Source organism: Variovorax sp. P4_B11 (genome assembly GCF_056402355.1).
In genome coordinates, this window is the sequence record NZ_JBFUHO010000042.1 from 1 (window position 1) to 53,176 (window position 53,176).

Consider the following 53,176-nt stretch of genomic DNA (forward strand, 5'->3'; position numbering starts at 1 on the left):
TGCGCGGCCCGCGCGGGCCGGAGGCGCCGGGGCGCGGCGCCGTCGCCGGGTTGTCGCCCTGCAGGACCACCCGGGCGCCGTCCTTCAGGCGGTCGCCGCCTTCGGTGACCACGTCCTCGCCGGCTTTCAGGCCTTCGGTGATCGCCACCACGTCGACCGTGGCCTCGCCGCGCTTCACCGGGCGCACCGACACCGTCCGGTCTTCATTCACCACGTAGACGAAATTGCCGTTGGGCCCGATGCGCACCGCGGTCACCGGCACCACGATCGCATCGACCGTGCGCAGCACCATCTGAACGTTGACGAACTGGTTCGGGAACAGCGGCGTGCCGGTGTTGGCGAAGCGCGCCTTGGCCCGCACCGTGCCCGTGCTGGTGTCGACCACGTTGTCGAGGGTCGAAAAAGTACCGGTGTCGAGCACCGCACTGCGCACCCGGTCGAGCGCCTTGACCGGCAGCGCCTCGCCCTTCGCGAGCTGGGCCTGGATGTCGGGCACCCGATCCTGCGGCACCGCGAACTGGACGTCGATCGGGTTCATTTGCGTGATGACCGCGATGCCGGTGGTCGCGTTGGCCGTCACCGTGTTGCCCGGATCGACGGTGCGCAGCCCGATGCGCCCGGCCACCGGCGCCGTGACGCGGGTGTAGTCCAGGTTGAGCTTGGCGGCGGCCTCGGCCGCGCGGTCGGTGGTCACGGTGCCTTCGAGCTGCTTGACCAGCGCGGCCTGGGTGTCGACGTCCTGGCGCGCGATCGAGTCCTGGCCCAGCAGCGTGCGGTAGCGCGACAAGGTGACGCGGGCGGCCTCGAGCTGCGCCTCGTCGCGCACCCGGTTGCCCTGGGCCTGCATCAGCGCCTGCTCGTAGGGGCGCGGGTCGATGCGGGCCAGCAGCTGGCCCTTGCCGACGGTCTGGCCCTCGGTATAGAGCACCTCGGTCAGCACGCCGCCGACCTGTGGCCTCAGCGTGATGGTCGCCAGCGGCGTCACCGTGCCGAGCGCGTCGATCATGATCGGCATGTCCGTGCGCCTGGCGGCCGCATGGCCGACCGTGGAGCTGGCGCCACCGAAGTTCGGCCGGCCGCCGGCCGGCTCGCCCGAGCGCTTGATCAGGTACCAGGCCCCGCCGCCCAGCGCCAGCACCAGCGCGAGCGCCACCCCGCTGCCGACCCAGCGCCGCCGCCGGGAGGGTTCGGGACGGGTCGCGGGAAGGTGTTCGGGGGCGGACTCGGGAAGGGGGGACGACATCGGTGAAAGGGCGTGAATACGGCAGCCCGTAGTGGAGCGCCGAATCGTAGCGCCCAGCCCCCACGAACCGTAAAGCCTCGGTAAAGCCGGTGTTGACGCCCGCGTCTGGCGATCACCGAATGCAACTCGCGCCGCCCAGGCGCAGTTCGTCGCATGGCCGTGGCGGACGCCGCGGACGCTCGGCACAGTCCGCCCATCCCCTTCAGGAGCCCACCATGCAGATGTCCCCGGTCATCGCCATCCACCTCGCCGCCGCCGCTTCCGCCCTGGTCCTCGGGCCGGTGGTGCTCTGGGCCCGCCAGAGCCGGACCCAGCGGCCGCGCCTGCACCGCGCGCTGGGCTACGCCTGGGTCACGCTGATCGTGATGGCGGCGCTGTCGGCGCTGTTCATCCGGGACTTCAAGCTGCCCAACATCGGCGGCTACACGCTGGTGCACCTGCTGGTGCCGGCCACCTTCCTCGGTCTCTCGCGCGCCTTCTGGAAGCTCGCCCAGGGCGACATCCGCGGCCACCGGATCGCGATGCAAGCGACCTACATCAGCGCCTGCATCGTGGCCGGCGCCTTCACGCTGCTGCCCCATCGCTATCTCGGCCAGCTGGTCTGGAGCCAGTGGCTGGGCCTTGCCTGACCCCTTCCGCACACCCGTTCTTCCAACCTTCAAGGAGCCTTCCATGCTGACCCAGATCTTCCTGCACACCCCGAAGTGGGTTTACATCCTGTTTGCCACCTTGCTGTGGCTCGGCGCCAGGCAGTTGCTGGCCCACAGCATGAGCCTGGGCCGGGCAACGGTGATGCCGGTCGTGATGACCGGCCTGTCGATCTATGGCGTGGCCTCGGCCTTCGGCGCTTCGAGCTCGAGCCTGCTGGCCTGGGCCGCGGCGGCCGGGGTGGCGCTGACCCTGGTGCTGCGGCGCGGATTGCCGGCCGGCACGCGCTACGACGAGGCGACACGGCGCTTCCACGTCGCGGGCAGCGCCGTGCCGCTGCTGCTCATGATGGGCATCTTCTTCACCAAATACGGGGTCGGCGCCACCCTGGCGATGCATCCGGAGGTCCGCCACGACGCCGCCTTCGCGCTGGCCATCGCGCTGCTGTACGGCGTCTTCAGCGGCGTCTTCGCCGGCCGCGCGCTGCGGCTCTGGAAGCTGGCGATCCGCGAGGATCGCCTGGCGGCCGGCACCACCGGTGCCTGAATCCGGCCCCTTTCTGCACAATCCACGAGACCTCCATGTCCACCACCGAATCATCACGCATCGAAGCGCTCGCCCGGCGACGCGCCAAGGCCAAGCTGGGCTGGTTCACCCATGCGGCCATCTATGCCATCGTCAACCTCGGCCTGATCGGCCTGTCGGCGGCGAACGGACGCGCCTGGGCCATCTACCCGCTGCTGGGCTGGGGCGTCGGCCTGCTGGCCCATGGGGCCGCGGTCTGGCTGCTGCCACCAGGCGGCGCACTGCTGGAGCGCATGACGGAACGCGAACGCGCCCGGCTGGCCGGCGGCGCCAAGGGAGACCCGTGGTGAAGGCCGGCATGCGACAGCTGCTGGCGCTGGCCCTGTTCGGCCTGCTGGGCCACGCCGCATCGGCCGCCACCGGCGTCGCGCTGCTGCCGGCGCCGTCGGACACCGGCCCGGTCACGGTGTTCTACCCGACCGCCGCCACGCCCGCCCGCTTCAGCCGCGGCCCCTTCTCCTTCGAGCTGGCCGCCGACGCCGCCCCACTGCGCGGCAACGGCCGCCTCGTGGTCATGTCGCACGGCTCCGGCGGCTCGCCCTGGCCGCAGGCCGACCTGGCGATCGCGCTGGTGGACGCCGGTTTCACCGTCGCCATGCCGGAACACGCCGGCGACAACTTCCGCGACATGCGCGATGTCGGCCCGGCGACATGGCGCCACCGGCCGAAAGAGGTGTCGCAAGCAATCGACGCGATGGCCGCCGACGCGCGCTTCGCGCCTTTGCTCGACTTCAAGCATGTCGGCGTCTACGGGATGTCTGCCGGCGGCCTCACGGCGCTGACCCTGGCCGGCGCGCGCTGGTCGCCGGCCTTGCTGGACGCCCATTGCCAGGTGCACCTGGCCCAGGATTTCCCGGCCTGCGTGGGACTGGCGAGCGCGCTCACGGGCAGCCTGTTCGACGGCTTGCGCCTGGCGGTCGCTCGCCGCGCAATCCATTGGAAACTGGGCAGCCAGACCACGCTCGAAACCTGGACCGATCCGAGGATCACGGCCGCGGTGGCGGCCGTGCCCATGGCCGCGCCCGTCGACATGGCCTCGCTCGCGACACCGCGGATTCCGCTCGGACTGGTGCGCGCGGGCCGGGACGACTGGCTCGCTCCGCAATGGCACATCGACGCGGTGCGCGCCGCCTGCGGCGCCGGCTGCGTGCTGGTCGCCGACATGCCGGCCGCGGGCCACGGCTCGATCCTGTCGCCCCAGCCGCCCGAGCTGCCGCCCCGCGCGGCCCGGCTCTTGAACGACCCGCCGGGCTTCGACCGGGCCAGCCTGCCTGCCGTCTACGGCGCCATCGCCCGCTTCTTCGTCCAGAATCTGGCGCCATGAAGATCCATTGGTCCAGCGCGGGCCGGCATTACCTGCAAGTCATCGCCTTCTGCTGCGTGGTGGCGGTGCTGACCACGGCGATCTGGCCAAACAAGACCTACCTGATGCAGGTCGGCTATGCCTTGTCCGTGGGCACCATCACCTGGGCCGTCATCGAGTTCGGGCGCTACCTCGTCGACCCGCGCCACTGTCACGGCGACGGCAGCGGCGGCCATGGCTGGCCGAAGGGCTGGCGTGGCCTGCTGCTGACCGCCGTCGGCATCGGCTGCGGCTTCCTGGTCGGCGACCGCGTGGGCGATTTCCTGTTCAATTACCGCAATGTCTCGACGCCGCGCGACAACACCATCAGCCTGGTCATCACCGTCGTCGCCGGCGCCGCCGCCAGCTTCTACTTCCACGCCCGCGGCAAGGCTGCCGCACTCACGGCCAAGATCGTCACCGCCGAACGCGACGCCGGCGAAGCCAGGCTCAAGCTGCTCGAGACCCAGCTCGAGCCGCACATGCTGTTCAACACGCTGGCCAACCTGCGCGCCTTGATCACGCTCGACCCGCCGCGCGCGGTCGAGATGCTCGACCATCTCAACAACTACTTGCGCGTCACCCTTGCCGGCTCGCGCGCCACCTCGCATCCGCTGGCCTCCGAATTCGATCGGCTGGGCGACTACCTCGAGCTCATGTCGGTGCGCATGGGGCCGCGCCTGCGCTACACGCTCGACCTGCCCGAGGCCTTGCGCGACCTGCCTGTCCCGCCGCTGCTGCTGCAGCCCCTGGTGGAGAACAGCATTCGGCACGGCCTCGAATCGAAAGTCGAGGGCGGCGAGATCAGCGTCCGTGCGCGGCGCGAGAACCGCCCCGAAGACGGCCAGCCGCAGATCCGCATCGAAGTCTGCGACACCGGCGTCGGTCTGAGGGCCACGCCTGCAAACGATGGCGGCGGCTTCGGCGTGACCCAGGTGCGCGAACGCCTGATCGCGGTCTATGGCGCGCACGGCAGCTTGACGCTGAAAACCACGGCCACCGGCGGGACCCTCGCGACGGTCGTATTCCCCACCTGAACACATGAAAGCCACCGCACTCATCGCCGAAGACGAACCCCTGCTGGCCCGGGCGCTGCAGGCCGAACTGGCCGCCGCGTGGCCGGAGCTCGATGTCGTCGCCACGGTCGGCGACGGCGCCAGCGCCGTGCAGGAGGCATTGCGGCTGCTGCCGCAGGTGCTGTTCCTCGACATCCGGATGCCGGGCCTCGACGGGCTGGGCGCCGCGGCCGAACTGGCCGACAGCTGGCCGGCCGACGAGGCGCCGATGCCGCAGCTGGTCTTCGTCACCGCCTACGACGAATACGCGGCACGCGCCTTCGAGGCGCAGGCGATCGACTACGTGCTGAAGCCGGTCCAGCCCGAACGGCTGCGCCGGACCGCCGCGCGGCTCAGGCAGGCGCTGGCTGCCCAGGCGCCCGCCGAAGCGATCGCGCCCGCCGCGCTGGAGCAGACGCTGGCGCAATGGCGCCGGCTGCTGGCCAGCGCCGGATCATCGGGCCCGGGTGCCGCCGGCGCGCCGCTCAGGTTCATCAACGCCAGCGAGGCTGGCGGATCCACGGTGCGCATGGTGCCGATCGACGAAGTGCTTTACTTCGAAGCCGCCGACAAATACGTCCGCGTGCTGACTGCCACGCACGAGTACCTGATCCGCACGCCCCTCAAGCAATTGCTGCCGCAGCTCGACGCCGAGGTGTTCTGGCAGGTGCATCGCGCGGTGGTCGTGCGCAGCAGCGCGATCGAGGCGGTGCACCGCGACGAAACCGGCCGGCAGCAGCTGAGCCTGCGCGGGCGCGGCGACAGGATTCCGGTCAGCCGGCTCTATGCCCACCTGTTCCGGGCCATGTGAAAGTAGAGCCCCCACGCTCCCCCACTGCGTGTGGGTCGCTGCCCCCCAGGGGGGCCGCAGGCCGCCTTGGGGCGGCCCGGCGCCGGCCTGGATCGCCCCCACGCTCCCCCACTGCGTGTGGGTCGCTGCCCCCCAGGGGGCCGCAGGCCGCCTTGGGGCGGCCCGGCGCCGGCCTGGATCGCCCCCACGCTCCCCCACTGCGTGTGGGTCGCTGCCCCCCAGGGGGGCCGCAGGCCGCCTGGGGGCGGCCCGGCGCCGGCCTGGGCCGGCACCAAAAAAAACCGGCCCGTTCGACGGGGCCGGTTTTTCGATGTGACAGCAGGCAAACGGAGTGTCTGCCGCTCAGCGGTAGTAGCGGTCGTGGCCGTGACCGTGGTGGCGGTAGTAGCCCGGGGCCGGACGGTAGTAGACCGGCGGCGGCGCGTAGTACACGGAAGCCGGACGGTAGTAGACCGGGGGCGCCGGGCGGTAGTAGACGGCCGGCGGCGGATAGTAGGCCGGCGCGGGCGCCACGTACACCGGGGCGGGTGCGTAGTAAGGCTGCGGAGTGGCGACCCCGATCGCCACGCCCGGAACGTTGACACCGACCGACCAGCCGACGGTCGCACTGGCCGAGGCGGCGGCGAACAGCGCGCCCGCGGCGACGACGCCGGCAGCGGCCCATTTGAAGAACTTGGTACGGTTGACGTTCATCGTGAAACTCCTTTGAAGCGGGTATTGGCCGCCCATGTAATGTATTGAACGCGTGAGATGTGAACCTGGTGCACGCGGCTCTGTGAAGAAGGTTGCCAAAGGTAACACCCCCGGAGGCCCACCTAGAATGAGCGGATATGACTTCCCCTGCAGACATCGACAGCACCAAGCCGAGCAATTTCCTGCGCCACGTGATCGAAAGCGACCTCGAACAGGGCCATTATTCCACCCGCAAATGGGGCGGCTCCCCGGGGGATGCCATCCATCACGCCCAAGGCATGCAGGATCCGGCCAAGGTCCGCATGCGCTTCCCGCCCGAGCCCAACGGCTACCTGCACATCGGGCACGCCAAGAGCATCTGGCTCAATTTCGAGCTGGCGAAGGAATATGGCGGCGTCTGCCACCTGCGCTTCGACGACACCAACCCCGAAAAAGAGGAGCAGGAGTACGTCGATGCCATTCGCGATGCCGTGAAATGGCTGGGTTACGACACCCGACTGGCCGACAACCCCGCCAAACCGGGCGAAGTCGACGAGCACGTGTACTTCGCGAGTAACTACTTCGACTTCATGTACCGGGCGGCGGAGTATCTGATCGGTGCCGGCCTGGCCTACGTCGACGAACAGAGCGCCGAGCGGATCCGGGCCACCCGTGGCGACTTCAACACGCCCGGCACCGACAGCCCGTTCCGCAATCGCACGCCCGAGGACAACCTGGCGCGCTTCCGCGCCATGCGCGACGGCCAGCTCGAGGACGGCGCCGCCGTGCTGCGGGCCCGGATCGACATGGCGAGCCCCAACATCAACATGCGCGATCCGGCGCTCTACCGCATCCGCCGCGCGACCCACCACAACACCGGCGACACCTGGTGCATCTATCCGATGTACACCTTCGCGCATCCGATCGAGGACGCGCTGGAACAGATCACGCACAGCTTCTGCACGCTCGAGTTCGAGGACCAGCGGCCCTTCTACGACTGGCTGCTCGATCGCCTGGCCGAAGGCGGCCTGATCGCCTCGCCGCATCCGCGCCAGTACGAGTTCGCGCGGCTCAACGTCACCCACGTGATCACCAGCAAGCGCAAGCTGCGCCAGCTGGTCGAAGAGAATCATGTCGACGGCTGGGACGACCCGCGCATGCCGACCCTGGCCGGTCTGCGCCGCCGCGGCTACACGCCCGAGGCGCTGAAGCTGTTCTGCGAGCGATCGGGCGTCACCAAGTCCGGCGGCTGGATCGACTACGCCAGCCTCGAGGCCGCGCTGCGCGACACGCTCGACCCGATCGCGCCGCGCGCGATGGCGGTGCTCGACCCGGTCAGGCTGGTCATCACCAACTGGGACGCGTTGATGGGCGCCGGCTTCATCGACGAGTGCACGGCACCGGTGCACCCGCACCACCCGGAGCACGGCCAGCGCCGCTTCAAGATCGGCCGCGAGGTCTGGATCGAGCGCACCGACTACGAGGACGTCCAGCCCAAGGGCTTCTTCCGCCTGTTCCCGGGCAACAAGGTGCGCCTGAAGTACGGCCACACGATCGTCTGCACCGGGGCCACCCGCGACGCCGACGGCAGGTTGCAGGAAGTGCAGGCCACGCTGGTGCCCGACACCAAGAGCGGCACGCCGGGCGCGGACGCGATCAAGGTCAAGGGCAACATCACCTGGGTCGCGGCGGCCGATGCGCTGCCGGCCGAGATCCGCCTGTACGAGCGCTTGTTCGCGGCCGCGCAGCCCGGCAGCGGCGAGTTGCTCGAGGAACTGAACCGCGACAGCCTCGTGACCTGCCAGGCCTTCGTCGAGCCCTCGTTGGCCAACGCGGCTGAGGGCGGCGCCGGCTTCCAGTTCGAGCGCCATGGCTACTTCGTGGTCGATGCCAAGGCGGCTGCCGCGGGCCAGCGCGTATTCAATCGCGCCGCCGGGATGCGCGACAGCTGGGGCAAGTGACGCGCGCCATGCATCGCCGATTCCTGCTGCTCGGCACGATGGGCCTGCTGGCACTGCCGGCGACCCAGGCCATGGCTGCACCTTCTTCCGTCGCCAAGCCGGTCGACGCCTGGCCGCATGGCGCCCAGGTGCCGGGCGGCGTGGCGCGGCTGTCGCTCGGCCCCTCCCCGACGCGGCCGGAGGCCCGCACCGAAGCCGGCATCCCGGTCCTGGTGCTGGGTGACCCGATCGAGTGGACCGCGCTGGTCGGCATTCCGCTCGCGGCGGCGCCGGGCAGGGCCCGCATCACGGTGCGCGCCGGAGACGGCGCCGAGCGGCCGATCGACTATGCGATCGCCCCCAAGAAATACAGCGAGCAGCGCCTCAAGGTGGCGCCGGGCACGGTCGACCTCTCGCCTGCGGACCAGGCCCGCTACGAGCGCGAACGCGCCCACCTCGCGACGGTGATGGCCACCCTCACGGAAGCCCGCCTGCAGGACCTGCAGATGGCGGTGCCGGTACCGGGCCGGCGCTCCAGCTCCTTCGGCCTGCGCCGGGTCTTCAACGGCCAGTCGCGCAATCCGCACAGCGGCATGGACATCGCGGCCGCCACCGGCACACCGGTGCTGGCGCCGCTGCCGGGCCGGGTCATCGATACCGGCGACTACTTCTTCAGCGGCGGCACCGTCTGGCTCGACCATGGCGGCGGCCTGCTCACGATGTACGGCCACCTGAGTCGCATCGATGCCAAGGTCGGCGATGGGCTCGAGACCGGCGAGCGCCTGGCCGCCGTGGGCGCCACCGGCCGCGTGACCGGGCCGCACCTGCACTGGTCGGTGATGCTGAACCGCGCGATGGTGGACCCGGCGCTGTTCCTCGCGGCTTGAGGCTCACAGGGGCCGCGTCAGGTAGACCGCCTCGCGCCCGACGATCACCCGCTGCGCCGGCATGAAGACGGTGCAGTCGTCGCAGGGTGCGCGGATCTCGTCCGGCCCCTGGGTGGCGATCAGCTCGCCCTTGGCGAAAGTCTCGAAGCCGATCAACGGCCGCACGAAGCGGAAGTCCTCGAACTGGATCATGTGCGTCTGCAGCAGCTCGAAGCGGCGCTGCGGCTCGGCGTCGGGCGTGGCCCCTGCCCTGTCGATCAAGCCGAAGTGGGCCAGGAAGCGCAGCGCCACCTCGGTCGCGAGATCGGCCGCGCTCTGCCTGAAGTGCTGGCCGCACTCGACCACCATCGCGGCGCCCGGCGCATCGGCGCCGGCGTGCAGACCGTGCTGGATCAGCGGCGTGCCCGAGCCGAGGCCGCTCGGCATCAGCAGGTGCACCGGCGGCAGGCCGATCGCCATCGCTACCCGGGCATTGCGTTCGAAGTCGGGGTAGACCCAGAACGGCACCACGTCCTGGCTGGTCGAATGGATGTCGAGGATGTGGTCGGCGGCGCCGACCACCGGCCGCAGCGCCCGCGCGCGGCGCAGCTCGGGGCTGTCCTCGGGGCCGTCCAGCCACTCGTCGGACCAGACCCGGTTGAGGTTGTGCACGATCTGCCGGTTGTCGAAGGGCTTCTCGGGATCGAAGGCGTTGTAGGCCTCGACGTGGGCGAAGCTCACGGTCAGCGTGCCGATCTTGGGCCGCACGCCGCTGTCCAGCAGATGCGTGGCCGCCACCATGCCGCAGATCTCGTTGCCATGGGTCAGCGCATTGATCAGCACGTGCGGGCCCGGCTTGCCGGATTCGAAGCGATGTACGTAGTCGATGCCGGTGTTGCCCTCGCGGTAGGCGGAGATGTCGCGCGGGAGGACTTCGAGGGCGGCTGGGGGAACGGTCATGGGGGCTTTTCTGTCGGAAGGAATGGGGGTGGTCGCAGTGTGCGCCAGCGGGATCGGCTGCGCGGTGCGCCGCAAATCGTAGGATACGGCGCACGGGGAAATGCGGCACGGCCGCGGCGCTGCAGCCCGACCTTCAATCCGGCTTCTTCGCCGCCTCTCCGCGCGGTGGCCTGCAGCAGATCCTTGCGGGTGCGCCTGCGAAATCAATGGCCACCAGCGTCAATGACCGCTCCCCAGATACGCCGCCTTCACCCCCGGATCGTTGCGCAGCTTCTCCGCCGGCCCGTGCAGCGAGATGCGGCCGTTCTCGAGCACGTAGCCGTAGTCGGCCACGCCCAGCGCGGCGGCGGCGAACTGCTCGACCAGCAGCATGGTCACCCCCTCGCGCTTGAGCCGCTCGATGATGCGGAACACCTCGGCGACCAGGATCGGCGCCAGGCCCATCGACGGCTCGTCGAGCAGCACCACCTCGGGGTTCAGCATGACGGCGCGGGCCATCGCGAGCATCTGCTGCTCGCCCCCGGACAGCGTGCCGGCCAACTGCATGCGCCGTTCCTTCAGGCGCGGAAACAGGTCGAGCGCGCGTTCGAGATCGCCTGCGACATCGCCGCGCGGCCGGCTCCCCGTGAGGCGCGGGAAAGCGCCCAGCGTCAGGTTGTCGGTCACGGTCATGGTCGCGAACACGCGCCGGCCCTCGGGCGAATGCGCCAGCCCGAGCTTGGCGATGTGATAGGACTCGAGCCCGTCGATGCGCTTGCCGTTGAGCGTGATCTCGCCGGCCGTCGGCTGGATCATTCCCGACACCGCGCGCATCGTCGTGGTCTTGCCGGCGCCGTTGGAGCCGATCAGGGTCACGACCTTGCCCTTGGGCACCTCGATCGAGACGCCGTGCAGCACCTGCACCTTGCCGTAGCCGGCGGAGAGATTGTGGATGGTCAGCATGATCAGGCCTCCCGCCGGGCCGCCCCAAGGGAGGCCTGCGCCCCCTCGGGGGGCAGCGAATACACGAAGTGATGAGCGTGGGGGTTCATGGTCTTCCTCAGGCAGGCTGCGGCTCGGCTTCCTGGCCGCCGAGATAGGCTTCGATCACCTTGGCGTCGGCCTGCACCGCGGCCGGCTCGCCTTCGGCGATCTTCTGGCCGAAGTCGAGCACCGAGACCGTGTCGCACATGCTCATCACGACGTCCATGTGGTGCTCGATCAGGATCACGGTCACGCCGTGCTCGCGGATCTTGCGGATGATGGCGATCAGCTCCTTGATGTCCGGCGCCGTCAGGCCGGCGGCCGGTTCGTCGAGCAGCAGCAGTTGCGGGTCGAGCGCCAGGGCGCGGGCGATCTCGAGCAGCCGCTGCTTGCCGTATGGCAGGTTGCGCGCCTCCTCGGCCGCCAGGGCCTCGAGGCCGACGAACTTCAGCAGGCCCAGCGCCCGGTTGGCCGCCGCCGCGCTCTCGCGCTGGTAGCGCGGCGTGTGGACCGCGACGTCGAACAGGTTGCTGCGGAAAGTGTGGTGCAGCCCGACCTGCACATTCTGCTGCGCCGTCATCTCGCCGAACAGCTGCACGTTCTGGAAGGTGCGCGCAATGCCCGACAGCGCGATGTCCGCCGAGGTCCGCCCGACCAGCGAACGGCCGCCGAAGCTGATGGCGCCGGCGGTCGGCACGTAGATGCCGGTCAGCACGTTCATCATGGTGCTCTTGCCGGAGCCGTTGGGTCCGATCAGGCCATGGATGGTGCCGCGCTTGACCGTGAGATCGACGTTGTTGAGCGCCTTCAGGCCGCCGAACTGCATCAGCACGCCCGCGGCCTGCAGCAGCTCGGGCTGCCCGCCGGCCATCGCCGCGACCGACACCGCGTCGGCCGGCGCCACGCCCGCCCCGACCGCCTCCTGCAGCGCCTTCGGCCGCCGCAGGTTCAGCGCATTGCGCACGAAGCCGACGATGCCGTCCTGCAGGTAGTAGACGACGAACAGCATGATCACGCCGAAGATCGAGAGCCGCCAGTCGGTCATGGTCTGGAGCCAGAACGACAGGGCCGCGAGCGCGATGCTGCCGACCACGGGAATAGCCATCTGCTTGGGCGTCACGCGCTTTTTCTGTACGCCGACCACGGCCACGATCATCACCAGCACCGCCAGGGCCACCGACACGTAGCGGAACAGCTCGACGTCGTCGAGCAGCTTGGGCAGCAGCACGATGATGGTGGCGCCCAGCATCGCGCCGATGCGGCTCTTGCGCCCGCCCATGATCACCGCCAGCAGGAACAGCACGGTGAGCTCGAAGTTGTAAGTGTTGGGCGAGATGTACTGCTCGGAGTACGCATACAGGCTGCCCGCCAGCCCGGCGAAGCCGGCGCTGATCACGAAGGCGTAGACCTTGTAGCGGTACACCGACACGCCCATGCAGTCCGACGCCACCGGGCTGCCGCGCAGCGCCTCGAAGGCGCGCCCCAGGTGCGAGCGCAGGATGCGGTGCACCACGATCAGCGACAGCACCAGCATCACCACCACCAGCCAGTAGAACTCGCGCTCGTCGAGCTTGTGGCCGAACAGCGGCGGCTTCGTGAGCTTGATGCCCATCGGCCCTTCGGTCAGGAAGCCCATCTCGTTGATGAGGATCTGGATGATGGTGCCGAAGGCCAACGTGACCATGGCGAGGTAAGGCCCGGTCACGCGCAGCGCCGGCAGCGCCAGCAGCGCGCCGAACAGCGCCGTGACGCCGATCGAGGCGATCAACGCCACCATCAGCGGCGCGCCGAGCTTGTAGACCAGTACGCCCGCGGTGTAGGCGCCGACGCCGAACAGACCCGCATGGCCGAGCGAGACCTGGCCGGTGTAGCCGACCACGATGTCCAGCCCGAACAGCAGGATCGCGTAGATCATGATGGTCTCGAGCAGGTGGATGTAGTACGGGTTGTCGATGCCGATCGGGAACAGCAGGAGCGCTGCAAGACCGACGATGGCGAGAAGGAAGCGTCCGATTCTTGTATTCATTTGCGCGTCAAACTTTCTTGATCGCGGTCTTGCCGAACAGGCCCGCCGGGCGCACCGCCAGCACGATCAGCAGCAGCACCAGGCCGGGCACGTCCTTGTAGCCGGTGCTCAGGTAGAAGCCGGTGGTGGTCTCGGCGATGCCGAGGATGATGCCGCCGAGGATGATCCCCATGCCGCTGGTCAGCCCGCCGATGATCGCCACCGCGAAGGCCTTGAGGCCCAGCACCGCGCCCATCGTGGCGCCGGTCAGCGTCAGCGGCGCGATCAGCACGCCCGCAAAGGCCGCGGTCAGCGAGGACAGCGCATACGAGAAGGTGATCACCAGCCCGGTGTTGATGCCCATCAGCTTGGCGGCGTCGCGGTCGTTGAAGGTCGCGACCACGGCCTTGCCATAGATCGAGCGGCGGTTGAACAGCTCGACCGCCAGCATCATCAGGATGGCGCCGACCACCACCAGGATTTCCATCGGCAGCACGTTGGCATTGAGGAACTTGATCGGCGCTTCGGGCAGCGGCGACGGGAACTTGAGGTCGTCGCGGCCCCAGACGTTCTCGGCCACGTTCTTGAAGATGATGCCGAGCGCGATGGTCGACATGATCCAGCCGAATTCCGACTTGATCTTGATGGCCGGACGGACGCCGATGCGCTCGACCACGGCGCCCTGCACGGCGCCGAACAGGCACACCAGCGGAATCATGAGCCAGTAGTTGACGCCCAGCGTGACCAGTGTCAGGCCGACCAGCGCGCCGAGCATCAGCGCATCCCCCTGGCCGAAGTTGAGGGTGTCGGAGGTGGCGAAGGTGAGCTGATAGCCGAAGGCGATGACGGCGTAGATCATGCCCAGCGCGATGCCGCTGAAGATGAGTTGGGTCAGAATTTGCATGACGGCTTTCGCAAGGCGTTGGGCACGAAAAGGCGCCGCCACGGGCCTGACCCGAGGCGGCGCCGGTACGCGGGCTTTCTACTGCTTCAGCAGCGCGTCGTTGGCGGCCTGGTCCTTGATGCGAACCTGCGATGCCGTCTTCACGTCGTCGGCGTTGGCGTAGACCACCCGGCCGCCCTTGACCTCGCCGAACACCGGGATGTTGGCGGTGATGGCGTCGTGGTCGCCCTTGGAGAAGGGCTTGGTGTAGGTCGTGACCACGCCCGGGACCGGGGTCTGGAGATCTTCCAGCGCGGCCTTGAGCTTCGGCCCCTCGGTGCTGTTCGCCTGCTTGATCGCAGCGGCCAGCAGGTAGATGGAGTCGTAGCCCTGCGCCGCCGACACCGGCGAATCGATGCGGTCGTTCTTGGGCTTGAAGGTCTTGAGGTAGCTCGCGATGAACTCCTTGCGCTTCGGCGTGGTGCCTTCCTGGATGAAGGTCTGCGGCATGCGCGCACCGTCGCCGCCGGGGCCGGCGTTGTCAATGAAGTTGGCCATCGACAGCGTCCAGCTGCCGATCATCGGCACCTTCCAGCCCAGCTTGGTCATGCCGTTGGCGATCTGCGCCAGCTCGGGGCCGATGCCGTAGGTGAGCACCACCTCGGCGCCGGCCTCCTTGGCCTTCAGCAGCTGGGCGGTCATGTCGACGTCCTTGATATTGAACTTCTCGACCGCCACCGGCGTGATGCCCTTGGCCTTGAGGGCCTTCTCGAGGTCTTCGCGGCCGAGCTGGCCGTAGTTGGTCGAGTCGGCCAGGATCGCGACCTTCTTGTAGCCTCGGCGGGTGACCGCCTCCTGGACGATCATCGGCGCCTGGATGCTGTCGTGAGCGGCGTTGCGGAACACGTAGTTCTCGGGTTCCTTGTCGAACTGGTGCGTGACGATCGAGCCGGTCGCGACGTTGTTCAGCACCGGGATCTTGGCTTCCTGGAAGAAGCGCTGCGAAGCCAGGGCCACGCCGGTGTTGATGTAGCCGACCACGGCCACGACCTTTTCCTTGTTGATGAACTCCTGGGCGATCTGCACGCCGCGCTCGTTCTTGGCCTCGTCGTCGCGTTCGACCAGCTGGATCTGGCGGCCCAAAACGCCGCCGCTCTTGTTGATTTCCTCGGTGGCCAGGCGCACGCCATCGCGCATGCTGACGCCCATCGAAGACGAGCCGCCGGTGAACGGGCCGTCGACGCCGATCTTGATCGGGTCGGCCGCGAACGCGCCAGCGCAGAACGCCACGGCGCCCGCCACGGCCAGAAGCTTGAATCGAAACAGCATCAGAAATGTCTCCAAGAGGGGTCGAGAAAAAGGGGTCCCAAGAACATACCGTTACACGCGTTCATTCGGAGAGAGTGACAACCCTAAAACCGCTACAGGAAAGGTCCACAAGACCTGTCGGACAACGCCTCAACCCGGCTCGCCGGCCAGCTGCTTGCGGCGGTTCTCGCCCTGCCGCGCGAACATCCAGCCGGGGTATTCGGCCGGCAGCCGGCTGACCTGGTCGAGCTGCGCCAGCTCGGCCGCGCTCAGCGCCACCTGCGTCGCCGCCAGGTTGTCGGCCAGCTGCTCGGCCCGTCGGGCGCCGACGATCACGCTGGTGACCTGGGGCTGGTGCAGCAGCCAGGCCAGCGCCACCTGGGCCACCGAGACGCCGTGCGCCTCGGCGATCGGGCGCATCGCATCGACGCAGTCCCAGGCCCGGTTCTTGTCGACCGGCGGAAAGTCGAAGCTGACGCGCCGGCTGCCCTGCTCGGCCTGCTGCTCGCGCCCGTACTTGCCGCTCAGCAGGCCGCCGGCCAGGGGGCTCCAGACCATCAGCCCGACACCTTCGCTCTGCAGCATCGGCACCAGTTCGCGCTCGAGGTCGCGGCCGGCCACGGTGTAGTAGGCCTGCAGCGATTCGAAGCGCGCCAGCCCCCAGCGCTCGGCGATGCCCAGCGCCTTGACGATCTGCCAGGCGGCCCAGTTGGAGACGCCCACGTAGCGCACGTGGCCCTGGCGCACCAGCTGGTCGAGGGCCCGCACGGTCTCCTCGATCGGCGTGGCGGGGTCGAAGCCATGGATCTGGTAGAGGTCGACATGGTCGAGCTGCAGCCGCTTCAGGCTGGCCTTGACGCCGTCCATGATGTGGCTGCGCGAGGCGCCTCGGGCGTTCGGCCCGGGGCCGGTCTCGCCGAAGACCTTGGTGGCGACGACGACGCTGTCGCGCGGCACCTGGAGGTTCTTGAGGGCCTGGCCGGTGATCTGTTCGGACAGGCCGCCCGAATAGACGTCGGCGGTGTCGATGAAGTTGATGCCGGCGTCGAGCGCCTGGCCGACCAGGCGCTCGGCGTCGGCCTGCTGCAGGTCGCCGATCTGGCTCCAGATGCCGTCGCTGCCGCCGAAGGTCATGGTGCCGAGGCAGAGTTCGGAGACGAAAAGGCCGGTGCGGCCCAGGGGATGGTTGCGCATAGCGAACTGTCCTTGTGTCGAAGCGGCAGAGCATAGGCGCGTCCGGCCGATCGTGCTGGCGGCCGCACACCGCATCCTTGGGCCCGCCCGAAACGTCATGGCTTGGTAAACAATGAGGCCGGCCTCGCCGGTGAAAGGCTCCCATCATGAAACGCATGGTCCGCTACAAGCTCAAGGCCGATCGGGTCGACGAGAACGAGCGCCTGGTCCGGGCGGTGTACGAGGAACTCGCCGAGCGCCGGCCGGCCGGCCTGCGCTACGCCACCTTCAAGCTCGAGGACGGCGTGAGTTTCGTCCACATCGCCTCGCACGAGGCACCGGACGGCAGCAACCTGCTGACCGCCCTGCCCGCCTTCAAGGCCTTCGTGGCGGGCGTGCGCGAGCGCTGCGAAGAGCCGCCCGTCACGGTCGAGCTCAGCGAGATCGGCTCGTATGGCTTCTTCGGGTCCTGAGGCGCCCGAGGCGCTGATCGCCACCCTCGAAGAGGCGCGGCGCCAGTTCCTCGCGCTGGTCGACGACATCCGGCCCGACCTGCACCGCTACGCCACCCGCATGACCGGATCGGTCGCGGATGGCGAGGACGTGGTGCAGGACACGCTGGCGCGGGCCTGCTTCGAGCTCGCCCAGCACAAGGCGATGCCGCCGCTGCGGCCCTGGCTCTTTCGCATCGCCCACAACCGCGCGATCGACCATTGGCGCCACGAGGCGCATCGGCGGGCCGAGCCTCTCGAAGCGGCGCTCGGGATCGCCGACGATGCGGCGCTCGAGCCCGACAATGCGCTGGCGCGCGAGCAGGCCGTGCGGGCCGCGCTGCACAGCTTCCTGCAGCTGGCGCCGGCGCAGCGCGGCTGCGTGATCCTGAAGGACGTGCTCGACCATTCGCTCGAAGACATCGCGGCCGAACTCGAGCTCAGCGTGCCGGCCGTGAAGGCGGCGCTGCACCGCGGGCGCGGCCTGCTGCGGCAGTTGCCGGCGAGCACGGCGGACGCGGCGCCGGCGCGCTCGGCGACGCCCGAGCTGCTGCGCTACGCCCGCCTGTTCAACGCCCGCGACTGGGACGGCGTGCGCGCCCTGCTGGCCGACGACGTGCGGCTGGACCTGGTGTCGCGCCGCAAGGCCGCGGGGCGGCGCGAGGTCGGCGTGTACTTCTCGAACTACGAGCGCCTCGACGACTGGCGGCTCGCGCCCGCATGGCTGGACGGCCGCGCGGTGCTGGCCGTGCTGCCGGGCCGCGGCGAGGGTCCGCCCGGCTATTTCATCGAGCTGCAGTGGCGCGACGGGCGGCTCAGCCTGATCCGCGACTTTCGCCACGTGCCCTACATCGCGCGCGACGCCGCCCTCGAACTCGCGCCCTGAGCGCAGGTCAGGGCGCGTCGCCCGCCGGATCCGGCGGCGGCTCCTCGCGCCGGCCCGAGCCCTTCTTGCGCCCCCGGGCCGCCTTCTTCGCCGCGCGTTCGGCATCGAGCAGCTGTCCCGCCGCCAGCCACTGGGCGAACTCTCCGGGCGTCTCCAGCGTGATGCGGCCGAGGTTGCCGCTGCGGAATTCGTTCATCACGATCTCGGCCGCCTTCTGCAGGTTGACGCGGCCCTTGCCGAGCAGCGCACCGCGCTTGCGGCCGATCGCCTCGAGCACCTCTTCGTCGCTCAGTGCGCCGATCGGATCGATCTTGAAACGCGCCTCGACCAGGCCCGCGTAGTGCCCCTTGAGATAGTCGAGCAGTTCGAGCGCCACCTCTTCCTCGTCGAAGGCATTGCGCCCGACGGCGCCGCTGGCCGCCAGGTTGTAGCCGCTCTTGGCGACGATGATGCGCGGCCACAGCATGCCGGGCGTGTCCCAGAGGTAGAAGTCGTCGGCCAGCGTGATGCGCTGCTCGAGCTTGGTGATGCCGGCCTCGTCGCCGGTCTTGGCCTTGCGGCTGCCGGTCAGCGTGTTGATCAGCGTCGACTTGCCGACATTGGGGATGCCGCAGATCAGCACCCGCATCGGCTTGGCCATGCCGCCGCGGGCCGGCGACAGCGCATGGCAGGCATCGATCAGCTGGCGCGCCGGCGTGGTCTGGCTGGCGTCGAGGCCGATCGCGCGCGTCTCGGGCAGCGCGTTGTAGTGGGCCAGCCAGAGCGCGGTGCGGGCCGGGTCGGCCAGGTCCTGCTTGTTGAGCACCTTGAGCCCCGGCTTGTGGCCGGTGAGCTCGGCCAGCATCGGGTTGGCGCTGGAGCCGGGCAGCCGGGCGTCGAGCAGCTCGATGACGACATCGATGTCCTTGATCCGCTCGGCAATGGCCTTCTGGGTCAGGTGCATGTGACCGGGGAACCACTGGATGGCCATCGGGAGTTCTTTCTCTGTCTACAGGTTCGAGCCGCGATTGTCGCCGGCCCGTGCGCGTGGCCGTACGGCCTTCGGGCGCAATGTCCAAATGCTTACGTACAGCCGCCCGGCTTGGGCGCACAGTAAGGGCTTGCAGAAAGGACGAACCGCTATGCAGATCCAGGTCAACACCGGCAACGGCATCGAGAACAAGGACGCGCTGGAGCGCTGGGCGGACGGCGAGATGCGGCAGGCCCTGGCCCGCTTCGCAGCCGACGTGACGCGCGTCGAGATCCACCTGAGCGACGAAAACCACACCGGCAGCGGCGGCGGCGACAAGCGCTGCACCATGGAAGCGCGCCTCGCCGGCCACCAGCCCCTGGCGGTCAGCCACCATGCGGCCAACCTCGACGAAGCCTTCCGCGGTGCCGCCGACAAGCTCAAGCGCTCGCTCGACAACACCCTGGGCCGGCTCTACGGCCGCCGTGACCGCGAATCGATCCGCAAGGACGGCGACGCCGAGGTCGAGGAGTGAACGGCCGGGCCGAATGGGCAGCGACAGGGCGGCGAGCGGCGTGCCGTCGTTCACGGGGTGCGACGTCTCAGTGCTCCACCACGTGATCGCGTGACCCGCGACGCATGAAACCGGCGCAGTTCGATACCAGGGATACCGCGGAACCGGCTTTGCCGGGCCGCCGGTATCGCCCCCCTTGAGGGGGCTGAGGTCCGCGGCTCCAAGCCCGCCTGCGCAGGCTTGGACGGACCCGAAGAGCCGCTGCCTCTGGCAGCGACTCGGAGGCGCCGCAGGCGCTTCGAGGGGTGTTTCATTTCAGTGCTTGCCGGCGTTCGCCAACGCCTTGCCGACCTCGTTGCTGCCCTGGGCGGCGCCGCTCTGCGGCACGATCTCGCCCGCACGGTCGCTGACCTCGGCCAGCCGCGCGGCGAGTTGTTCGGGCGCATCGCTGCCGAGGCCGATCCAGCTGCCGTTCGTCAGCGTCACGTGGGCGGCCTCGAAGCTGCCGGCGCCGGCGCAGAGGATGGTGCGGTTCGGCGCGTCCTGCGCCGCCAGCACCAGCATCGCGGGCACCACGGCCTCGGGTTTGAGCGCCTCGAGCACGGCCTCGGGCATCAGGTCCTCGGTCATGCGGGTGGCGGCGGTCGGCGCCAGGCAGTTGACGCGGATGTCGTTCTTGGCGCCCTCGATGCTCAGCGTCTGCATGAGCCCCACCAGCGCCATCTTGGCGGCGCCGTAGTTGCTCTGGCCGAAGTTGCCGTACAGGCCCGAGGACGAGGTGGTCATCACGATGCGGCCGTACTTCTGCTCGTTCATGAGGGCCCAGACCGCCTGGGTGCAATGCACGGCGCCCATCAGGTGGACGTCCATCACCAGCCGGAAGTCGGCCAGCTCCATCTTGGCGAAGCTCTTGTCGCGCAGGATGCCGGCGTTGTTGACCAGGATGTCGACCCGGCCCCAGGTATCGACGGCCTGGACCACCATCGCCTGCACGGCCGCGAAGTCGGTCACCGAGGCGCCGTTGGCGATCGCCTGGCCGCCGGCGGCCCGGATCTCGTCGACCACCGCCTGGGCGGCGCTGACCGAGCCGCCTGAACCGTCGCGGGCACCGCCGAGATCGTTGACCACCACCTTGGCGCCGCGCGCCGCCAAAGCCAGTGCGTGCTGGCGACCGAGGCCGCCGCCGGCGCCGGTGACGATGGCCACGCGGCCCTTGAAGTCGATGCTGCTCATGCTTTCAGTGCTTTCGTAGGAGTCGTTGACGCGACGCGTTTTACCCCAGAAAGCGGCCGGCCCGGGACGGCGCGGCGGGCAGATCAGTCGTTTCGGCGACTCAGGCGCTCGCGTAGGGCCTGTTAACGCTATTTCCGGAGTCGCGAAGGGCTGCCAAGGCGGGCCGATCAAGGCGCGCGACGCCGCGTGTGCGTTGGCACACGCAAGGAGTGCAACGCCGAGCGGCGTGCCTTGGCAGCCCTTCCCTGCGGGTTGCCCGGCCAAGGGGCCGTCTGCGGCGTTGCCCGCGCTTGCAAGGCGCAAGCCTTGCTGCGCACGCGCGCCTTGCATCCAGCCCCTTGGCCGGGCAACGCGATCTCCGGAAATAGCGTTAACAGGCCCTCGTCGAGCAGCAGGTCGATTGCTGCCGATTTGTCGAAGAAGGCGTCGGGGCAGCGGCCTGCCCAGTGCTTGCGCTCAGAGGGCGGCGCGCTGGCTCACCGGCTCGGCGGAGGCCTCGGCCCAGTGGTTCTTGAAGCCCAGGCGGGCCGGCGACACGTACTGCTCGCGGTAGATCTCGAACGGCATGCTGTCGCTGGCTTCGATGCGTTTCTGGGCGTCGACGGAGGTCTGCGTCATGCGCTCGAACTCGGCCCGCCAGGCGTCCGGGAAAGGCAGCGCGAGCAGCGCCAGGCGCGTCTGCTCGGAGCGCTCGCGCACGAAGCCGACGAAGGAATCGTTGTGCGCCTTCATGGCCTCCAGCACGCGGGCCGAGGGCAGCACGGCCGGGTCGCGCAGCGCCGCCGCGGCCGCCCGCACCGCCTCGGCGTGCTGCGTGCCGCCGTGCGCCGCATCGAGCGCGGCAGCGATCGGCGCGAACTGCTCCAGCAGCTCCGAGCCCCAGTCGGTCAGCGTGGCCTCGCGGCCGCCGCGGCRCAGCCGCAGGCCGGGCTCGCGCCCGCGCGCGGCGGTCAGGTGCTGGTTGTGCGCCAGGTCGGCGATTTCCTCGCGCGTGTCGGGCGGGCTGTCGGTCAGCAGGCAGTGCAGCAGGAAGACATCGAGGAAGCGCATCGTCTGGGCGTTGATGCCGACCGGCTCGAACGGGTCGAGGTCCATCAGGCGCACCTCGACGTACTCGACCCCGCGCTCGCGCAACGCGTGCAGGGGCCGCTCGCCCGGGTAGATCACGCGCTTCGGGCGGATGGTGCCGTAGAACTCGTTCTCGATCTGCAGCAGGCTGGTGGCCAGCTGGTTGTAGTCGCCGCCCAGGTTGCGGATGCCGATCGCCTCGTAGGCCGGCCAGGGCCGGGTCAGCGCGTCCTGCAGCGAGGCGCCGTAGCCGTCCAGGCTGTTGTAGCTCACTGCCAGCGATGCCTGCGCATCGCTCTGGTAGCCCAGGCGGCCCATGCGCAGCGAGGTGCCGTGCGGCATGTGCATGCTGCCCTCGCCGAGCGGCTGCAACTCGTGCGGCCGGCCGTCGACGAAGCTCGAGCACAGCGCCGGCGAAGCGCCGAACAGGTACAGCAGCAGGAAGGCGTGGCGGCGGAAGTTGCGGATCAGCGCGAAGTACTGTTCGCTCGACACCTCGGGCAGCGACCAGTTGTAGTGGATGCCCGAGATGGTCTGCATGCGCCGCCCGTAGCGGTGGCTCAGGCCCATGCGGTAGACGCTCTTGGCCCGGCCGACGTTGGACGAACCGTAGAGCCCGATCGGGATCGTCTCGTCGGTCGGCAGGCCACAGGGCATGCTCGACACCCACAGCCGCTCGTCGCCCGCCTCGTCCAGCATGCGGTAGGTGAACTGGTGCACCCGCACCAGTTCCTCCAGCGCGGTCTCGACGCCGGTATGCGCGCCGGTGATGAGCTCGAGCTGCGACTCGCTGAAATCGGTCGTGATGTGAGGATGGGTGAGCGCCGAACCCAGCGCCGCGGGATGCGGCGTCAGGGCCAGCTTGCCATCCGGTTGCGCCCGCAGGCTTTCCTTCTCGATCCCGCGCCGTACCCCCCGGAGTCGCGCGGGCGAGAGCGCGTCCAGGCGCTCCTTGAAGTTACTCATTTAGTTATCACCCATCGTTCTTTTGTGGGCACGGAAGGTAGCACGCCGAAAGAAACGTTGCTTGCCCCAGGTGTTGCTCGCCCCCAGGTTGGGCTCACTGCGTGTAGCCCGCCCACCCCCTGCCGGGGGCAACACCAGCGGCCCGGCGAAGCCGGTTCCGCGGTGTTTCACCGACGGGCCTGGCTGCGCCGGCCGGGATCAGGTCAGGCCAGGACGCGGAGGAGGAATCTATTGAGGTCGGCGATTTCCTCCATGCACACCGAGTGCTCCATCGGGTATTCGTGCCATTCGACGTCGTAGCCCAGCGCCTTCAGTGCATCGCGGCCCTGGACGGCGCGGGCGATCTGCACCACGCCGTCGCGCTGGCCGTGGGCCTGGAAGACCGGCGTCTGCTGGTTGGCCGGGCTGCGCTCGGCGGCGGTCGTGTCGGCCAGCGGCAGGTAGCCCGAGAGGCCGACGATGCCGGCCAGCCGCTCCGGATGGCGCAGGCCGGTCAGGAAGGCCATCGCGCAGCCTTGGGAGAAGCCGGCGATCACGATGCGGGAGGCCGGGATGCCCCGGGCCTTCTCGGAGGCGATCAGGGCCTCGATCGCCAGCTGCGAGCGACGCAGGCCGGCCTCGTCCTCGCGCTTGGCCAGGTCGGGACCCAGGATGTCGTACCAGGCCGGCATGCGGTAGCCGCCGTTGATGGTGACCGGCATCACCGGCGCGTTCGGGAACACGAAGCGCACCGGACCGACCGCGGACAGGTCGAGCTCGTTGGCGATGGGCACGAAGTCATTGCCGTCGGCGCCCAGGCCGTGCATGAGAAGGACGGTGGCCGTCGGATTCGGGCCTGTTTCGATTTCGATGGGTGGATTTGACATGGCTGCGAAGTTACCTCAGAAACCGGGCACCGGTCCCGGCAGAATCCATCCATAGCAACGACAGGAGACATCCATGCTGACACTGATCGGCTTCGCGGCCAGCAACTACTACAACAAGGTCAAGCTCGCGCTGCGCGAGAAGAACGTGCCTTTTGCCGAGGATCTGGTCTGGCTTGGCGAAACCGACCTGAGCGCCTCGCCGCTCGGCAAGGTGCCCTACCTGCGCACCGACCAGGGCATGCTGTGCGAATCGGCCGCGATCAACGAGTACATCGAGGCCGCCTACCCGGCAATCCCGCTGCTGCCAGCCGACCCCTACGCCGCCGCCAAGGTGCGCGAGCTGAATCTCTACCTCGAGCTGCACCTCGAGCTGGTGGCGCGCAACCTCTACCCCGAGGCCTTCTTCGGCGGCAAAGTGAGCGAGGGCCTGAAGGAGAAGATCGGCCAGCAGCTCGAGAAGAACATGCCGGCCTTCGGCAAGCTCGCGCGCTTCGACACGCCCTTCATCGCCGGCGAGCAGTTCACGCTGGCCGATTGCGCCGCGATCACCCACTTGCCGCTGGTCGCCGGTGCGACACGCATCATCTATGGCCGCGACCTGCTCGAGGAGCACCTGCCTGCCGCGCGCGACTACCTGAAACGCATGAACCGGCGCCCCCACGTGATGCAGGTCAACGCCGACCGGAAGACCAACACCGAGGCGATGCTGAAGCGCTACGCCTGACGCCGCGTCGCGGCAAGCTGCACCTGAAGGGCATGGTCATGGGCCAAACCCGTGTCGTGCTGCTGCAGACCCTGCAGGGGCTGAAAGCAGCCTGACTCAGGAAAACTTCGGCGCCCGCCGCTCGCGCAGCGAGGCCACGCCCTCGCGCACGTCGGGACCGGCGAAGCCCATGAATTCGAGCGCCAGCGAAGCGTCGAAGGTCGGCCCGGCCTGGCGCAGCCAGTTGTTGAGCGCGTACTTGGTGAAGCGGATCGCGCTCTGGCTGCCGGCCGCCAGCCGGTCGGCCAGTTCGTAGGCCCGCGGCAGCAGGTCGGCCTCGTCGACCGCCAGCGAGACCAGGCCGATGCGCTCGGCCTCCTCGCCGCTCAGCGGCTCGCACAGCAGCAGGTGGTACTTGGCCTTCGCCATGCCGCACAGCAGCGGCCAGACGATCGCCGCGTGGTCGCCGGCGGCAACGCCGAGGCGGGTGTGGCCGTCGACGATCTTCGCCGTCCTGCTGGCGATCGAGATGTCGGCCAGCAGCCCGGCCACCAGTCCGGCACCCACCGCCGGCCCGTGCATCGCGCTGACGATCGGCTTGTCGCAGTTGACGATGTTGTAGACCAGGTCGCGCGCCTCCTTCCAGACCCGGGTGCGAACGGCATCGTCGATGGCCATCTGCTCGACCATCGCCAGGTCGCCGCCGCCCGAGAAGCCCATGCCCTCGCCGCGCAACACCGCGCAGCGCACGCTGTCGTCGGCCGCCAGGTCGCGCCAGATCTCGGCCAGCTCGCGATGGCCGTCGGGGCCGGCCGTCGGCAGCTTGCCGTTCGCGGCCCGCATCTGGATGTCGAGTACGGCGCCGGCTTCGCCGCGGCGGGTGATCGACAAGGTCCGGTAGTGGGCGTAGTCCATGGTGCCTTTCCGCCCTGGATCAGAGCTTGGCCGCGAGATCGCGGCATTGCTGCAGGTTGGTGTTGAACTTCGCCGCCATGCCGGGTTCGCAGGCGGAACTGGTGGTCATGATCCGGCACATGCCGACGACCAGGAAATCCGACACGGCATCGGTGCACATCGGGAAGCGCGCCAGCGAGGGGTTCTCGCGCGTCTTGAAGCCCCAGCTGTCGGAGAAGTCCAGCATGCGGCCCATGGCGTCCTCGAAATAGTCCCGGTCGCGCGCCGCGATCGCGGCTTCCATCGCCGGAAGTTCGCCGCCCAGGAAGCTCATCGCCGCGGCGGGAAAGCGGTTGGCGTCTGCCTGCGCCCCCACGCCGGCGGCGGCGGTGGCAAGCAGCAGCGGCGCAGCGATGCGCCCGAGGATGGCAGGAAGGCGGGTGCGAAGGAGGTCCATGGGGTCCGGTCTGGCAGGTCTGGAAATAGCTTCGAAGGCCGCCCGGCGCGGGCGACCGCAGGAAGCGTATTTGAACCGAAACCCGGACCGCCGGACGACCAGCTCAGGCGCATCCCGATCGAACCCTGCACCGACGACTTCACCCTGGCATCGCCGCCGGCGCTGCAGAGCTGTCCGACTTCGCCGTAGAGCGTGGCGGCGGGCGTCAGCGCCAGCGTCATGCCCCCTGCCAGTCGCCGTGGGCAATCGCAGTGCGATGCACCCGAACGGGGAACGTATCCGGAATGCGCGGGAACATGTCACACGGATGTGACGGTGCGCGAGAGGCCTAAACTCGGGCGATGGCTTCCAGACGACCCACCCGCAGCCCGCGCATGATCGAACGCGGTGTCCTGTGCATCCTCATCGGCGCCGCCGTGCTGGTCGCGCCGAACTTCCTGAGCTCGCCCGGCTGGCGCGAGACGGTCGGCGGGGCCTCCGTCGTGGGATGGTTCGCGCTGGTGCTGGGCGTCGCGCTGGTGGCGGTGGCCCTGGTGCAGCGGGCCCGGGGCAAGGACCGCTGAATTCAGCGGGGCTGGCGCGCCCGCTTGACCCCTTCGACCGCAGCCAGGACCATGCTGCCGGCGATCACGCCGATCGCGGCATTGGCGCCCATCGAGCCCAGCCCGCCCCGCAGGCCGCCAACGCTGTCGGCCCAGGCCTCGACGGCGTGGCCCAGGGCCGGCACACCGTGCACCAGGATGCCGCCGCCGACCAGGAACATCGCCGCGGTGCCGGCGATCGACAGCCCCTTCATGAGCCACGGGGCCGCCGCCAGGATGCCCCGGCCCACCGCGCGCGCGCCGGCGCCTTCGCGCCGGCTCAGGTAGAGGCCGGCGTCGTCGAGCTTGACGATGCCGCCGACCAGCCCGTAGACGCCCACGGTCATGATCAGCGCGATGCCCGCCAGCACCGCGAACTGCGTCAGGAAGGGCTGGCCCTGCACGGTGCCCAGCGTGATCGCGATGATCTCGGCAGACAGGATGAAGTCGGTGCGCACCGCGCCCTTGACCTTCTGCTTCTCGACCGCCACCAGGTCGACAGCCTCGCTGGCCACGGCCTGCGCGTGCCGCGCCGTGTCGGCCGCGTGTTCCTGCTTGTGCAGGAACTTGTGCGCAAGCTTCTCGCAGCCTTCGAAGCACAGGAAGGCGCCGCCGATCATCAGCAGCGGCGTCACCAGCCAGGGCAGCCAGCTACCAATCGCGAGGGCCGCCGGCACCAGGATCGCCTTGTTGACGAAGGAGCCCTTGCAGACCGCCCAGACCACCGGCAGTTCACGGTCGGCCTTGACGCCGGCCACCTGCTGGGCATTCAGCGCCAGGTCGTCGCCGAGCACGCCGGCAGTCTTCTTGGCCGCGACCTGGGTCAGGACCGAGACATCGTCGAGCACCGTCGCGATGTCGTCGAGCAGCAGCAGCAGGCTGGTGGCCATCGACAGCGTGCCGGCTCAGACGTCGCGCTTGAGGCGGATCTCCTCGATCTTCACGTCACCGAGGGCCGTGGTCTTGGCGGTCTTCATCTCGCGCTTGAAGCCGGCCAGCTCGTGGAAGCGCATGGCGCGGTCGTTGCGCAGCGGCACCCAGATCGTGACCTTGGTGCAGCCCTCTTCCTCAAGGCCGTCGCGCGCCGCATCCCACAAGGCGACGCCGACGCCCTTGCCCCAATGTTCGGGCCTGGCGTAGATGGCCCAGATCTCGCCGGTGGTCGACGGCGTCTTGGGGTCGCGCGAGCGGTCGTAGCCGACGAAGCCGACGATCTCGCCGTCCAGCACCGCGACCTGCACCTGCGGCTCGCTGAACTCGATGGCCTCGCGCCACTTGGCCTCGCGGGTGGCCGGCGCCAGGGCACGCAGCTGGTCTTCGGGCAGGATGCCTTCATAGGCGGCACGGGCGGCGGCGGCATGAACCTCGGCGATGGCCTTGGCATCGCGCAGGGTGGCGGGGCGAACTTCGTAGTCGGACATGAATGCGGGAAGCGAATCGGTAAAAGCCATATTGTCGCCGCGCCGAACGCGGGGGCTAAACTTGCCGGCACATTCGCATTCGCACTACCCGGAGAACCCCATGGCCAAGAGTCAGCAGCGCAGCACCAAGGAAGCCAAGAAACCGAAGAAGGACACTTCGCCGCCGAAGCCGCCGGGCGCTGCCGTCGAGCCGGTGCGCACCATCACCACCGCGGTCATCCCGCGCGGCAAGCTCAAGAACAAGTGAGCCAGGCATGAGCGCCGCGCCGCCGCAGAAGCAGGCGCGCAATCCGCTGCACGGTCTCACGCTGGAAGCCATCGTGACCGCGCTGCAGGCGCACTACGGCTGGGCCGGACTGGGCGAGCGCATTCCGCTGCGCTGCTTCACCAGCGACCCGAGCGTGGCCTCGAGCCTGAAGTTCCTGCGCAAGACGCCATGGGCGCGCGAAAAAGTCGAAAGCCTCTATCTCTTCATGCTGCGCGACCAGCGCCGCCAGCAATCTTCCGTGCCGCGCCCCCGATGAAGGTCGACATCGCACCCGGCGGCTTCCACTTCGACTGCGACAGCGGCGTCACGCTGCTGCAAGCCGCCGATGCCGCCGGCATCGAACTGCCGAGTTCGTGCCGCAACGGCACCTGCCGCACCTGCCTCTGCCGGCTGGTCGAGGGCAGCATCCGCTATCGCATCGAGTGGCCCGGCGTCAGCGCCGACGAGAAAACCGAAGGCTGGATCCTGCCCTGCGTGGCCGAGCCGCTCGAGGACGTCACGCTCGACGTGCCATACGCCTTCTCGGTCTTCTAGGCCTGCCGGACGAGGCGGTCCCGCTGTGCCAGCGACGGGAAGAGCCTGAACCAGGCCAGCGCCACCAGCAGGGTGCCGACGCCGCCCGCCACCACCGACCCCACCGGCCCCAGCAAGGCCGCGGTGGCACCCGATTCGAACTCGCCGAGCTGGTTGCTGGCGCCGATGAAGATCGAATTGACCGCGCTCACGCGGCCACGCATGGCATCGGGCGTCTCGAGCTGAACCAGCGTCTGCCGGATCACGACATTGACCATGTCGGCACCCCCCGAGACCGCCAGCGCGATCAGCGAGACGATGAAGCTGCGCGACAGGCCGAACACCACCATGCAGATGCCGAACAGCCCGACCGCCAGCAGCAGCGTGCGGCCCACATGCCGTTCGACCGGCCGCCGCGTCAGCAGGATCGATGTCCCGAGCGCCCCCACCGCCGGCGCACCGCGCAGCAGACCCAGGCCCCACGGTCCGGTGTGCAGGATGTCCTTGGCGTAGATCGGCAGCAGCGCCACGGCGCCGCCGAGCAGCACCGCGAAGAGGTCGAGCGAAACCGCGCCCAGCACCGGCTTGCGCTTCCAGATGAAGTCGACGCCGGCCAGCACGGTACGCAGCGTGACCGGCTCGCGCGCCGGCGGCAGGTGTGAATAGCGCAGCCGCAGCACCAGCGCGGCCGCGACCACGAAGAAGGCCAGCGCTGCGCCATACACCACGCCCATGCCGGCCACGAACAGCATCCCGCCCAGCGCCGGCCCGCCGATGATGGCGCCCTGCATGCCGGCCGAGCTGAAGGCCATCGCGCGCGGCAGCATCAACGCCGGCACCAGCAGGGGCGTCAGCGCCTGCTGCGCCGGCATCTGGAAGGCCCGCACCGCGCCCAGCACCAGCGACAGGCCGAGCAGCAGGCCGCGCGTGTCGTGCCCCACCCACACCGCGAGCAGCAGCACCAGCGCCACCGCGCCCTGCACCGCGAAGCAGGCCGCGACGATGCGGCCGCGATGGTGGCGGTCGACCACGTGGCCCGCGAGCAGCGCCAGCAGCAGGGCCGGCACGAACTGGTAGAGGCCGACCAGTCCCAGGTCCCAGGCGCTGCCGGTCAGCTCGTACATGTGCCAGCCGATCGCGACCAGCAGCATCTGGCTGGCCGCGGTGCCGAACAGCCGAGCCACCCAGAGCCGCATGAAGGGCCGCTCGCGCGTGAGATCGGAAAAACGGGCGGGGCGAGCGGGTGCGGAGGCGACTGACATTGGCTTCGAGGATAGCCGAGGCTTCTAGAGCCTGTTCACCCTATGTCCGGGGATCGGAAATAGGGTGAGCAGGCCCTAGACTCGGGCCTGCGATGACCGAACTGCAGCCGCTCCACGAAGACCCTCACCTGCTGGTGCTCGACAAGCCCGCCGGCCTGCTGTGCGTACCCGGCCGCGGCGAGGACAAGCAGGACTGCCTGAGCGCCCGGGCCCAGCGGCAGTGGCCCGACGCGCTGGTGGTGCACCGGCTCGACATGGCGACCAGCGGCCTGGTGCTGATGGCGCGCAGCCCCGAGATGCAGCGCGCGCTGGGTGACGCGTTCGCCGCCCGGCAGGTGCACAAGCGCTACGAGGCGATCGTCGAAGGCCTGCTGCCGCCCGCCGACGACTGGTCGCTGATCGATGCGCCGCTGGCCGCCGACTGGCCGCGGCGTCCGCTGCAGAAGATCGATCCCTCGGGCAAGCCGAGCCAGACGCGCTGGCGGGTCAAGCGTTCATTTCCCGAGCGCGACGCCAGTCATCTGCTGCTGGAACCCCTGACCGGGCGCAGCCACCAGTTGCGGGTGCACCTGCTGTCGATCAGGCATCCGATCCTCGGTGATGCGCTGTACGGCACGCAGAGCGTGCGGCAACGCGCGCCGCGACTGCTGCTGCACGCCACCATGCTCGCGTTCAGGCACCCCGCCGATGGGCAACTGCGCCGTTTCGAGAGCCCGGCACCCTTCGATCAGGGCCTGTTCGGCCCCAGCGGGATCTAGTTCTCCCCGCGCACCACGAGCACGGGGATCTTGGCATCCTGCAGCACGCGCTGCGTGACGCTGCCGAGCAGCAGCTTCTCGATGCCGGAGCGGCCGTGCGAACCCATGACGATCAGGTCGGCGCCGATCGCGATCGCGGTGTCGACGATGCCCTCGTGCACCACATGGCCGTCGATCACGCGCTGGTCGCTGTGCAGGCCTTCGGCGGCCAGGGCGGCGACACCGCGCGCCAGCGCCGCATTGGCGCTGCTGGTGGCGGCCGCGAGGTATTCGTTCTGGCCGAGCGCGTAGTCCGCGCCGACGCCGATGAAGGGATAGTTGTCCACCACATGGATGAGCGTGATTCGGCTGCCGAACGCCAGCGCCAAGCCGCTGGCCTTGCTGACCGCGAGCATCGAGGCGTCGGACCCGTCGATCGGGACCAGGATGTGATTGAACATGGCAGACCTCTTTGGTTCTCTACGGGGCTCGGTCGCTCGAAGCGAACCCCGAATTTACATCCATGGCGCCGCCATCGGTAGTAGGACGACTGCGGCGCGCTTGTCGGCGATCAATCGCCCTGGAAATTCCCGCAGCGGCAGGTCACGACCAGCGTATCGCGCCAACCCGGCTCGCCATCGATCAGGGGCTGGATCGGCGTCGACTCGTGGATCACGCGCGCATCGTCGAGCAGCATCAGCGTCCAGGGCTCGGTCAGCGTGAAGCGTTCGCCACGCCGGCCGCTGGCCTCGAACACGCGGGTCTCGCCACCCTTGATGTTGTGGCGGCCTACCAGTGCCACCGCGACCAGGTCGACGCCGTCGCGGTGCGCGCCCTCGGGTGTCGGCCGGCCGATGCCGTCGGCGGTGTCGATGCGGAACTGGTGCGCCTCCACGTACCAGCGCTGGGTGCCGCGCAACCCGCTGGCCGCTTCACCCAGCGCGCGCATCAGCTGCTGCCAGGCCGGCTGCGCCACGGTCGCCGCCTCCATCGGCGCGAACCAGCGCTGCATGCCGCCATGCAAGGCGTTGTATTCGACCGGCTGCCAGTGGGCGCGATGCGGCACCTGCTCGAGCGTGGCGCCGTCGACCGTGAAGCACGCGTGGCGCCGCGTCCGATAGCGCCCGCCATCCTTCAGGTAGTCGTCCGGCGGCAATTGGGACCAGTCGGCATGCAGGGCCTCGAGCTGCGCCAGCGGCACGCCCAGCCAGTCGGCCACGCCCTGCGGGCTCAGCACCGCGTAGCCATCCTGGCGCAGCGTGGAAACGAGTCGGTCGGGAGGCGTGAAAGGGGGACTGAACGCGAGGCTCACTCCGTCACCTTCACGCCCTTCCAGAAGGCGACGCGGTTGCGGACCATTTCGGCTTCGGGCTTGGGGTCGGCGTAGTACCAGGCCGCATCGGCATGCAGTTCGCCATCGACCAGCAGCGAGAAGTAGCTGGCGGTGCCCTTCCAGGCGCAGGTGGTCTTGTGGTTGCTGAAAGTCACATGGTCGCGATTGAGCGATTCCATGGGGAAATAGTGGTTGCCTTCGACCAGCACCGTGTCGTCGCTCTCGGCCACGGTGACGCCGTTCCAGACTGCTTTCATTTCAGCGACCGCCCGGCCGCCCGAAGGGCGCTGAGCCCCCCTCGGGGGGCAACGAATACACGAAGTGATGAGTGATGGGGGTCATGCAGTTTTCTCCGGTGCCCACCCAATCGGGGGCAGCACGCTATTGTGCCGCGGGCGCCTGCAGCCAGTGGACGCTGAACAGGCGCTCGGGATCGGTCCACACCGCGGCAGGCCGGAAGCCGGCCCTCAGGGCCAGCGCGCGCAGCCCCTCGACCGTGAACTTGTGCGAGTTCTCGGTATGCAGCGTCTCGCCCTCCTCGAAGCTGAATCGCTGGCCGTCGAGCGTCACCTCCTGCGCCCGGCGGCTGACCAGGTGCATCTCGACGCGGCGCAGCGGCGAGTTGTAGAAGGCCGCATGCGTGAAGCCGTCGAGATCGAAGTCGCAGCCCAGTTCGGCATTGGCGCGCCGCAGCAGGTTGAGGTTGAAGGCCGCCGTCACGCCCTGGGCATCGTTGTAGGCGGCATGCAGCAGCGCCGGGTCCTTGACGAGGTCGACCCCCAGCAGCAGGCCGCCGCCGCGCAGCAGCCGGAAGGCAAGCTGAAGGAAGGCGAGCGCCTCGTCGGGCGAGAAGTTGCCGAGCGTCGACCCGGGGAAGAAGCCCACACGCTGGCCGGCGCCCTTCTTGCGCGCCGGCGGCAGCACCAGCGGCATCGTGTAGTCGGCCACCACGGGCTGCACCGCGAGCCGCGGATAGTCGATGCGCAGCCGCTCGGCGGCAGCCTCGAGGTGGGCCCCCGAGATGTCGATCGGCACGTAGCGCCGGGGCGCCGCGAGCGCATCGAGCAGCAGCCGCACCTTGGTCAGGGAGCCGGCGCCGAATTCGATGATCTCGGCGTCCGGCCCGATCTGGTCCGCGATCTCGGAGGCACATTCGGTGAGGATGCGCAGCTCGGTGCGCGTCGGGTAGTACTCGGGCAGCGCGCAGATGCGGTCGAACAGCGCCGAGCCCTCGACGTCGTAGAAGAACTTCGGCGAGATGCTGCGCGCATCGAGGCTCAGGCCGGCGAACAGTTCGCGCGCGAAGTCGGACAGCGGTGCCGCCCGCTGCGCGGCGCGAAAGGCGTGGAGGTTGAAAGCTGGAGTGCCCATCAGAGGTCTTTCGCGAGCCGCAGCCCCGAGAACTGCCAGCGAGCGGCCGGCGGGAAGAAGTTGCGATAGCTGGCCCGCGTGTGCCCCTGCGGCGTCGCGATGCTGCCGCCGCGAAGCACCAGCTGGCCGACCATGAACTTGCCGTTGTATTCCGCCGCGATGCCGGCGAGCGGCCGGAAGCCCGGATACGGGTCGTAGGAAGAACGGGTCCATTGCCACACATGGCCGCTCATCTGGGTGACGCCGGGCGCGTCGTGCGCCGCCTCCCATTCGAACTCGGTCGGCAGCCGGGCACCGGCCCATTCGGCATAGGCGGCAGCCTCGAAGAAACTCAGCTGCGCCACCGGGGCCTCCGGCTCGAGGGGACGCACGCCGTGCAGGCCGAACACCTGCCAGCCGGCGGGCACGGCTTGCCAGGCCAGGCGCGGATCGTCTGGCGCCAGCCAGTAGGCCGGTGCGCGCCAGCCCTGCGCCTGCACAGCAGCCCAGCCATCGGACAGCCAGAGCTCCGGCCGCTGGTAACCGCCATCGGCGACGAACTGCGCGTAGTCGCCGCAGCTCACGAGCCGGTGCGCGATCGCATGGGGCCGCAGCAGCACCGGGTGCCTCGGCGTCTCGTTGTCGAAGGCGAAGCCCGGCCCGCCGTGGCCAAGCTCGACCACCCCGCCCGGCTGAGGCAGCCAGCGCACCGGCGGCGTCGTCGAAGCCAGCCGCAGGGCCGGCCCGGCCGGCGCGCGATAGGCCGGCAGCAGGGGATTGCACCAGAGCGCATGCAGGATGTCGGTGACGATCAGTTCCTGGTGCTGCTGCTCGTGCTGGAGGCCCAGCGTGAGGATCGGCTCGATGGTCGCCCAGTCGGTTTCCGCGGCGCGGTCCAGCAAGGCCAGCACCGCCTGGTCGACGTGGCGCCTGAAGTCGTGCACCTGTTCCAGCGACGGCCGTGTCAGCAAGCCGCGCTGCGGCCGCGGATGGCGCGGCCCCAGGGCTTCGTAGTAGGAATTGAAGAGATAGTGGAAACGCGGGTCGAACACCTGGTAGCCGCTCGCATGCGGCTGCAACAGCACGGTCTCGAAGAACCAGGTGGTGTGCGCCAGATGCCATTTGGTCGGGCTGGCGTCGGGCATCGACTGGATGCACTGGTCCTCGGCCGACAGGGGCGACGCCAGTTCGAGGCTGTGCGCGCGCACGGCCTCGAAACGCTCGCGCAACGCCTCCGCCGCCGGCAGCTTCGGCCGGATCAGGTTCATGGGGTCTCCAAGTTTGGCTTGAACGCTTTTTAGCCCATGCGGGCGGGCATGTGCCGTAGGACAAGTTCGCGCCGGATCACGGACCGGGGGCGCCGGCGCGGCAGAACGCGCCACTTTGGCACAACTCGCCGGCGTCTGCCAGGGCCTGCGTATCATCCGCCGAATGAGCATCCCCCCGACGACGTCACCGTCCTCCGGCCGCCCCCGGGTCCTGATCCTCGGCTGCGGCTTCGGCGGCCTCGAGGCGGCACGCAAGCTGCAGAAGGCCGATGTCGACATCACCATCGTCGACAAGACCAACCACCACCTGTTCCAGCCGCTGCTCTACCAGGTGGCGACCGCGGGCCTGGCGGCGCCGTCGATCGCGGCGCCGATCCGGTTGCTGTTCCGCCGGCAGCCCAACGTCACGACGCTGCTGGGCGAAGCCACGCAGATCGACCCGGCGGCCCGCACGGTGCAACTGGCGGACGGCAGCCAGCTGGCCTGGGACCACCTGATCGTCGCCGCCGGGTCGACCCACAGCTACTTCGGCAACGACGCCTGGGAGCCGATGGCGCCGGGCCTCAAGACCCTGGCCGACGCCTTCGAGGTCCGCCGCCGCGTGCTGGTGAGCTTCGAGGCGGCCGAGGTCGAGAGCGATCCGGTGCGGCGCCGCGCACTGCTGACCTTCGCGGTGATCGGCGCCGGCCCCACCGGCGTCGAGATGGCCGGCACGCTGGCCGAGATCGCGCGCCACACGCTCGAGGGCGAGTTCCGCCACATCGACCCGAGCAGCGCCGAGGTGCTGCTGATCGAGGGCGGCCCCCGCGTGCTGCAGGCGATGCCCGAATCGCTGAGCCAGCGCGCCCTGGAGCAATTGCAGAAGCTCGGCGTGCAGGTGCGGCTGAATGCCCGCGTCACGTCCATCGACGCCACCGGACTGCAGATCTCCTCGCCGTTCAGCGACGGCGGCGCCGGCCTCGGCAGCCACCGCATCGACTGCGGCTGCGTGATCTGGGCCGCCGGCGTCGCCGCCTCGCCGCTCGGCCGGATGCTGGCCGCGGCCACCGGCGCCGAGACCGACCGCGCCGGCCGAGTCAAGGTCCTGCCCGACCTCAGCCTGCCGGGCCGACCGGACATCAGCGTGGTCGGCGACCTCGCGGCGGCCACGAGCCACCAGCCGGGCAAGGAGCCGACGCCGGTCCCCGGCGTCTCGCCCGGCGCCAAGCAGATGGGGCGGGCCGCGGCCTCGAACATCCTGCGCCGCATCGCGGGCCAGCCGACCGAGCCTTTCCGCTACCGCGACTACGGCAACCTCGCCACCATCGGCCGAAATTCGGCCGTGGTCGACCTCGGCAGCCCCTTCGGACCGCTGCGCTTCTCGGGCAAGCTGGCCTGGCTGTTCTGGCTGTTCGCGCACATCTACTTCCTGATCGGCTTTCGCAACCGCTTCGTGGTGCTGATGGACTGGGCCAGCGCCTACTGGAGCTTCCAGCGCCATGCGCGGGTGGTGGCCGACGTCCGCGCCAAGGAGAAGACCGAATGACACGCATCGAACAGAAACTCCAGGACATGGGCCTGGCGCTGCCGCCGCCCGTGACGCCGCCGCCCGGCGTGCTGCTGCCCTTCCCTCCGGTGCGCCTGCTGGGCCGGCGGGCGCTGATCTCCGGCCACGGACCGCTCGCCGCGAACGGCAACTTCGCCGAGCCGCTGGGCAAGCTCGGGCAGGCGCTGACGGTCGAGCAGGGATTCCAGGCCGCGCAGCTGACCGGCCTGGCCATCCTCGCCAGCCTGCAGCGCGCCCTCGGCGACCTCGACCGCATCACGGCCTGGGTGCGGGTGTTCGGCATGGTCAACGCCGCGCCGGGCTTCATGCGCATGCCGGAGGTGATCAACGGCTTCTCGACGCTGATCCTCGCGCTCTACGGGCCCGAGGCCGGCGCCCACGCCCGCAGCGCGGTCGGCATGGCCGAACTGCCCTTCAACATTCCGGTCGAGATCGAGGCCGAGGTCGAATTCGACTAGCGCCAGAGCCTCTAGAGGCCCTGGGCCTTGCGCTGCCTTCTCGCCTCCAGCGCGAGGAAACGATAGAGCTTCGGGTCGTCCGAATAGCCGACGTTGAAGCGCAGCCACGGCGTGGGCCGCACGTCGGTGCTGAACAGATCGCCCGGCGCGAGCAGGAAGCCCTCCCCGATCGCGCGCTGCGCCAGTGCGCGCATGTCGACGTCGCTGCGCTCGAATCGCGCCCACAGGAACAGCCCGCCCGCCGGCCGCATGAACAACTGCATGCCGGCCGCCTCGAGCCCGTCGCAGACGGCGTTCTGGGCGGCGCGAAGCCGTTGCGCAAGCTGCGCGAGATGGCTGCGGAAGCGCCCCTCGACCAGCACGCCGTACAGCAGCTTCTCGCTGAGCTCGGAGGTCGTGAGGCTGTTGACCATCTTCTGGAAGATCAGCTTCTCGGTGAACTCCTCGTTGGACGCCACGAAGCCCACGCGCAGGCTCGGCGACACCGTCTTCGAGAAGCTGCCGACGTGGATCACGCGCTTGAGCCGGTCGAGGCTGGCGAGGCTGATCGCACCGGGCGGCTCCAGGCCCGACATCACGTCGTTGTCGACGATGCGGAAGTCCAGCTGCTCGGCCAGCCGCAGCATCTGGTAGGCCACGGCGGGCGTGCACTGGCTGCCGGTCGGGTTGTGCAGGTTGGTGGTGGTGAAGAAGGCCTTGGCGCCGTGGCGCTGGGCCAGCGACTGCAGCGCGGCGACATCCGGGCCGTTCACGGTGCGCTGCACGCCGACCAGCTTCAGGTCGAGCGAGCGCAGCATTGCAAACAGGTTGGTCGAACTCGGCTCGTCGACCAGCACCACATCGCGCGGCTGCAGCAGGCAGCGCGCCACCAGACCCAAGGCCTGCGAGGCGCCGTGCGTCAGCACGATCTGGTGCGGCGCGGTCTCGATGCCCTTGTGCGCCAGCAGCGTCTGGATCTGCTGGCGCAGCGGCAGGTAGCCGTAGGGGGTGCCGTAGTTGGCGAGCCCGGCCGACGACTTGCGCGCCAGCGCGGCCAGCGAGCGCTTCACGCTGTCTATATGCAGCATCTCGGGCGGAATCCAGCCGCAGCCGGCATTGAGGAGCGTGCGATCGTCCTCGTAGACATGCTTCAGGAGCCACAGCGAGTCGACCGAGGTGCGGCCCAGGAAGGGCTTGCGCCGCGTCGCGGCCCGCTCCGCTTCGGCCACGTAGTAGCCGCTGGCGCGGCGCGCCTCGACGTGGCCCTCGGCCACCAGGCGCTGGTAGGCGTTGGTCACGGTCATGGTGCTGACGGCGCAATCCCTCGCGAGGGCACGCACCGAAGGCAGCTTCTCGCCGGGCTTCATGGCATTCGACGCGATGCGCGCCAGCAGGGCGTCGTAGACCTGCCGGACCAGGGGGGTGGGGAGCGAGGGGTCGATGGTGCTCACGGCGACGGATGCACGTTCAGGGTGCATGAAAGGCCCCAACTGAGGGGATGGGCGGGCACTGTTCTACTACAGAACACCTCAACTGTATATATTCATTTTTGATCTCTCCTGTCTCAATGGAGCCCTCGCCGACAGACGCCATCCGGATGCCGGCACAGCGAGGAACCCAGGGCCGATGCGCCTGGGCGAGACGCGATCCATCCACTCAGGAATCCACATGCAACTGCAGCCCTTCTCGAATCCGCAGGCCCGCCCGGCCGCAAACTTGACACGCCGCTTTGCCAGGTGGGGCGCCGCGGCGCTGCTGGCCGGCGTGGCCATCGCGCCGGCACTGGCCCAGACCCGCACGCTGAAGATCATCCCGAGCAGCAACATCACGGTGCTCGACCCGATCTGGACCACGGCCTACGTGACGCGCAACTTCGGCTACATGGTCTACGACACGCTGTTCGCCACCGACCTCGAAGGCCACATCAAGCCGCAGATGGTCGACAAGTGGAAGGTCTCGGCCGACAACAGGACCTGGACCTTCACGCTGCGCGACGGCCTCGAGTTCCACGACGGCAAGCCGGTGACCGGCGAGGACGTGGTGGCCTCCATCAAGCGCTGGGCGAGCCGCGACACCTTCGGCGCACAGCTGGCCAAGAACACCGAACGCTACGAGACGCCGGATGCGAAGACCTTCTCGATCGTGCTGAAGGAGCCCTTCGGCCTGGTGCTCGAAGCCCTGGGCAAGCCGTCTTCCAACGTGCCGTTCATCATGCCCAAGCGCGTCGCCGATACCCCGGGCGATACGCAGATCAAGGAATCGGTCGGCTCCGGCCCCTATGTCTTCAAGGCCGACGAGTTCCGTCCGGGCGAACGCGTGGTGTTCACCAGGAACGCGCGCTACAAGCCGCGCGCCGAGACCCCGTCGGGGACCGCCGGCGGCAAGAACGTGTACGTGGACCGCGTCGAGTGGCTCATCATCCGCGACGCGCAGACCCAGATGAATGCGCTGCTGAACGGCGAGGCCGACATCCTCGAGCAGCCGGCCTTCGAGCAGTACGCGACGCTGCGCACCCATCCCGACATCAAGCTGGTCGACGCCCAGCCGGCCGGCAACCAGTTCATCCTGCGCTTCAACTTCCTGCAGCCGCCGTTCGACAACGACAAGGTGCGGCACGCCGCGATGCTCGCGCTGGGCCAGGAGGCCTTCCTGCGCACGCAGGTCGGCACGCCCGGCCTCACCCGCTACTGCAAGAGCATGTTCCCCTGCGGCACGCCCTTCGAGTCGGAACAGACCGGCGACTACACGGGCATCGCCGATCCGCAGAAGGCCAAGGCGCTGCTGCAGGAGGCCGGCTACAAGGGCGAACCCGTGGTCCTGATGCGCCCGACCGACAACCCGACCATCGGCAAGCTGCCGCTGGTGGCCAAGCAGCAGCTCGAGCAGGCCGGCTTCAAGGTCGACATGCAGTCGATGGACTGGTCGACGCTGGTGGCGCGCCGCGCCAAGAAGGACGCACCCGCAGCCGGCGGCTGGAGCGCGTTCATGACCTCCTGGACCGCCTCGGACATCCTGAACCCGATCACGATGGCGATGATGAATGCCACCGGCGACAAGGGCTGGTTCGGCTGGCAGAACGACCCGAAGCTCGAGGAGATCAAGGTCCAGTTCACGCAGGCCAAGACCGATGCCGAGAAGAAGAAGCTGGCACAGGCGGCCCAGCTGCGTGCCTTCGAGACCGGAACCCATGTGCCGGTCGGCCAGTACAACCAGCCCGCCGCGGTGCGCAAGAACGTCGACGGCCTGATCCCGGCAGGCGCGCAGGTGTACTGGAACATCAAGAAGCAATAGGCCGCGGGCGGCGGCGACCGCGTCGCCGCCCCCTCGCGCATTCTCCCGGAGTCCTCCCATGCTGACCTTTCTCGGCAAGCGCCTGCTCGCCACCCTTCCCGTGCTGCTGGTCGTGGCCATCGCGATCTTCATGATCGTGCGCCTCACGCCCGGCGACCCGGCGGCCGTCATCGGCGGCAACAGCGCCACCAACGAAGACCTGGACCGCATCCGCGCGCAGCTCGGGCTGACCCAGCCGCTGTGGGCCCAGTTCGCGATCTGGGCCGGCGGCGTGCTGCACGGCGACCTGGGCTTCTCCTTCTTCCTGAACAAGCCGGTGCTCGAACTGATCGGCCAGCGGATGGAGCCGACGCTGTCGCTGGCCGGCGGCACCCTGCTGCTGGCCGTGGCGATCGCGCTTCCGCTCGGCACGCTGGCCGCATGGCGCATGGGCGGCTGGCTCGACAAGGCCGTGATGGCCTTCTCGGTGGCCGGCTTCTCGGTGCCGGTGTTCGTGGTCGGCTACGTCCTGATCTACCTGCTGGCGATGAAGCTGCAGTGGTTTCCGGTGCAGGGCTACCGGCGCATCGCCGACGGCGTGGGCCCCTGGTTCCACCAGCTCGTGCTGCCCTGCCTCACGCTGGCGATCACCTACGTGGCGCTGCTGTCGCGCGTGACGCGTGCGGCGGTGAGCGAAGCGCTGACCGAGGACTTCATCCGCACCGCCCGCGCCAAGGGCATCACCGAGCTCGAGGTGCTCAAGCACCACGCGCTGCGCAACGCCGCCGTGCCGGTGGTCACGGTGATCGGCGTCAGCGCGGCCTTGCTGCTCGGCGGCGTGGTGGTCACCGAGACCGTGTTCGCGATTCCCGGCCTCGGCCAGCTGACGGTCGACGCGGTGCTGAACCGCGACTTTCCGGTGCTGCAAGGCGTGGTGCTGTTCTTCGCGGTGGTCTACGTCACGGTCAACCTGCTGGTCGACCTGAGCTACCTCTTTCTCGATCCGCGGATCCGCTACTGATCATGAGCACCCTGAAAAAACTCTGGCGCAACAGCGCCGTGCGCGGTGGCATCGTGGTGCTGGTGGTGCTGGCGCTGCTGGGCATCCTGGCGCCCTGGCTCGGCACCTTCGATCCGTCGGCGATGGACCCGGCCTTCATCTCGGTCGACGCCGGCACCGCCGGGCAGGTGACGATGCCCGACGGCGCGCAATTCGCCCACACCTTCTGGATGGGCAGCGACAGCGTCGGCCGCGACATCTGGAGCCGCGTGCTGTACGGCACCCGCATCTCGCTGACGGTGGGCCTCTTCACGGCCTTCGTCGCGATCGCCTTCGGCTGCCTGCTGGGCATGCTGGCGGGCTACTTCCGCGCGGTCGACGCGGTGCTGATGCGCGTGATGGACGGCGTCATGGCGATCCCCGCCGTGTTGCTCGCGATCACGCTGGTGGCGGTGCTGGGCGCCAGCCTGCCGACCGTGATCCTGGCCATCGCCGTGCCCGAGGTGCCGCGCGTCACGCGGCTGGTCCGGGCGCTGGTCATGAGCCTGCGCGACGAACCCTTCGTGGAAGCCGCGCGGGCCCTGGCCACGGCAAACGCCATGATCCTGTGGCGCGACATCCTGCCGAACGCGCTGGCGCCGCTGATCGTGCAGGGGACATTCATCGCGGCCTCGGCCGTGCTCACCGAAGCCATCCTGAGCTTCCTCGGCCTCGGCCTGCCCTCGGACGTGCCGACCTGGGGAAACATCATGGCCGAAGGCCGCGTGCAGTTCTCGCAGAGCCCGGGCAACGTGCTGTTCCCGGCGCTGTTCCTGGTGCCCACGGTGCTGGCGATCAACATGCTCGGCGACGGCCTGCGCGACGTGCTCGACCCCAAGTTCTCCAAACGCGTCTGAGGCTTCGATCCATGACTGATTCCAACCGTTCCGCCGCCGTCCTCGAAGTGCGCGGCCTGCAGGTCGCACTGCCCTCGGACGCCGACCGCCCGAACGCCATCGAAGGCCTGGACCTGCGCATCGAGGCCGGCCGGACCCTCTGCGTCGTGGGCGAGTCCGGCTCCGGCAAGTCGGTGCTTGCCACCACCGTGATGGGCCAGCTCGCCAAGGGACTGAGCGTCGCGGCCGGGCAGGTGATCCTGGCCGGCGAGACCTTGCTCGACCAGGGCCGCTTCGTCTCCGAGAAGCGGCTGCGCCAGTTGCGCGGCACCGGCATGGGCATGGTGTTCCAGGAGCCCATGACCGCGCTCAATCCGGTGCTGAGCTGCGGCGAGCAGGTCGACGAGCTGCTGCGCACCCACACGCCGTGGAGTGCGGCCGAACGCAAGGCGAAGATCCTCGCGACCTTCGAACGCGTGCGGCTGCCCGACCCGGCGCGCATCCATGCCAGCTACCCGCACCAGCTGTCGGGCGGCCAGCGGCAGCGGATCGTGATCGCGATGGCCATCATCCTCAAGCCGCGGCTGCTGATCTGCGACGAGCCGACCACCGCGCTCGACGTCACCACGCAGGCCGAGATCCTCAGGCTCATCGCCGAACTGCAGGCCGAGCAAGGCAGCGCGGTGCTCTTCATCACGCACGACATGGGCGTGGTGGCCGAGATCGCCGACGAGGTGCTGGTGATGCACCGCGGCGCGCTGGTCGAGCAGGGCCCGCGCGAGCAGGTGCTGCGCTGCCCGCGCGCGGCCTACACGCGCGCGCTGCTGGACGCCGTGCCGGGCATGACGCCGCCGCCCGCGCGTGCGCTGCCCGGCGGCAAGGCGCTGCTCGCCGGAAGCGGCGTCGGCAAGACCTACACCCGGCGCGACTGGATGGGCCGCGCGAAGCACAACACCGCGCTGCAGGACGCCAGCGTGGCGGTGCACCGCGGCGAGACCGTCGGCGTGGTGGGCGAATCCGGCTCCGGCAAGTCCACCTTCGCGCGCTGCATGATCCGGCTCATCGCGCCCAGCGAAGGCAGCATCCGCTGGGGCGACGCCGAGGTGAACACGCTGCCCGAAGGCCGGCTGCGCCCCCTGCGCTCGCGGGTGCAGGTCGTGTTCCAGGACCCCAACCGCTCGCTCAATCCGCGCCGCACCGTGGGCTCCTCGATGATCGAGGGGGCGATGAACTTCGGCATGGGCAAGCGCCACGCGCGCCGCAGCGCGGAAGAGCTGATGGACCGCATCCAGCTGCCGCGCACCGCGCTCGACCGCTACCCGCACCAGTTCTCGGGCGGCCAGCGCCAGCGCCTGGCAATCGCGCGCGCCATCGCCTGCCAGCCGCAGGTGCTGGTGGCCGACGAGGCCGTGTCGGCGCTCGACGTCTCGGTCCAGGCGCAGATCCTCGACCTGCTGCGCGAGATCCAGCGCGACCTCGGGCTGGGCATCCTCTTCATCACGCACGACCTGCGCGTGGCCGCCCAACTGTGCGATCGGGTGATCGTGATGAGCCGGGGCCGCATCGTCGAGCAGGGGCCGACCGGCCAGGTCTTCGGCGCCCCGGCCCACGACTACACGCGCCAGCTGCTGGCCGCCGCGCCGCGAGCCGAACTCGCGAACCGGCCCCTGCTCGCGGCGGCCTGATGCCGAAGCCGGACCCGGACACGAGGGACCGACGGCGCGCCTGGCGCGCGTCGCTCGAGGATCCAGGGTGGCGCGCCGCCTTTGGGCAAGGCCGTCGCGACATCGCCGGCGCCGCGCTCGGCACCGTGGCCATGGGCCTGGTCGCGGGCGTGGCGATGGCCAAGAGCGGCGTTGGCCTGGGCCTGGTCCTCGCGATGTCGCTGCTGGTGTTCGCCAGTGCATCGCAACTGGCCTGCCTGCCGCTGATCGCAGCCGGCGCGCCCTTGTGGATCATCGTCGCCACTGCCTGCGTGCTCAACCTGCGCTTCGTCGTCTTCAGCGTGAACTGGCGCCGCTACTTCGGCCGCCACCGGCGATCGCTGCGCCTGCTGCTGTCCTACCTGGCGGGCGACCCGGTCTATGCGCAGTTCGTGCAGCGCCACCCGGAGCCGTCGCCGGCGGGCCGCGCGACGCCGGTGCAGCAGGGCTACTTCCTCGGTCTGGCGCTGACCAACTGGGCGGCCTGGCACGTCGCGTCGCTCGCCGGCATCTTCCTGGCCGATGCCATCCCGGCCGCCTGGGGACTTCGCTTCATCGGCGTGCTGGCCCTGCTCGCGCTGGCGCTGCCGATGCTCAGCGACCGGGCGGTGCGATGCTCGGCGCTGGCCGCGGGCGCCGTCGCGCTGGCCACCGCCTCGTGGCCGATGGGACTCAACGTGGTCGCGGCCATTGCCACGGCCTTCGTGGCCGGCCTCTGGGCCGACCGCCGATGGAGCGCAGCAGCGTGATGCACGCAGGCCGCGAGATGCACGCCTGGCTGGCCGTGCTGGCCCTGGTGGGGGTGACCGTGCTCACACGCAGCTTCTTCCTGCTTCCGGACAGCGAGCCGAAGCTGCCCGGCTGGTTGTGGCGCGGACTCCGGCATGCGCCGGTCGCGGCCTTGCTGGCGATGGTGGTGCCGGATGTGTTCCTGAGCCACGGCCACCTGCTGGCCGACTGGCGCGACGCACGGCTGTTCGCGGTCGCCGCGGCCTTGGTCTGCTCCCTGCTGCGCCGCAACGATGTGACCGGGACGATCCTGGTCGGCACGGGTACGCTGATGCTGCTGAGAGTTGGCTTCGGCTGGCCGTAGATGAGATCTCCCCCAGGTTGGCTCACTTCGTGTAGCCGCCCACCCCCTCGCCGGGGGCAACACCGGCGGCCCGGCGAAGCCGGTTCCGCGGTGTTCCCCGAAAGGGCCTCGCTGCGCTGGCCGGGCGAAAGCGCGGTGGAAGAATGAATCGACAACCGCGGCACGTCAAAGGTGCGCCGCATTTATTTACTGAAATGGAGAACTCGAGATGACGCTGGCAATGCGCTGGGATGAATGGGCCGACCACGATGCCGTGGCCCTGGCCGAACGGGTCCGCAAGGGCGAGGTATCGGCGGCCGAACTGGCGGCCCAGGCCGCGGCCGCCATCGCGAAGACCAACCCGTCGCTGAGCGCCGTGGTCGAGGTCTTCGACGACGTGGTGGCCGACCCGCTGAAGGACGGCATGGACCCCGGCGGCGCGTTCGCCGGCGTGCCCTACCTCATGAAGGACCTGGGGCCGACGCTCAAGGGCCGGCTGCAGGAGTTCGGCTCGATGCTGATGCAGGGCCATCGCCCGGCCGAGGACAGCTTCCTCACCGGACAGATCCGCAAGGCGGGCCTGAACATCATCGGGCGCAGCACCACGCCCGAGTTCGGCGTCTGCAGTTCGGCCGAGAACGCGCTCTATGTCACGCGCAACCCCTGGAACCTCGACTACACGACCTGCGGCTCCTCGGCCGGCACGGCGGCGGCGGTTGCGGCCGGCGTGCTGCCGCTGTCCCACGCCACCGACGGCGGCGGCTCCATCCGCATCCCTGCCGGGGTCAACGGCAACATCGGCCTGAAGGTGTCGCGTGGCGTGTTCTCGCTGGCGCCGGGCTTGTCCGACCTCAGCGGCCTGGTCTCGATCCAGGGCTGCCACAGCCGCACGGTGCGCGACACAGCGGCCTTCGTCGACCACTGCCGCGGTGGCGCGCCGGGCGAATTCATGCCTTTCTGGACACCCGCCGAGCCCTACCGCGAACTCATCCAGCGCGATCCCGGCCGGCTGCGCATCGCGCTGTCGCACGAGTGGGGCGACTTCCGTGCCACGCCGCACTTCGTGGCTGAACTGGCGCGCGTCGGCCGCTTCCTCGAAGGCCTCGGCCACCACGTGGAATGGGCGCTGCCCGAGGTGGATTTCCGGGCCGCCTTCGCTGCCCAGACCACCTGCTACATCAGCAACTTCGCACAGGTCATCGCCGGCCAGATCGCCCGCCTGGGCTACGAACGCCCGCCGGCCGAGCTGCTGGAGCCGATCAACATCAAGATCTGGGAAGCCGGCCTGCACACTTCGTACACCGAGCGCTCGAAGATGCAGGCCGTGTTCAACAGCACCTCGCGCGCCTTCGGCCGCTTCTTCGAGGACTGGGACATCATCCTGACGCCGGTCACCGCGCTGCCCACGCCCAGGGTCGGGACGACGCAATACCTCACGACCAGCACCAACCCTTCGGTGCACGACTGGTTCGCCAACCTCTGGAAGAACTTCGCCTACACCCCGCTGGCCAACCTCTGCGGCATGCCCGGTATCTCGCTGCCGATGGCAACGCAGGAGAACGGCTTGCCGCTCGGCATCCAGGCGCAGGCGCGCCAGGCCAACGACGGCTTGCTGCTTCAGCTCGCGGCCCAGATCGAGCGGGCCCTCGACGGCCAGTGGAACGCGGGGCAGCGGCCGGGGGTTCACGTGACCCGCTGAGCCGCCGAGGCTAGCCGCCGCTCTCGGCCTCCTGCAGCAGCCGCCACATCACCTTGCCGCTGCCGCTCTTGGGCAGCGCGTCGACGAACTGCACCACGCGCGGAACCTTGTAGACCGCCATGTTCTCGCGGCACCAGTCGATGATCTGCTGCTCGGTCGTGTCCTTGTGGGTCGGGCGCAGCACCACCACCGCCTTGACCGACTCGCCACGGTAGGCGTCCTTGATGCCGATCACGCAGGCTTCCTGGATCGCCGGATGGCGGAACATCAGCAGCTCGACCTCGGCCGGCCAGACCTTGAAGCCGCTCGCGTTGATCATGCGCTTGAGGCGGTCGGTCATGAAGAAGTAGCCGTCCTCGTCCATGCGGCCCATGTCGCCGGAGCGGAAGAAGCGCTTGCCCTCGAATTCGACGAAGGCCGCGGCCGTGGCGTCGGGCCGCTTCCAGTAGCCCTGGAACACCTCGGGGCCGTGGATGATGATCTCGCCCGATTCGCCGACAGGCATTTCCTGCAGCGTGTCGGGGTCGACCACGCGCGCGTCGGTGCTCATGTAGGGGATGCCCAGGCACTGCTGCTTGGGGTTCTCGAACGGATTGGCGTGCGAGGGCGCGGCGGTCTCGGTGAGGCCGTAGCCCTCCTGGTACTTGAGGCCGAACTGCTCCAGCAGGCGCTGCGCCACGGCCTGCGGCATCGCGGCGCCGCCACCGCCGATGTAGACCAGGCTGCTCAGGTCGTAGTGGGCGAAATTGGGGCTGGCCATCAGGTCGATGACCATGGTCGGGATGTTGGTCCAGCTCGTGACCTTGCGGCGCGAGATCAGGCGCCCGGCCACGTCGCGGTCCCAGCGCGGCATGATGACCAGCGTGCCGCCGATCAGCACCGTCGTGTGCATCATGCTGACCACGCCGGTAATGTGGAACATCGGCACCACGGCCAGCACCACCACCTCGGGCGACCCCAGGCCCCACAGCTGGCTGGCGCAGGCGTTGTGCATCAGGCTCGAATGATGGTGGATGCAGCCCTTGGGCAGGCCGGTGGTGCCGCTGGTGTAGGGCAGCAGCGCCATGTCGTCGGCGCCCACCACGTGTTCGGGCGGCGCATGGCCGGCGCCGAGCGCGTCGGTCCAGCGCATCACGGCACCGCCTTCCAGGGTCGGCAGCGGATGCTGCGTCAGCAGCCAGTCGCGCCAGGCCGGCGCCGGGGCCTCGTCGCCCGTGACCTCGGGGTCGAAGGTGTCGGTGAACTGGGTGACGATCAGGTGCGCCAGCCGGTCCTTGGGATCGAGCGCGTTGCTGGCCTTGGCCAGCTCGGGCGCCAGGTCGCCGGTGGTGATCGCGAACTTCGCGTCGGGGTCGGTGATGTAGTGCTTGAGCTCCTCGGCACGGTTCATCGGATTGACCGGCACCACGACCGCATTGGCGCGCAGGATCGCGAAATGGGCGATCACCAGCTGCGGGCAGTTCTGCATGTCGAGGATCACGCGGTCGCCGCGCTGCACGCCCAGGGCATGCAGGGTGCCGGCGAGCCGCTCGGCCTGCGCCGCGAACTCGGCGTAGCTGATCTCGCTGCCGAAAAAGACCAGCGCGGGCTTGCGCGGGTAGCGCGCGGCATTGACCGCGAGGTTGTGCCACAGCGAGGTCGCGGGCACGGTGATCGAACGGGGCAGGCGCTGGGGCCAGAACTTGTAATGCGGGCGATCCATACAGTCTCCAGAGAGCGTGAGAGCCTACGACGCTCCAGACGCCTCCCGCATCGGGGAAGCCCCCACGGTCGTCGCCTGGGCGACTCGACGCCCAGGCAGGGGCCACGCTCCGCTACCGCCATTGACCGACAGACGCGGCGCCCGATCTGCCGTAAAAAAGCGGACTCTCAACCCCTTTCGACGAGGAGCTTCCATGCCAGCAGACAAGCACGCGAGCGTTCACTGGGAAGGCGCCGGCAAGACCGGCAAGGGCCTGATCAGCACCGAAACCGGGTCGCTCAAGGACTACCCCTACGGCTTCGCCAGCCGCTTCGAGGACGACAAGCGGGGCACCAACCCGGAGGAGATCCTGGGCGCGGCACACGCCGGTTGCCTCACGATGGCCTTCGCCTTCGCGCTCGAGGGCGCCGGCCTGACGGCGACCTCGATCGACACCAAGGCCGCGGTCCGGCTGGCCAAGGACGGCCCGGGCTTCAAGATCGACCGCATCCAGCTCGAGCTCGAGGCGGTGGTGCCCGGCATCGACGAGGCGAAGTTCCAGCAGCTGGCGACCGGCGCCAAGGAAGGCTGCCCGCTGTCGAAGGCGCTGGCCAGCGTGCCCGAGATCACGTTCAAGGCCACCCTCAAGCCCTGACGAGGCGGACGCCGGGCGCTGTTTATGATCTCCTCACAACGAGGAGACACCCATGAACATCGCCCGCAAAGGCATCGCCGCGCTGCTGTGGCTGTCGGTTTCGGCCGCCGCCGTGGCTGCATTTCCGGACAAGCCCATCAAGGTCGTCATCGGCTTCCCGGCCGGGGGCCCGCTCGACCAGCATGCGCGCCTGCTCACCGACCGGCTGCAGGCGGTGCTGGGCCAGCCGATCATCGTCGACTACAAGCCGGGCGCCGGCGGCTCGGTCGGCGCCGAGGCGGTGGCCAAGAGCGCGCCCGACGGCTACACGCTGATGCTGGCCAACACCGGCGTGGCGGTGATCAACGGCGCGCTGTACGCCAAGCTGCCCTACAACACGCTGCGCGACTTCACGCCGATCGCGCGCACCGCGATGCAGCCGCTCGCGCTGCTGGTGACGCCCAAGCTGCCGGTTCAGGATCTGCGGCAGTTCGTCGACTACGCCCGTGCCCGGCCGGGACAGATCAACTACGGCTCGGCCGGCAACGGCGGCATCAGCCACCTGGTGCCCGAGATGTTCAAGAGCGCCACCGGTATCTTCATGGTCCACATCCCCTACCGCGGCAGCGCGCCGGCCTTCACCGACCTGATGGGCGGGCAAGTGCAGTTCATGGCCGAATCGATCCCGCAGGCAGCCAACTACCACAAGCAGGGCAAGGTGCGTGCGCTGGCGGTGACCAGCGCGGCGCGCAACCCGGCCTTGCCCGACGTGCCGACCGTGATCGAATCCGGCATCAAGGGTTTCGAGGTGGTGGGCTTCTACGGCTTTCTGGCGCCCGCGGGCACCCCGAAGGACGTGGTCGCCAAGCTCAGCGATGCGTTCAAGCAGGTGCTGGCCAGTCCCGAGGTGCGCGAGCGCATGGTGAGCCAGGGCGCCGACCCGGCCTACCTGGGCAGCGAGGATTTCGCCCGCTTCCTGGCCGCGGAAACACCGCGATGGGACAAGGCGGTGAAGGCCTCGGGCGCCAGATTGGACTGACCCTACATCTTTCGGAGGCTGTCGGGCGCTCGAGAAAGTAGCCAAAATGACTTACATGGATCACCTTTATTTTTCCCGTCGGCCCGCGCCCGACGGCCTGTTCGGGCAACGCCGGTTCCGCCTGCCGCCCGAAGGCTCCTCGCACCATGGCGGACCGCCCCTCGACCCGGAGCGGCCGCCGCCACGGCCGCTGAGCCCCTGGGAGCTGCTTCAGGTCGCCGCCGCGTGGAGGCGAAGGACCGATGACCCGTCGTCGAACCGGGTCGCCCAGGCCCTGGAGTCCCTGGCGGCCCGCCGCATGCCGCCGCCGGTCGAGAAGGCTCCGGCGGCCGCCCCCCCGAAGTCCGTGGCCCGGAAGATCTCGGCGTTGATGGGGCTCTAGGTAACAACCCCGATTCGACGAATTTCCCACACCCGAAAGCGCCGGACAGCGCGAAAATCGGGCTGTTCATTCATTGCTGCAAGTGCAATCAAGGTTAGGCCCGCCTCGTGCGGGCCTTTTTTTCGGCCGCTGACGCCCCGGGCAACGCACCGTTGCGGGGCTCAGGCTTGCATACAAGCAGGCATGAAAGCTGCTGGTATGCAGCATCATGTCCATCAGCGCTCCCGAAATCAGTGCACGCATCGTCGAAGCGGTGATGGCGCAGAAGCTCGCGCCCGGCGCCCGCCTGGGCGAGCAGCAGCTCGCGATGCTGTTCGACTGCAGCCGCACCATCGTGCGCGAGGCGCTGACCCGGCTGGCGGCGCGCGGCATCGTGACCGTGAGCGCACGCCGCGGCTGGTTCGTGATCGAGCCGTCGCAGGACGAGGCACGCGAAGCCTTCGAGGCGCGGCGCGTGATCGAGTCGGGCCTGATCCGCAGCGCCGGCGCCATCGACCGCGACGCCCTGCGCGCACTCAAGGCGCACCTCAAGCGCGAGAAGGCCGCGCTGAAGGACAGCGACATCGGCAACCGCAGCTACCTGCTCGGCGACTTCCACGTCTGCCTGGCCGAATGCCTGGGCAACTCGCTCTTGGCCGACACGCTGCGCGACTTCACGGCCCGCACCACGCTGATCGCGATGCTCTACCAGTCCTCGCACGACGCGGCGCAGTCCTGCGAGGACCACGTGCGCATCGTGGCCGCCCTCGAGCGCGGCGACATCGCGGCCGCCGAGACCCTGATGAGCGAGCACATCGGCACCGTGCAATCGGCGCTGCGCGTGCAGACACCGACCGACCCGCTGGCCCAGTTGCGGGACGCACTGGCACCGATCCAGGGCACGGCCGCCGACCCCAGAGGCGAGGCACAGCTCTTGCGTACCGGCCCTTCCAGGAGGGGCCGGAAGGCGGCCGCATCCGACCCTTCACCCGACGATTCATCGACCTACCTAGGAGCCCTGTTATGAAGCAAACCAAGCGCACTTTCGCGCTCGCCCTGGCCGCGGCCGCCCTGTTCGCCACTGGCGTCTCGCACGCCCAGAGCGCGCTCGACAACGTGATGAAGGCCAAGCTCATCAAGATCGCGGTGCCGACCGACTACCCGCCCTACGGCTCGGTCGACAAGACGATGACGCCGCAGGGCCTGGACGTCGAGATGGCGCAGCTGATCGCCAGCAAGCTCGGCGTCAAGGTCGAGCTGGTGCCGGTCACCAGCGCCAACCGCATCCCCTACCTGCAGACCCGCAAGGCCGACCTCGTGATCTCCACGCTGGGCAAGAACGCCGAGCGCGAGAAGGTGATCGACTTCTCGTCGGCCTATGCGCCCTTCTTCCAGGCGGTCTACGCTGCGAAGAGCGTCAACATCAAGAGCTTCGCCGACATGGGCGGCAAGACCGTGGCCGTGACGCGCGGCGCGATGGAGGACCAGGAACTCGCCAAGGTCGCACCGGCCAGCCTCGAGTACAAGCGCTTCGAGGACAACAACGCCACCATCGCCGCCTTCGTGGCCGGCCAGACCCAGACCCTGGCCACCAGCGCCGCGGTCGCCGGCGACATGATGCAGAAGAATCCGCAGCTCGGCGCCGAGTACAAGCTGCTGCTCAAGGACAGCCCCTGCTTCGTCGGCATCGCCAAGGGCGAGGACCCGCTGAAGGCCAAGGTCAACGAGATCATCGCCAACGCCAAGAAGGACGGCACGCTCGACGCCATGGCGAAGAAGTGGCTGGGCCGCCCGGCCGGCGACCTGCCGGTCTGAAAGGACGAGGCCCCCATGCTCGTCACTTCGTGTACTCGACGCCCCCCGAAGGGGTCCAGTCCGCCTTGGGGCGGCCCGGCGGCGGACGGAGCCCCCACGCTCCGCACTGCGTGTCGTCGCTGCCCCCCAGGGGGGCGCTGCCCGCCTTGGGGCGGCCCGGCGGCGGACTAGGCCCGCCATGAACATCGAATTCGACTTCGGCGCCGTCCTCGGCCAATGGCCCCTGCTGGCCAGGGGCGTGCTCTGGACGCTGGGACTCACGGCCGTCGCGACCGTGATCGGCATGGTGGTCGGCGTGGCCTGCGCCTGGGCCCGCGCCAGCGGCCCGACCTGGCTGCGCTGGGTGGTCGGCAGCTATGTGGAGCTGATCCGCAACACGCCCTTCATCGTGCAGCTGTTCTTCATCTTCTTCGGGCTGCCGGCGGCCGGCTTCAAGCTGTCGCCCGAAGTGGCGTCGGTGATCGCGATGGTGATGAACCTCGGCGCCTACGCGACCGAGATCATCCGCGCCGGCATCGAGGCCACGCCGCGCGGCCAGATCGAGGCCGCCGTGAGCCTGGCGCTCAACAAGGTGCAGGTGTTCACGCGCGTGGTGCTGCCGCCGGCGATGAAGAAGGTCTGGCCCGCGATGGTGAGCCAGATCATCATCGTGATGCTGGGCTCGGCCGTGTGCAGCCAGATCTCGACCGAGGAACTGAGCTACGCCGCCAACCTGATCCAGAGCCGCAACTTCCGCGCCTTCGAGGCCTTCATCGTCGCCACGGTGATCTACCTGGCCCTGTCGGTGGGCGCACGGCGCCTGCTGAACTGGGCCGGCCCCAAGTACTTCTTCGGACGGTGAGGCGCCCATGACCGACTTCTCCCTCTGGGACATTCTCCGCAATCTGCTGCTGGCGCTGCGCTGGACGGTGGTGCTGTCGTTGATCGCCTTCGTCGGCGGCGGCGTGGTCGGCGGCCTGCTGCTGTTCGCGCGGCTGTCGGGCGGACCGGTGGTCGACCGGCTGATCGGGCTCTACGTGCAGGTGTTCCAGGGCACGCCGCTGCTGATGCAGCTGTTCCTGGCCTACTTCGGAATCGCCCTCTTCGGCGTCGACGTCTCGGCCTGGACCGCGGCCTCGGTGGCGCTCACGCTCTACACCAGCGCCTTCCTGACCGAGATCTGGCGCGGCTGCGTGGCCTCGATTCCCAAGGGCCAGTGGGAAGCCTCGGGCAGCCTCGCGCTGAGCTTCGGCGAGCAGATGCGCCACGTGATCCTGCCGCAGGCCACCCGCATCGCGGTGGCGCCCACGGTCGGCTTCCTGGTGCAGGTGATCAAGGGCACGGCGCTGGCCTCGGTGATCGGCTTCATCGAGCTCACCAAGGCCGGCAGCATGATCTCGAACGCCACCTTCAAGCCCTTCGTGGTGTTCAGTTGCGTCGCCCTGCTTTATTTCGTGCTGTGCTTTCCCGTGAGCCTGTACGCCAAGAACCTCGAGAGGAAGATCAATGTCGCTCGTCGCTGAAGCCCCCGCCTCCGAAGCCGAATCCGCGGCCCGGCCGTCCGCCGCACCCATCGTGCGCATCACGGCGCTGCGCAAGTCCTATGGCAGCAACGAGGTGCTCAAGGGCATCGACCTCGAAGTCAAGCGCGGCGAGGTGATCGCCATCATCGGCAAGAGCGGCTCGGGCAAGAGCACGCTCCTGCGCTGCATCAACGGCCTCGAGGTCTTCCAGGAGGGTTCGCTCACGGTCGACGGCAAGCCACTGCTGCACGAGAGCGCGATGGCGATGCGCGAGCTGCGCCAGCATGTCGGCATGATCTTCCAGAGCTTCAACCTGTTCCCGCACCTG

Annotated in this window: 58 protein-coding genes (1 of these 58 cut by a window edge); 34 read left to right on the plus strand and 24 right to left on the minus strand. The window is 69.2% G+C overall.

Features of this window, described 5'->3' with window-relative positions:
* Positions 1-1,243, minus strand: a 1,243-nt coding sequence (locus tag AC1DYD_RS28525) for an efflux RND transporter periplasmic adaptor subunit (protein ID WP_478176120.1), incomplete at its 3' end; no start/stop codon positions are given.
* Between the two features lie 215 nt (positions 1,244-1,458).
* Here AC1DYD_RS28525 and AC1DYD_RS28530 point away from each other — a divergent pair.
* Genes AC1DYD_RS28530 through AC1DYD_RS28555 form a run of 6 tightly spaced genes read left to right on the plus strand, consistent with a single transcriptional unit; the run spans position 1,459 to position 5,684 of the window.
* The gene (locus tag AC1DYD_RS28530; protein WP_478176121.1) at positions 1,459-1,872 is read left to right on the plus strand and encodes a DUF2306 domain-containing protein; all 414 of its coding nucleotides are present in this window, start codon (positions 1,459-1,461) and stop codon (positions 1,870-1,872) included.
* A gap of 43 nt (positions 1,873-1,915) precedes the next feature.
* Positions 1,916-2,437 (plus strand): DUF6622 family protein, encoded by a 522-nt coding sequence (locus AC1DYD_RS28535; RefSeq protein WP_478176122.1) that lies wholly within the window; start codon positions 1,916-1,918, stop codon positions 2,435-2,437.
* A gap of 35 nt (positions 2,438-2,472) precedes the next feature.
* Positions 2,473-2,766, plus strand: coding sequence for a 2TM domain-containing protein (locus AC1DYD_RS28540; RefSeq protein ID WP_478176123.1), 294 nt, complete (start codon positions 2,473-2,475; stop codon positions 2,764-2,766).
* An 8-nt stretch (positions 2,767-2,774) separates the two neighbouring features.
* A complete protein-coding gene (locus AC1DYD_RS28545; RefSeq protein WP_478176124.1) occupies positions 2,775-3,800 on the plus strand; it encodes an alpha/beta hydrolase family protein in 1,026 nt (341 codons plus the stop codon).
* Positions 3,797-4,855: a sensor histidine kinase gene (locus AC1DYD_RS28550; RefSeq protein WP_478176125.1), complete on the plus strand. Its 1,059-nt coding sequence runs from the start codon at positions 3,797-3,799 to the stop codon at positions 4,853-4,855. Before AC1DYD_RS28545 ends, AC1DYD_RS28550 begins: the two co-directional genes overlap by 4 nt.
* Before the next feature lie 4 nt (positions 4,856-4,859).
* Positions 4,860-5,684, plus strand: a complete 825-nt coding sequence (locus tag AC1DYD_RS28555) for a LytR/AlgR family response regulator transcription factor (protein WP_478176126.1) — start codon at positions 4,860-4,862, stop codon at positions 5,682-5,684.
* A 342-nt stretch (positions 5,685-6,026) separates the two neighbouring features.
* Here the strand turns inward: AC1DYD_RS28555 and AC1DYD_RS28560 are convergent, their stop codons facing one another.
* Complete coding sequence (locus AC1DYD_RS28560; protein ID WP_478176127.1) at positions 6,027-6,377, minus strand: hypothetical protein; 351 nt, start codon at positions 6,375-6,377, stop codon at positions 6,027-6,029.
* Positions 6,378-6,514: 137 nt separating this feature from the next.
* Here AC1DYD_RS28560 and AC1DYD_RS28565 point away from each other — a divergent pair, with 137 nt between their 5' ends.
* Together AC1DYD_RS28565 and AC1DYD_RS28570 are read left to right on the plus strand one after the other, a co-directional pair.
* The gene (locus AC1DYD_RS28565; RefSeq protein WP_478176128.1) at positions 6,515-8,317 is read left to right on the plus strand and encodes a glutamine--tRNA ligase/YqeY domain fusion protein; all 1,803 of its coding nucleotides are present in this window, start codon (positions 6,515-6,517) and stop codon (positions 8,315-8,317) included.
* A gap of 8 nt (positions 8,318-8,325) precedes the next feature.
* Positions 8,326-9,183 carry a peptidoglycan DD-metalloendopeptidase family protein gene (locus AC1DYD_RS28570; RefSeq protein WP_478176129.1) on the plus strand — a complete coding sequence of 286 codons (858 nt, stop codon included), beginning with the start codon at positions 8,326-8,328 and terminating at the stop codon, positions 9,181-9,183.
* Positions 9,184-9,186: 3 nt separating this feature from the next.
* Here the strand turns inward: AC1DYD_RS28570 and AC1DYD_RS28575 are convergent, their stop codons facing one another.
* From AC1DYD_RS28575 to AC1DYD_RS28600, 6 genes are all read right to left on the minus strand, one after another.
* On the minus strand, positions 9,187-10,122 hold the full coding sequence (locus AC1DYD_RS28575) for a M14 family metallopeptidase (protein ID WP_478176130.1): 936 nt from the start codon (positions 10,120-10,122) through the stop codon (positions 9,187-9,189).
* Positions 10,123-10,341: 219 nt separating this feature from the next.
* Positions 10,342-11,064, minus strand: coding sequence for an ABC transporter ATP-binding protein (locus AC1DYD_RS28580; RefSeq protein WP_478176131.1), 723 nt, complete (start codon positions 11,062-11,064; stop codon positions 10,342-10,344).
* Between the two features lie 97 nt (positions 11,065-11,161).
* Positions 11,162-13,111 (minus strand): branched-chain amino acid ABC transporter ATP-binding protein/permease, encoded by a 1,950-nt coding sequence (locus tag AC1DYD_RS28585; RefSeq protein ID WP_478176132.1) that lies wholly within the window; start codon positions 13,109-13,111, stop codon positions 11,162-11,164.
* Positions 13,112-13,118: 7 nt separating this feature from the next.
* Positions 13,119-13,994 carry a branched-chain amino acid ABC transporter permease gene (locus tag AC1DYD_RS28590; RefSeq protein WP_286503956.1) on the minus strand — a complete coding sequence of 292 codons (876 nt, stop codon included), beginning with the start codon at positions 13,992-13,994 and terminating at the stop codon, positions 13,119-13,121.
* A gap of 78 nt (positions 13,995-14,072) precedes the next feature.
* Positions 14,073-15,302, minus strand: coding sequence for an ABC transporter substrate-binding protein (locus AC1DYD_RS28595; RefSeq protein WP_478176133.1), 1,230 nt, complete (start codon positions 15,300-15,302; stop codon positions 14,073-14,075).
* 129 nt (positions 15,303-15,431) lie between these two features.
* Positions 15,432-16,475, minus strand: a complete 1,044-nt coding sequence (locus AC1DYD_RS28600) for an aldo/keto reductase (protein ID WP_478176134.1) — start codon at positions 16,473-16,475, stop codon at positions 15,432-15,434.
* Positions 16,476-16,621: 146 nt separating this feature from the next.
* Between AC1DYD_RS28600 and AC1DYD_RS28605 the strand changes: the two genes are divergently transcribed.
* Together AC1DYD_RS28605 and AC1DYD_RS28610 are read left to right on the plus strand one after the other, a co-directional pair.
* Positions 16,622-16,927: a hypothetical protein gene (locus AC1DYD_RS28605; RefSeq protein WP_478176135.1), complete on the plus strand. Its 306-nt coding sequence runs from the start codon at positions 16,622-16,624 to the stop codon at positions 16,925-16,927.
* Positions 16,908-17,831 carry a sigma-70 family RNA polymerase sigma factor gene (locus AC1DYD_RS28610; RefSeq protein WP_478176136.1) on the plus strand — a complete coding sequence of 308 codons (924 nt, stop codon included), beginning with the start codon at positions 16,908-16,910 and terminating at the stop codon, positions 17,829-17,831. Before AC1DYD_RS28605 ends, AC1DYD_RS28610 begins: the two co-directional genes overlap by 20 nt.
* Before the next feature lie 7 nt (positions 17,832-17,838).
* On the opposite strand, the gene ylqF is transcribed toward AC1DYD_RS28610, so the two are convergent.
* Positions 17,839-18,801 (minus strand): ribosome biogenesis GTPase YlqF, encoded by a 963-nt coding sequence (ylqF, locus tag AC1DYD_RS28615; RefSeq protein ID WP_478176137.1) that lies wholly within the window; start codon positions 18,799-18,801, stop codon positions 17,839-17,841.
* A 151-nt stretch (positions 18,802-18,952) separates the two neighbouring features.
* Here ylqF and AC1DYD_RS28620 point away from each other — a divergent pair, with 151 nt between their 5' ends.
* Positions 18,953-19,315, plus strand: coding sequence for an HPF/RaiA family ribosome-associated protein (locus AC1DYD_RS28620; protein WP_478176138.1), 363 nt, complete (start codon positions 18,953-18,955; stop codon positions 19,313-19,315).
* 294 nt (positions 19,316-19,609) lie between these two features.
* Here AC1DYD_RS28620 and AC1DYD_RS28625 read toward each other — a convergent pair whose 3' ends face one another.
* The 3 genes from AC1DYD_RS28625 to AC1DYD_RS28635 form a co-directional block, all read right to left on the minus strand.
* Positions 19,610-20,527 (minus strand): SDR family NAD(P)-dependent oxidoreductase, encoded by a 918-nt coding sequence (locus AC1DYD_RS28625; RefSeq protein WP_478176139.1) that lies wholly within the window; start codon positions 20,525-20,527, stop codon positions 19,610-19,612.
* Between the two features lie 456 nt (positions 20,528-20,983).
* On the minus strand, positions 20,984-22,561 hold the full coding sequence (gshA, locus tag AC1DYD_RS28630; RefSeq protein ID WP_478176140.1) for a glutamate--cysteine ligase: 1,578 nt from the start codon (positions 22,559-22,561) through the stop codon (positions 20,984-20,986).
* Positions 22,562-22,764: 203 nt separating this feature from the next.
* Positions 22,765-23,427 carry an alpha/beta hydrolase gene (locus tag AC1DYD_RS28635; RefSeq protein ID WP_478176141.1) on the minus strand — a complete coding sequence of 221 codons (663 nt, stop codon included), beginning with the start codon at positions 23,425-23,427 and terminating at the stop codon, positions 22,765-22,767.
* 73 nt (positions 23,428-23,500) lie between these two features.
* Here AC1DYD_RS28635 and AC1DYD_RS28640 point away from each other — a divergent pair, with 73 nt between their 5' ends.
* Positions 23,501-24,151, plus strand: coding sequence for a glutathione S-transferase (locus tag AC1DYD_RS28640; protein ID WP_478176142.1), 651 nt, complete (start codon positions 23,501-23,503; stop codon positions 24,149-24,151).
* A gap of 96 nt (positions 24,152-24,247) precedes the next feature.
* Here the strand turns inward: AC1DYD_RS28640 and AC1DYD_RS28645 are convergent, their stop codons facing one another.
* A complete protein-coding gene (locus AC1DYD_RS28645) occupies positions 24,248-25,045 on the minus strand; it encodes an enoyl-CoA hydratase/isomerase family protein (protein ID WP_478176143.1) in 798 nt (265 codons plus the stop codon).
* Positions 25,046-25,064: 19 nt separating this feature from the next.
* Entirely contained in the window at positions 25,065-25,481 is a 417-nt protein-coding gene (locus tag AC1DYD_RS28650) for a hypothetical protein (protein WP_478176144.1), read from the minus strand.
* Positions 25,482-25,855: 374 nt separating this feature from the next.
* Here AC1DYD_RS28650 and AC1DYD_RS28655 point away from each other — a divergent pair, with 374 nt between their 5' ends.
* The gene (locus AC1DYD_RS28655; protein WP_478176145.1) at positions 25,856-26,044 is read left to right on the plus strand and encodes a hypothetical protein; all 189 of its coding nucleotides are present in this window, start codon (positions 25,856-25,858) and stop codon (positions 26,042-26,044) included.
* Between the two features lie 2 nt (positions 26,045-26,046).
* Here AC1DYD_RS28655 and AC1DYD_RS28660 read toward each other — a convergent pair whose 3' ends face one another.
* Together AC1DYD_RS28660 and AC1DYD_RS28665 are read right to left on the minus strand one after the other, a co-directional pair.
* Positions 26,047-26,952: a DUF808 domain-containing protein gene (locus AC1DYD_RS28660; RefSeq protein WP_478176146.1), complete on the minus strand. Its 906-nt coding sequence runs from the start codon at positions 26,950-26,952 to the stop codon at positions 26,047-26,049.
* 15 nt (positions 26,953-26,967) lie between these two features.
* Entirely contained in the window at positions 26,968-27,483 is a 516-nt protein-coding gene (locus AC1DYD_RS28665) for an N-acetyltransferase family protein (protein ID WP_478176147.1), read from the minus strand.
* A 100-nt stretch (positions 27,484-27,583) separates the two neighbouring features.
* Between AC1DYD_RS28665 and AC1DYD_RS28670 the strand changes: the two genes are divergently transcribed.
* Genes AC1DYD_RS28670 through AC1DYD_RS28680 form a run of 3 tightly spaced genes read left to right on the plus strand, consistent with a single transcriptional unit; the run spans position 27,584 to position 28,285 of the window.
* Positions 27,584-27,730: a hypothetical protein gene (locus AC1DYD_RS28670; protein ID WP_478176148.1), complete on the plus strand. Its 147-nt coding sequence runs from the start codon at positions 27,584-27,586 to the stop codon at positions 27,728-27,730.
* A 7-nt stretch (positions 27,731-27,737) separates the two neighbouring features.
* On the plus strand, positions 27,738-28,007 hold the full coding sequence (locus tag AC1DYD_RS28675; protein WP_478176149.1) for a VF530 family protein: 270 nt from the start codon (positions 27,738-27,740) through the stop codon (positions 28,005-28,007).
* Positions 28,004-28,285, plus strand: a complete 282-nt coding sequence (locus AC1DYD_RS28680) for a 2Fe-2S iron-sulfur cluster-binding protein (RefSeq protein WP_478176150.1) — start codon at positions 28,004-28,006, stop codon at positions 28,283-28,285. The genes AC1DYD_RS28675 and AC1DYD_RS28680 overlap by 4 nt, the downstream gene beginning before the upstream one ends.
* Here AC1DYD_RS28680 and AC1DYD_RS28685 read toward each other — a convergent pair.
* Positions 28,282-29,526: an MFS transporter gene (locus tag AC1DYD_RS28685; protein ID WP_478176151.1), complete on the minus strand. Its 1,245-nt coding sequence runs from the start codon at positions 29,524-29,526 to the stop codon at positions 28,282-28,284. The genes AC1DYD_RS28680 and AC1DYD_RS28685 overlap by 4 nt on opposite strands.
* Before the next feature lie 92 nt (positions 29,527-29,618).
* On the opposite strand from AC1DYD_RS28685, the gene AC1DYD_RS28690 reads away from it, so the two are divergent.
* Positions 29,619-30,284, plus strand: a complete 666-nt coding sequence (locus tag AC1DYD_RS28690) for an RluA family pseudouridine synthase (RefSeq protein ID WP_478176152.1) — start codon at positions 29,619-29,621, stop codon at positions 30,282-30,284.
* Here the strand turns inward: AC1DYD_RS28690 and AC1DYD_RS28695 are convergent.
* From AC1DYD_RS28695 to egtB, 5 genes are all read right to left on the minus strand, one after another.
* Positions 30,281-30,724, minus strand: a complete 444-nt coding sequence (locus tag AC1DYD_RS28695; protein WP_478115463.1) for a universal stress protein — start codon at positions 30,722-30,724, stop codon at positions 30,281-30,283. The genes AC1DYD_RS28690 and AC1DYD_RS28695 overlap by 4 nt on opposite strands.
* A gap of 110 nt (positions 30,725-30,834) precedes the next feature.
* Positions 30,835-31,575, minus strand: coding sequence for a 2OG-Fe dioxygenase family protein (locus AC1DYD_RS28700; RefSeq protein WP_478176153.1), 741 nt, complete (start codon positions 31,573-31,575; stop codon positions 30,835-30,837).
* The gene (locus AC1DYD_RS28705) at positions 31,572-31,853 is read right to left on the minus strand and encodes a DUF427 domain-containing protein (RefSeq protein ID WP_478115466.1); all 282 of its coding nucleotides are present in this window, start codon (positions 31,851-31,853) and stop codon (positions 31,572-31,574) included. Before AC1DYD_RS28705 ends, AC1DYD_RS28700 begins: the two co-directional genes overlap by 4 nt.
* Before the next feature lie 124 nt (positions 31,854-31,977).
* Positions 31,978-32,967 (minus strand): L-histidine N(alpha)-methyltransferase, encoded by a 990-nt coding sequence (gene egtD / locus AC1DYD_RS28710; protein ID WP_478176154.1) that lies wholly within the window; start codon positions 32,965-32,967, stop codon positions 31,978-31,980.
* Positions 32,967-34,214, minus strand: a complete 1,248-nt coding sequence (egtB, locus tag AC1DYD_RS28715) for an ergothioneine biosynthesis protein EgtB (RefSeq protein WP_478176155.1) — start codon at positions 34,212-34,214, stop codon at positions 32,967-32,969. Before egtB ends, egtD begins: the two co-directional genes overlap by 1 nt.
* Positions 34,215-34,377: 163 nt before the next feature.
* Here egtB and AC1DYD_RS28720 point away from each other — a divergent pair, with 163 nt between their 5' ends.
* Together AC1DYD_RS28720 and AC1DYD_RS28725 are read left to right on the plus strand one after the other, a co-directional pair.
* The gene (locus AC1DYD_RS28720; protein WP_478176156.1) at positions 34,378-35,739 is read left to right on the plus strand and encodes an NAD(P)/FAD-dependent oxidoreductase; all 1,362 of its coding nucleotides are present in this window, start codon (positions 34,378-34,380) and stop codon (positions 35,737-35,739) included.
* Positions 35,736-36,218 (plus strand): RidA family protein, encoded by a 483-nt coding sequence (locus AC1DYD_RS28725; RefSeq protein ID WP_478176157.1) that lies wholly within the window; start codon positions 35,736-35,738, stop codon positions 36,216-36,218. Before AC1DYD_RS28720 ends, AC1DYD_RS28725 begins: the two co-directional genes overlap by 4 nt.
* Positions 36,219-36,229: 11 nt before the next feature.
* Here AC1DYD_RS28725 and AC1DYD_RS28730 read toward each other — a convergent pair whose 3' ends face one another.
* Complete coding sequence (locus tag AC1DYD_RS28730) at positions 36,230-37,648, minus strand: aminotransferase-like domain-containing protein (RefSeq protein ID WP_478176158.1); 1,419 nt, start codon at positions 37,646-37,648, stop codon at positions 36,230-36,232.
* Positions 37,649-37,865: 217 nt separating this feature from the next.
* Between AC1DYD_RS28730 and AC1DYD_RS28735 the strand changes: the two genes are divergently transcribed.
* From AC1DYD_RS28735 to AC1DYD_RS28765, 7 genes are all read left to right on the plus strand, one after another.
* Complete coding sequence (locus tag AC1DYD_RS28735; protein WP_478176159.1) at positions 37,866-39,488, plus strand: ABC transporter substrate-binding protein; 1,623 nt, start codon at positions 37,866-37,868, stop codon at positions 39,486-39,488.
* A 58-nt stretch (positions 39,489-39,546) separates the two neighbouring features.
* On the plus strand, positions 39,547-40,488 hold the full coding sequence (locus tag AC1DYD_RS28740) for an ABC transporter permease (RefSeq protein WP_478176160.1): 942 nt from the start codon (positions 39,547-39,549) through the stop codon (positions 40,486-40,488).
* 2 nt (positions 40,489-40,490) lie between these two features.
* On the plus strand, positions 40,491-41,363 hold the full coding sequence (locus AC1DYD_RS28745) for an ABC transporter permease (protein ID WP_478176161.1): 873 nt from the start codon (positions 40,491-40,493) through the stop codon (positions 41,361-41,363).
* 11 nt (positions 41,364-41,374) lie between these two features.
* Positions 41,375-43,027, plus strand: coding sequence for a dipeptide ABC transporter ATP-binding protein (locus tag AC1DYD_RS28750; RefSeq protein ID WP_478176162.1), 1,653 nt, complete (start codon positions 41,375-41,377; stop codon positions 43,025-43,027).
* Positions 43,027-43,794 carry an AzlC family ABC transporter permease gene (locus AC1DYD_RS28755; RefSeq protein WP_478176163.1) on the plus strand — a complete coding sequence of 256 codons (768 nt, stop codon included), beginning with the start codon at positions 43,027-43,029 and terminating at the stop codon, positions 43,792-43,794. Before AC1DYD_RS28750 ends, AC1DYD_RS28755 begins: the two co-directional genes overlap by 1 nt.
* Entirely contained in the window at positions 43,794-44,138 is a 345-nt protein-coding gene (locus tag AC1DYD_RS28760; RefSeq protein WP_478176189.1) for an AzlD domain-containing protein, read from the plus strand. Before AC1DYD_RS28755 ends, AC1DYD_RS28760 begins: the two co-directional genes overlap by 1 nt.
* A 208-nt stretch (positions 44,139-44,346) precedes the next feature.
* Positions 44,347-45,816 carry an amidase gene (locus AC1DYD_RS28765; protein WP_478176164.1) on the plus strand — a complete coding sequence of 490 codons (1,470 nt, stop codon included), beginning with the start codon at positions 44,347-44,349 and terminating at the stop codon, positions 45,814-45,816.
* Positions 45,817-45,826: 10 nt separating this feature from the next.
* Here the strand turns inward: AC1DYD_RS28765 and AC1DYD_RS28770 are convergent, their stop codons facing one another.
* Complete coding sequence (locus AC1DYD_RS28770; RefSeq protein WP_478176165.1) at positions 45,827-47,518, minus strand: long-chain fatty acid--CoA ligase; 1,692 nt, start codon at positions 47,516-47,518, stop codon at positions 45,827-45,829.
* Positions 47,519-47,711: 193 nt separating this feature from the next.
* Here AC1DYD_RS28770 and AC1DYD_RS28775 point away from each other — a divergent pair, with 193 nt between their 5' ends.
* The 8 genes from AC1DYD_RS28775 to AC1DYD_RS28810 form a co-directional block, all read left to right on the plus strand.
* Entirely contained in the window at positions 47,712-48,152 is a 441-nt protein-coding gene (locus AC1DYD_RS28775) for an OsmC family protein (RefSeq protein ID WP_478176166.1), read from the plus strand.
* 52 nt (positions 48,153-48,204) lie between these two features.
* A complete protein-coding gene (locus AC1DYD_RS28780; RefSeq protein ID WP_478176167.1) occupies positions 48,205-49,170 on the plus strand; it encodes a Bug family tripartite tricarboxylate transporter substrate binding protein in 966 nt (321 codons plus the stop codon).
* Between the two features lie 46 nt (positions 49,171-49,216).
* Positions 49,217-49,552, plus strand: coding sequence for a hypothetical protein (locus AC1DYD_RS28785; protein WP_478176168.1), 336 nt, complete (start codon positions 49,217-49,219; stop codon positions 49,550-49,552).
* A 208-nt stretch (positions 49,553-49,760) separates the two neighbouring features.
* Complete coding sequence (locus tag AC1DYD_RS28790; protein WP_478176169.1) at positions 49,761-50,558, plus strand: GntR family transcriptional regulator; 798 nt, start codon at positions 49,761-49,763, stop codon at positions 50,556-50,558.
* Positions 50,555-51,346 carry a transporter substrate-binding domain-containing protein gene (locus AC1DYD_RS28795; protein WP_478176170.1) on the plus strand — a complete coding sequence of 264 codons (792 nt, stop codon included), beginning with the start codon at positions 50,555-50,557 and terminating at the stop codon, positions 51,344-51,346. The genes AC1DYD_RS28790 and AC1DYD_RS28795 overlap by 4 nt, the downstream gene beginning before the upstream one ends.
* Positions 51,347-51,524: 178 nt before the next feature.
* Positions 51,525-52,187 carry an amino acid ABC transporter permease gene (locus tag AC1DYD_RS28800; RefSeq protein ID WP_478176171.1) on the plus strand — a complete coding sequence of 221 codons (663 nt, stop codon included), beginning with the start codon at positions 51,525-51,527 and terminating at the stop codon, positions 52,185-52,187.
* Between the two features lie 7 nt (positions 52,188-52,194).
* Entirely contained in the window at positions 52,195-52,848 is a 654-nt protein-coding gene (locus AC1DYD_RS28805; RefSeq protein ID WP_286522874.1) for an amino acid ABC transporter permease, read from the plus strand.
* Positions 52,832-53,176, plus strand: partial view of an amino acid ABC transporter ATP-binding protein gene (locus AC1DYD_RS28810; protein WP_478176172.1) — the start only. It continues 450 nt past the right edge of the window; the window shows 345 of its 795 coding nt (coding positions 1-345); it begins with the start codon at positions 52,832-52,834; its stop codon lies off the right edge, out of view. Before AC1DYD_RS28805 ends, AC1DYD_RS28810 begins: the two co-directional genes overlap by 17 nt.

What these genes read in the sequence shown, in the direction of transcription:
- AC1DYD_RS28530 (WP_478176121.1), top strand. Translation starts at nt 1,459, where the DNA reads ATGCAGATGTCCCCGGTCATCGCCATCCACCTCGCCGCCGCCGCTTCC.
- AC1DYD_RS28535 (WP_478176122.1), top strand. Translation starts at nt 1,916, where the DNA reads ATGCTGACCCAGATCTTCCTGCACACCCCGAAGTGGGTTTACATCCTG.
- AC1DYD_RS28540 (WP_478176123.1), top strand. Translation starts at nt 2,473, where the DNA reads ATGTCCACCACCGAATCATCACGCATCGAAGCGCTCGCCCGGCGACGC.
- AC1DYD_RS28545 (WP_478176124.1), top strand. Translation starts at nt 2,775, where the DNA reads ATGCGACAGCTGCTGGCGCTGGCCCTGTTCGGCCTGCTGGGCCACGCC.
- AC1DYD_RS28550 (WP_478176125.1), top strand. Translation starts at nt 3,797, where the DNA reads ATGAAGATCCATTGGTCCAGCGCGGGCCGGCATTACCTGCAAGTCATC.
- AC1DYD_RS28555 (WP_478176126.1), top strand. Translation starts at nt 4,860, where the DNA reads ATGAAAGCCACCGCACTCATCGCCGAAGACGAACCCCTGCTGGCCCGG.
- AC1DYD_RS28560 (WP_478176127.1), bottom strand. Translation starts at nt 6,377, where the DNA reads ATGAACGTCAACCGTACCAAGTTCTTCAAATGGGCCGCTGCCGGCGTC.
- AC1DYD_RS28565 (WP_478176128.1), top strand. Translation starts at nt 6,515, where the DNA reads ATGACTTCCCCTGCAGACATCGACAGCACCAAGCCGAGCAATTTCCTG.
- AC1DYD_RS28570 (WP_478176129.1), top strand. Translation starts at nt 8,326, where the DNA reads ATGCATCGCCGATTCCTGCTGCTCGGCACGATGGGCCTGCTGGCACTG.
- AC1DYD_RS28575 (WP_478176130.1), bottom strand. Translation starts at nt 10,122, where the DNA reads ATGACCGTTCCCCCAGCCGCCCTCGAAGTCCTCCCGCGCGACATCTCC.
- AC1DYD_RS28580 (WP_478176131.1), bottom strand. Translation starts at nt 11,064, where the DNA reads ATGCTGACCATCCACAATCTCTCCGCCGGCTACGGCAAGGTGCAGGTG.
- AC1DYD_RS28585 (WP_478176132.1), bottom strand. Translation starts at nt 13,111, where the DNA reads ATGAATACAAGAATCGGACGCTTCCTTCTCGCCATCGTCGGTCTTGCA.
- AC1DYD_RS28590 (WP_286503956.1), bottom strand. Translation starts at nt 13,994, where the DNA reads ATGCAAATTCTGACCCAACTCATCTTCAGCGGCATCGCGCTGGGCATG.
- AC1DYD_RS28595 (WP_478176133.1), bottom strand. Translation starts at nt 15,302, where the DNA reads ATGCTGTTTCGATTCAAGCTTCTGGCCGTGGCGGGCGCCGTGGCGTTC.
- AC1DYD_RS28600 (WP_478176134.1), bottom strand. Translation starts at nt 16,475, where the DNA reads ATGCGCAACCATCCCCTGGGCCGCACCGGCCTTTTCGTCTCCGAACTC.
- AC1DYD_RS28605 (WP_478176135.1), top strand. Translation starts at nt 16,622, where the DNA reads ATGAAACGCATGGTCCGCTACAAGCTCAAGGCCGATCGGGTCGACGAG.
- AC1DYD_RS28610 (WP_478176136.1), top strand. Translation starts at nt 16,908, where the DNA reads ATGGCTTCTTCGGGTCCTGAGGCGCCCGAGGCGCTGATCGCCACCCTC.
- ylqF (WP_478176137.1), bottom strand. Translation starts at nt 18,801, where the DNA reads ATGGCCATCCAGTGGTTCCCCGGTCACATGCACCTGACCCAGAAGGCC.
- AC1DYD_RS28620 (WP_478176138.1), top strand. Translation starts at nt 18,953, where the DNA reads ATGCAGATCCAGGTCAACACCGGCAACGGCATCGAGAACAAGGACGCG.
- AC1DYD_RS28625 (WP_478176139.1), bottom strand. Translation starts at nt 20,527, where the DNA reads ATGAGCAGCATCGACTTCAAGGGCCGCGTGGCCATCGTCACCGGCGCC.
- AC1DYD_RS28635 (WP_478176141.1), bottom strand. Translation starts at nt 23,427, where the DNA reads ATGTCAAATCCACCCATCGAAATCGAAACAGGCCCGAATCCGACGGCC.
- AC1DYD_RS28640 (WP_478176142.1), top strand. Translation starts at nt 23,501, where the DNA reads ATGCTGACACTGATCGGCTTCGCGGCCAGCAACTACTACAACAAGGTC.
- AC1DYD_RS28645 (WP_478176143.1), bottom strand. Translation starts at nt 25,045, where the DNA reads ATGGACTACGCCCACTACCGGACCTTGTCGATCACCCGCCGCGGCGAA.
- AC1DYD_RS28650 (WP_478176144.1), bottom strand. Translation starts at nt 25,481, where the DNA reads ATGGACCTCCTTCGCACCCGCCTTCCTGCCATCCTCGGGCGCATCGCT.
- AC1DYD_RS28655 (WP_478176145.1), top strand. Translation starts at nt 25,856, where the DNA reads ATGATCGAACGCGGTGTCCTGTGCATCCTCATCGGCGCCGCCGTGCTG.
- AC1DYD_RS28660 (WP_478176146.1), bottom strand. Translation starts at nt 26,952, where the DNA reads ATGGCCACCAGCCTGCTGCTGCTGCTCGACGACATCGCGACGGTGCTC.
- AC1DYD_RS28665 (WP_478176147.1), bottom strand. Translation starts at nt 27,483, where the DNA reads ATGTCCGACTACGAAGTTCGCCCCGCCACCCTGCGCGATGCCAAGGCC.
- AC1DYD_RS28670 (WP_478176148.1), top strand. Translation starts at nt 27,584, where the DNA reads ATGGCCAAGAGTCAGCAGCGCAGCACCAAGGAAGCCAAGAAACCGAAG.
- AC1DYD_RS28675 (WP_478176149.1), top strand. Translation starts at nt 27,738, where the DNA reads ATGAGCGCCGCGCCGCCGCAGAAGCAGGCGCGCAATCCGCTGCACGGT.
- AC1DYD_RS28680 (WP_478176150.1), top strand. Translation starts at nt 28,004, where the DNA reads ATGAAGGTCGACATCGCACCCGGCGGCTTCCACTTCGACTGCGACAGC.
- AC1DYD_RS28685 (WP_478176151.1), bottom strand. Translation starts at nt 29,526, where the DNA reads ATGTCAGTCGCCTCCGCACCCGCTCGCCCCGCCCGTTTTTCCGATCTC.
- AC1DYD_RS28690 (WP_478176152.1), top strand. Translation starts at nt 29,619, where the DNA reads ATGACCGAACTGCAGCCGCTCCACGAAGACCCTCACCTGCTGGTGCTC.
- AC1DYD_RS28695 (WP_478115463.1), bottom strand. Translation starts at nt 30,724, where the DNA reads ATGTTCAATCACATCCTGGTCCCGATCGACGGGTCCGACGCCTCGATG.
- AC1DYD_RS28705 (WP_478115466.1), bottom strand. Translation starts at nt 31,853, where the DNA reads ATGAAAGCAGTCTGGAACGGCGTCACCGTGGCCGAGAGCGACGACACG.
- egtD (WP_478176154.1), bottom strand. Translation starts at nt 32,967, where the DNA reads ATGGGCACTCCAGCTTTCAACCTCCACGCCTTTCGCGCCGCGCAGCGG.
- egtB (WP_478176155.1), bottom strand. Translation starts at nt 34,214, where the DNA reads ATGAACCTGATCCGGCCGAAGCTGCCGGCGGCGGAGGCGTTGCGCGAG.
- AC1DYD_RS28720 (WP_478176156.1), top strand. Translation starts at nt 34,378, where the DNA reads ATGAGCATCCCCCCGACGACGTCACCGTCCTCCGGCCGCCCCCGGGTC.
- AC1DYD_RS28725 (WP_478176157.1), top strand. Translation starts at nt 35,736, where the DNA reads ATGACACGCATCGAACAGAAACTCCAGGACATGGGCCTGGCGCTGCCG.
- AC1DYD_RS28735 (WP_478176159.1), top strand. Translation starts at nt 37,866, where the DNA reads ATGCAACTGCAGCCCTTCTCGAATCCGCAGGCCCGCCCGGCCGCAAAC.
- AC1DYD_RS28740 (WP_478176160.1), top strand. Translation starts at nt 39,547, where the DNA reads ATGCTGACCTTTCTCGGCAAGCGCCTGCTCGCCACCCTTCCCGTGCTG.
- AC1DYD_RS28745 (WP_478176161.1), top strand. Translation starts at nt 40,491, where the DNA reads ATGAGCACCCTGAAAAAACTCTGGCGCAACAGCGCCGTGCGCGGTGGC.
- AC1DYD_RS28750 (WP_478176162.1), top strand. Translation starts at nt 41,375, where the DNA reads ATGACTGATTCCAACCGTTCCGCCGCCGTCCTCGAAGTGCGCGGCCTG.
- AC1DYD_RS28755 (WP_478176163.1), top strand. Translation starts at nt 43,027, where the DNA reads ATGCCGAAGCCGGACCCGGACACGAGGGACCGACGGCGCGCCTGGCGC.
- AC1DYD_RS28760 (WP_478176189.1), top strand. Translation starts at nt 43,794, where the DNA reads ATGCACGCAGGCCGCGAGATGCACGCCTGGCTGGCCGTGCTGGCCCTG.
- AC1DYD_RS28765 (WP_478176164.1), top strand. Translation starts at nt 44,347, where the DNA reads ATGACGCTGGCAATGCGCTGGGATGAATGGGCCGACCACGATGCCGTG.
- AC1DYD_RS28770 (WP_478176165.1), bottom strand. Translation starts at nt 47,518, where the DNA reads ATGGATCGCCCGCATTACAAGTTCTGGCCCCAGCGCCTGCCCCGTTCG.
- AC1DYD_RS28775 (WP_478176166.1), top strand. Translation starts at nt 47,712, where the DNA reads ATGCCAGCAGACAAGCACGCGAGCGTTCACTGGGAAGGCGCCGGCAAG.
- AC1DYD_RS28780 (WP_478176167.1), top strand. Translation starts at nt 48,205, where the DNA reads ATGAACATCGCCCGCAAAGGCATCGCCGCGCTGCTGTGGCTGTCGGTT.
- AC1DYD_RS28785 (WP_478176168.1), top strand. Translation starts at nt 49,217, where the DNA reads ATGACTTACATGGATCACCTTTATTTTTCCCGTCGGCCCGCGCCCGAC.
- AC1DYD_RS28790 (WP_478176169.1), top strand. Translation starts at nt 49,761, where the DNA reads ATGTCCATCAGCGCTCCCGAAATCAGTGCACGCATCGTCGAAGCGGTG.
- AC1DYD_RS28795 (WP_478176170.1), top strand. Translation starts at nt 50,555, where the DNA reads ATGAAGCAAACCAAGCGCACTTTCGCGCTCGCCCTGGCCGCGGCCGCC.
- AC1DYD_RS28800 (WP_478176171.1), top strand. Translation starts at nt 51,525, where the DNA reads ATGAACATCGAATTCGACTTCGGCGCCGTCCTCGGCCAATGGCCCCTG.
- AC1DYD_RS28805 (WP_286522874.1), top strand. Translation starts at nt 52,195, where the DNA reads ATGACCGACTTCTCCCTCTGGGACATTCTCCGCAATCTGCTGCTGGCG.